The sequence below is a fragment of the Solirubrobacter soli DSM 22325 genome (assembly GCF_000423665.1).
GTDB classification, from domain to species: Bacteria; Actinomycetota; Thermoleophilia; order Solirubrobacterales; family Solirubrobacteraceae; genus Solirubrobacter; species Solirubrobacter soli.
Genome location: NZ_AUIK01000008.1, coordinates 1 through 57671 on the forward strand (window position 1 = coordinate 1; position 57671 = coordinate 57671).

Sequence of the window (57671 nt, forward strand, 5' to 3'; positions counted from 1 at the left end):
TGGCAGCGCGACGCGGGGGCGGGCGCGAAGACGCCCGCGCGGGCGAAGGACCGCCGCGCGGGCGGGGCCCCGCGCGGCTAGTACGTCTTGTAGGCCCGCCAGACGCTGTAGAGCGCCCAGGCGGAGGCGCCGAGCATCGCGAGCCAGAGCATCGGGCCGAGGGGGCCGGCGTCCCAGAGGCGGCCGGTGGCTACGACGGCGAAGGTGGCCAGCGCCAGGGCGCCGTACAGAAGGCCGCGCTGGCGTTCCTCGAGGCTGAAGAGGGTCTCTCGGCGTTCCATGTAGACGCGGTAGCCGAGGAAGAACAGGCTCGCGAGGAAGATGACCGAGAAGATGTTCGCGATCGTCGCGGAGGCGGTGCCGCCGCCGGGGATCTTCCAGACGGCGACGGCGAGCGCCAAGACGATGGCGGCGTTGCGAATGTGCTTGTTGCGGTCAGGGCCCATCCGGGCCTCAACTCTAGCCCGCGTTCACGTAATCGGGCGAGGGCGCGGCTTCGAGGTCATCCAAACCGCTCTCGGGCAGGGGCGCCCCGGAGCCCACGGGCTCCTCGACCGGCTCGGCCGCGAAGCGGTAGCCGATGCCGAAGTGGGTGTGGATGTAGCGCCACGAGGGCGAGACGCGCTCGAGCTTCGAGCGGAGCTTGCGCACGAACACGTCGACCGACCGGTCGCCGTGGACCATGGCGTAGCCCCACACCCGCTGGTAGATCTCCTCGCGCTGCAGGACCTGGCCCTCGGCCTCGGCCAGCAGCTGGATGAGCTCGTACTCGCGACGGGTCAGCTCGACGGACACGCCGCCGACGAAGGCCTGGAACTGGTCGGCGCGGATCTCGACCTCGCCGATCACGACGGGGCCCTTCTCGACGCGCACGTCGGCGCGCTTGCGGCGGCGCACGACGGCCTCGATGCGGGCGATCAGCTCTTCGGGGTGACAGGGCTTGGTGACCCAGTCGTCGGCGCCCAGCCGCAGCCCGCGCACGCGCTGGGCGACGGAGGACTGTCCGGTGCACACGATCACGCCCAGGCCGGGCAGCCGCGCGCAGAGCTTGTCCAGATACGTCCAGCCCTGCGGACCAAGCACGGCCAGATCGACGACGACCGCGTTCAAGCGCAACGCGACCATCGCATCAAGAGGAACAGGAGACGCCAACACGCGGTGCTGCCAACCCATCCCCTCAAGGCGCTTCCCCAGGACCTGCAGGAAGCCGGTGTCGGAATCGATCACCGCCAGGCGTACAGCCGCCTGCCCTGCGGCGCCGGCGCGCCGCTCGTCAACCACCATCGTCGTCATCTCCCCCCGGACACTACTCACGAACGAGCATTGGTTCGAGCCGCAAAACGCTCCGGTAACTACATCTTTACAGGGCGGAAACGGGAATGTCGGACGACGCTCAGGAAACGTGCGAGGCGTCCGAGAACTCTCGGAACTCGCCCGTCACAACGAACGCGACCTGCTCGCCGATGTCGACGGCGTTGTCGCCGATCCGCTCTATGGCACGGGCCACGAGCATCATCGACATCGCCCACTCGCGCCGGTCGGCGTCGGTGCCGACCTCGACCGCGCGCGCGAAGACGCACTTATTGAGGCGATTGATCTCGCGGTCCTGTCGCACCAGATCCTCGGCGACCGCAACATCTCGCAACAGGAAGGCCTGCTTGGACTGCTCGACCTCTGACCGGGCGAGCCTGCCCATCCGGAAGATGTGCTCGAGCATCGCCTCGTCCTTGGGCGGCTCGTAGCCGACCACGGGGAGCATCTTGGCGATGTTCACGCACTGGTCGCCCATCCGCTCCACGTGCTTGATCACGTGCAGCAGCGCGGCGACGACCCGCAGATCCGAGGCGACGGGCGCCTGCAGGGCCAGCAGCGAAAGGATCCCCTGCTGGACCTCGAGGTAGCGCCCGTCGATCCGGTCGTCGTCATGGATGACGATCGACGCGAGCTCGATGTCCTGGTGCTCGAGGGCCTCCATGGTCCGGTCGAGCGTCCGCACGACGAGATCGAGCCCGCCGAGTGCCTGCACCTCCAGGTCGCGCAGTTCCTCCTGGAAATGTTGCCGTCCACCTGTAGGCACGAACGGCTCCTTACCCGAATCGTCCGCTGACGTAGTCCTCAGTCTCCTGTTGGCTGGGGTTGGAGAAGATCTTCTCAGTCGTGTCGATCTCGACGAGGTGGCCGGGCTTGCCCGTGCCCTCGATGTTGAAGAACGCCGTCATGTCACTGGCGCGGCTCGCCTGCTGCATGTTGTGCGTGACGATGACGATGGTGTACTCCTTCTTGAGCTCGCCGACCAGATCCTCGATGGCCAGCGTGGCGATCGGATCCAGCGCGGAGGCGGGCTCGTCCATCAGCAGGACGTCCGGCTCGACGGCGGTCGCACGGGCGATGCAGAGGCGCTGCTGCTGCCCGCCGGACAGGCCGATCCCGGGCTTGCCGAGCCGGTCCTTGACCTCTTCCCAGAGGTGCGCGCCGCGCAGCGAGCGCTCGACGATCTCGTCCATCTCGGACTTCTTCATCTTGCGGCTGTTGAGCTTCAGCCCCGCCGCGACGTTGTCGTAGATCGACATCGTCGGGAACGGGTTCGGCTGCTGGAAGACCATCCCGATCTGCCGGCGGACGAAGACCGGGTCGGCGCCGTGCGCGTAGATGTCCTGGTCATCGAGCAGGACCTCGCCCTCGACGTAGGCGCCGGGGACGAGCTCGTGCATCCGGTTCAGCGATCGCAGGAACGTCGACTTGCCGCAGCCCGAGGAGCCGATCAGGGCGGTGACCTTGTTCGGCTGGATCGTCACGTTCACGTCTTGGACGGCCAGGAACGAGCCGTAGTAGAGGTTCAGAGACGTGACGCTGATGGTCTTGGCCGCGGTTGCGACAGCCATGTCGTTCCTTTCAAGCTGAGTGGTCATCGCAGGACCGCACCGAAGCGGCGATAGACGAGGCGCGCGGCCACGTTGAGGATCATCACGATCAGGATCAGCACCAACGCGGCGGTCCAGGCGCGATCGATCGACGGCTGCGGCGGCACGCCGGGCGACTTGTACGAGTTGAACGCGAACACCGCGAGGTTGGCCATTCGCCCGTCGAACGGGTTGTTGTTGACGGAGGTCACGACGCCCGCGGTGATCAGCAGCGGGGCGGTCTCGCCGACGATGCGCGCGATCGCGAGCATGACGCCGGTGACGATGCCGCCCAGCGCCGTCGGCAGCACGACGCTCACGATCGTGCGCGACTTCGACACGCCGAGGGCGTACGACGCCTCGCGCAAGCTGTTCGGGACGATGCGCAGCATCTCCTCGGTGGAGCGCACGACGATCGGGATCATCAGCACCGAGAGCGCGACCGCGGCCATGATGCCGAGCCGGACGCCCGGGCCGTAGAAGATCGCGAACAGCGAGTAGGCGAACAGGCCGGCGACGATCGACGGGATGCCGGTCATGACGTCCACGAAGAACGTCAGCGCATGGCGCAGACGGCCCTTGCCGTACTCCTGCAGGTAGATCGCGGCGAGGATGCCGATCGGGACCGAGATGATCGTCGCGCAGGCGGTGATGATCAGCGTGCCGATGAGCGCGTGCAGCGCGCCGCCGCCCTCGCCGATCACGCCGCGCATCGACTCGGTGAAGAAGCCGGCGTCGAAGCGGGTCATGCCGCGGTTGATCACGGTGAACAGCAGCGACACCAGCGGGATCAGCGCGAGCGCGAACACCGAGGTGACCGAGTAGGTGAAGAGCCGGTCGATGGCGCGGCGGCTGCCTTCGACGCCACGCGACCACACGTACGTCGCGACGGCGCCGAGCACCACCGTGCCGACGAAGAACAGCGCCGGATCGAAGCCGACGACCAGGAGGATCAGCCCGACGACGACGGCCGCGCCGCCCGCGGCGCCCCACGGCGCCCACTTCGGCAGCTTGCCGCCCTGCACGGGGGTCGAAGCGGGACGCGTCCGGGTCGGCGGGGCCTGCTCGGGGACCGCGATCCGGGCCTCAGGCGCCGAGGACGGCGCCGGCGGATCGGTGGGCGCGGGAGGTACCGGTGGCACGGGAGGCGCCTCGGCGTCGGTGCGATCGCTCTGCGGAGGAGTGCTCATCAGATCCGGACCTGGCGGTTGATCACCCAGCGCGCGGCCATGTTGACGACCAGCGTCACGGCGAAGAGGACGAGGCCGGCGGCGATCAGCGTGTTGACCGCGAGGCCGGAGGACTCCGGGAACTGCAGGGCGATGTTGGCCGCGATCGTCGACGGGTTGGCCGAGCTGATCAGGTTGAACGTCACGTCGCCCGAGACCGAGAGCACGATCGCGACGGCCATCGTCTCACCCAGCGCGCGGCCGAGGCCGAGCATCGACGCGCTGATCATCGCCGAGCGCCCGAACGGGAGCACGACCATGCGGATCATCTCGAAGCGGGTCGCGCCCAGCGCGAACGCGCTCTCCTGCAGGCGCCGCGGCGTCTGCTCGAAGACGGTGCGGGTCACCGCGGTGATGATCGGCAGGATCATCACCGCCAGGACGAGGCCGGCGACGGCCATCGTCCGGCCGGTCGCCGTCGGCGGGCCCGCGAAGAACGGGATCCAGCTCACGTGGTCGGCGAGCCACTCCTGCACGCCGACGGACGCCGGACCGAGCACCGCGATGCCCCACAGGCCGTAGATGACGCTCGGGATCGCGGCCAGCAGGTCGATCACGTACGACAACGGCTGGGCGATCCTCGGCGGCGCGATCTGGCTGATGAACAGCGCCACCGCGATCGCGGCGGGGACGGCGATCACGATCGCGATCACCGCCGCCACCAGGGTCCCGAAGGCGAGGGGCCAGATGTACTTGACCAGCCCCTCACCGCCGGGGATGTCTTTCGAGGACGCCGTGATCGCCGGCCACGCCTTCACCAACAGGAAGAGCGCGACGCCCGCGAGGGTGGCGAGGATGAGCACCCCCGCGCCGAGTGCCAGGCCGGCGAAGAACCGGTCACCGGTCCTCGCGCCCTGCGAGTCGAAACGGCGTCCTCGCGGGTCGATTTGTGCGACGGTCACGACGTTCGCTCCTTCTCGTTAGCCGGCGCCGATGGCGTCGACCGCGGGCTGGATCTGCGTCCGCAGCGAGTCGCTCAGCGGAGCCGAACCGGCGTTCTTGGAGCCGGCCGCCTGACCGTCAGCGCTGATGACGTACTTCAGGTAACCGCCGACGAGCTTCCCCTGGGCGGCGTCGTCGTACTTGGTGCAGGCGATCGCGTAGGACACGAGCACGATCGGGTACGTGGTCGCGTCGTCCGTCGTGCGGGCGACCGTGAACGTGAAGACGTTCTTGCCCGGATCCTCGGTCTTCTTGGAGGCCTCGAGGATCTTCGCGGCGGCCTCAGGCGTCGGGCCGACGTACTCCTCGCCGACCTTGATCTTGGCGATGCCGAGCTCGCGCGCCTGGCTCTCGTCGGCGTAGCCGATCGTGCCCTTGCCGTTCTTGATCGCGTCGACGACGCCGGAGGTGCCCTGCGCGGCCTCGCCGCCCTTGACCGGCCAGACCTGGTCGGCGTCGAACGTCCAGACGTCCGGAGCGGCCTGATGCAGGTAGTCGGTGAAGTTCTGGGTCGTGCCCGACTCGTCGGAGCGGTTGACCACGGTGATGCGGTCGCCCGGGAGGTTGGCGTCCGGGTTGTCGGCCTTGATCGCCGGGTCGTTCCAGGTCTTGATCTCCTGCTTCATGATCTTCGCCAGGGTCTCCGGCGAGAGCTGCAGGTTGTCGACGCCCGCGAGGTTGTACGCGATGGCGATCGGGGAGATGTAGACCGGGACCTCGACGAGGCCATCCGGGCCGCCGCAGCGCGCCTGCGCCTTGGTCAGCTCGTCTTCCTTGAGCGCGGCGTCAGAGCCGGCGTAGGCCACACCGCCGGAGATGAACTGCTCGCGACCGCCGCCCGACCCGACCGGGTCGTACGAGATGGTCGCGTCCGGGTTCGCGTCCTGGAACCCGGCGATCCACGCCTGCTGTGCAGCATCCTGGGCGCTCGAACCCGCACCGGCGAGGTTGCCGGAGAGGGCCGTCTGCTCGCTGCTGCTGCCGCCGCCCGAGCTGGCGGGCGGGGTGGTGGCGTCGTCGCTCTCACCACAGGCAGCGACGCCCAGCGCCAGGGCGACGACCGCCGCACCGGCGAACCGATTGAACTTCATCGAACCTTCCTTCTTGTGAATGAGCCGACGACGCTTGCAGGCCGGCGGCGCAAGTCTGTTACCGAGGTGTTCCCGACCTGTGAAAAGGATGTGAAGGCTCGGGCTGGAAGCGGTACCCGAAACCGAAGTGCGTATGAATGAACGCCCAGTCGGGCAGCGCCGTCGCCAGCTTGCTGCGCAACTTGTGGACGTAGACATCCACGGACCGGTCCTGGCCACGTAGCGGAGCGCCCCACACCGTGGTGTACAGCTCGTCGCGGCTGACGATCCTTCCCTCTCGGCGGGCCAGAGCCGCAAGGAGATCGAGTTCGCGGACGGAGAGCGACAGCGTGCGTCCGCGCGCACGCGCCAGGTGCTCCGAGGGTCGAATCTCGAGCTCTCCCGCGGTCAAGACCTCCACGTGCTCACTCGTCTGCATCGCGGCGTACCTTCGAACGCCAAGCGACATCGCCGGTTACACGGCGGTGAACGACCTGTGAACAACTTGTGAACTCACATTTCCGCCACTTCTCGGTTTCATGGCTGGAGTTGTCTCGCGCCCATGCAAACCCCACGAATCCTGGGTGCGACAGCACTCATCGTTCTGGCCGCGGCGCCGTCGGCGTCCGCGGCGTTCGACTTGGAGGCCCACCGCGGCGGGCGCGGCCTGCGGCCTGAGAACACGCTCGCGTCCTTCGGGAACGCGATGCGGCTGGGTGTGACGACGCTCGAGCTCGACACGGGCGTGACGAAGGACGGCGTGGTCGTGGTCTCGCACGAGCGCCGCTTCTCGACGCTCGAGTGCTCCGGCCCGCACATCGGCAAGCTGATCAAGGACCTGACGCTCAAGCAGGTCAAGCAGATGGACTGCGGCACGCGCCACCCGGACGTCCCGTCGACGGACCCGTTCGTCGGCACGCAGGAGTCGGTCCCCGGCACGAAGATGCCGACCCTGGCCGAGGTCTTCCAGCTCGCGAACCGCTACGGCGCGAACGTCCAGTTCAACATCGAGACCAAGCTCGACCCGACACTGCCGAAGGAGACGGTCGCGCCCGCGACGTTCGCGCGCAAGGTCGTCGATGTCATCAAGCGCTACAAGGTGACCAACCGCAGCCTCATCCAGTCCTTCGACTGGCGCACGTTGGTCGCGGCGCGCAAGCTCTCGCCGTCGCTGCGGCGGGTCGCGTTGGCGCAGAAGACCACGGTCTTCAAGGGCACGAAGTGGACGGCCGGCATCGAGATCGGCGCCAAGCCGTTCGACGACGGCTCGCTCGCGCTGGCGGTCAAGGACGAGCTGAAGGCCGACGTGCTCTCGCCGCTGTTCACCGACATGACCGACAAGCTGATCAAGTCGGCGCACAACCGCAAGCTGACCGTGATCCCGTGGACGGTCAACGAGAAGGCCGACATGCGCTCGCTGATCAACCGCGGCGTCGACGGCATCATCACCGACTACCCGGATCGCCTCCGCGACGTGATGGACGAGAAGAACCTCGACCTGCCGGACCCGGTCGCGTCGCCCTTCGACGTCGAGGCGCACCGCGGCGGCCGTCGCTACCGGCCGGAGAACACGCTGCCCGCCTTCTCCTACGGCCTCTCGCGCAACGTCGACACGCTCGAGCTCGACACGGGCGTGACGTCCGACGGCGTCCTCGTCGTCGCCCACGACCGCGCGATCAACCCGAACCACTGCACCGGCGACGCCAGCATCCTCGGCAAGCCGATCCACGAGCTCACGCTCGCCCAGATCAAGACGCTCGACTGCGGCTCCAAGGGCGACTTCGCCGGCCAGCCCGGCTGGGTGGCGTCCCCCGGCGCGAAGATGCCGACGTTGCAGGAGGTCTTCGACCTCGTCGCCGCCTCGGGCGACGACGACGTCCGCTTCAACATCGAGACCAAGATCTCGCCGACCGCCGACGACACCGTCGGCTACGACGTCTTCACGGCCAAGCTCGTCAAGGCGATCCAGGACAACAACCTGCAGGACCGCGCGATGATCCAGTCCTTCGACTGGCGCACGATCCGCCTCGCCAAGCAGCTCGACCCGCGCATCCAGACCGTCGCGCTCGTCTGGCAGTACGCGGGCGCCGACTGCGATGACATCTCCGACGAGTGCTCGCTCGAGGCCGTCGTCGGCGACCCGTCCGTCATCTCCCCCTGGACCGGCGGCCTGGACTGGTGGCGCTACAAGGACCTCGGCCGGCTCGTGCGCGCCGCCAAGGCGGACGTGGTGAGCTCCAACTGGCAGGTCCACGACCCGACGCAGGGCAAGGTCGACTCCTCCGACTACTACCTCAAGGAGGACCCGGCGATCTACCACGGCCCGCCGGTCCCACAGCTCCAGGACCGCGGCCTGAAGGTCGTCCCCTACACGGTCAACGACCAGCCGACGATGCAGCGGGTGATCGAGCTGGGCGTGGACGGGATCATCTCCGACGACCCCGAGACGCTCCTGCTCGTCGCCAAGCGCAACGGCCTGCGCTGAGCCTCCAGGCCCGGGGCGCTACCCCTCTTCGGAGGCGGCGGCGCCCTGGGCCTTGTTGAACCCGCAGCGGAACGTCTCGGCGGCGGACACGGGCTTGGAGCCGGCGAAGCCGCCCTTGTCGTGGTTGTCGTAGACCGTGACGTACTGCAGCGACTGCGGGGCCGGGTTGGCGGGGAGCGGGACCGGGTCCGGCTCGCCCGCCTTCGGGTCGCCGCGGGAGCCCTCGGTGACGCCCTCCGAGCCCGCGGCGGACGAGCCCGCCTGGGTCGTGATCAGCGTCGCCGACATCTCGCGGCGGTCCTTCATGCCGTCGGTCGGGTCCACGTCGGGCGAGGAGGAGACCGGCGCGTCGTCGATCGTCGAGGCCAGCTTCACCCGCGACGCCGCGCCGATCAGCTGGGCCGCCGTGGGCAGGAAGCCGCCGGCCTCGACGCACGCCGCGGTCGCGTAGAAGTAGTCGTTCTTGCCGATGTCCTCGTTGGGCAGCGGGTACGGCGCGGACTGCAGGCACCACGTGCCGAGGTCGACCGTCTGCGGGTCGCAGGTCATCGTCAGGTCGGACGCGCTCTTGCCGCCCACCCGGTCCGCGTTCTTCGCGCTCGCGACCTTCGGGATCGCGGCGGCGGGGAACTTGCCCTTGCGGTCGAGCTTGAGCACCGCGTTCGGCTTGGGCTTGGAGACGACCTTCAGCGCGGCGTCCGCGACCCCCGAGAGGGAGAGGACGAGCGCGAGCACGGCAACGGCGAGGAACTTCATGGGCGGCGCCTCCGGTAGGGGTCGCGGGCGGGGATGTGGACGGCGGCGGCGGCGACCCCGCGCTCGCGCCGGCGGATGCCGAGGCGCACGGTGGCGCCCGCGAACGCGGCGAGGACGATCACGCCGTACAGGAACAAGCTGGTCGGCATGTGCTCCTCGAAGCGATAGGCGAGCGCCGCCGAGGACTGCTCGGGCGCGGCCTCCTCCTCACGCTTCTCCTCGAACACGCGGATCACGGCGCCGCCGGGCGGGATCGGGCGCGCGAACCCGGCCGCGGGCGGCGGCGGCGTGGCAGGGGGCGGGCCGGTGCGGGTCGTACGTGGCGGCGGAACCGTCTCGTCCACCGGGATCGGCGGGGGCGTGGGCTGCGGCGCCGGGACCCGCGGCTTCTCGCGCGGCTTCTCGCGGGGCTCGGGCTCCTTGGCCGCGGGCGGCGGGGGCGGGACGATCGGCGCGACGCCCGGGCCCGGCTGGGGAAGCGGCGACGGCGGCAGAGCGGCAGAGCCGGGCGGCGCGGACGCGGTGAAGCGCTTCGGGTCCAGCGGCCGCGTGCCGCAGGGCCGCTGGACCGAGCCGGCCAGAACGGTCACCACGGTCGAATAGGCGAGCCCGCCGGCGCGCACGGTGATCGTGGTCTTGCCCGCGTTGAACGGGCAGAAGAGCCCGGAGTGCGGGTCGGTGACGACCTTGTCGCCTGCGCCGATCAGCGGCTTGCGCAGGTTCGTCGACGCCGGGTCCTGCGCGACGAAGTCGCCGATGTCCGGGTCGGAGGAGCTGAACTCGTACTCGGGCGTGACCCGGGTCGCGCACGCGGGCCCGGTGCACGGCTGCGCGGGCAGCTGCGTGTACGGGTCCGAGCCGGGGGGCTGCGGGTCGCCGCCGCCGACGGCCGCGCCCCAGCGGTCCCCGCCCACCGGCCGGCGCCCGAGGCCCTGGAACAGCGACGGGCGCGAGCGGCGCAGCAGCGTGCCGTCGACCGCCTGCAGCGTGAGCTCGGACACGACCGGTAGCAACCGGACCACGACGGGCGCGCGGTTGGTCGCCGGGTCGCGCTTGGAGACGTCGATCTCGGCCAGCAGCAGGCCCGCGTCGCCGAACACGGCGTCCGGCCCGTTGAGCGTGTTGGCCAGCGCTGAGCGGTACCCGAGCGTGCCGGTCCCGAACGCGGGGATCGTCTGCTCGGCGCCGCTCGGGATCGGGTAGATCCGGTTCTCCTCGGGGCGCTCGAAGAAGTACGCCGACGCGCCCCCTTCGACGAGCGCCTGCGCGACGGCGTCGCCGTCGGTGGCGACGTTGAGGCTCGGCTGGAAGCGTGAGTTGAGGTCGCGGCTGCCGACGACGATCGCGGGGATCGAGTGGGCGCGCGCGTCCGCGAGCATCGCCTTCAGCCACGGCAGCTGCGGCTCCGGCGGGTTCTGGTGGGCGTCGGACGCCTCCAAGGACCCGCGCGAGTTGTCGATCACGATCACGCGCACGGTCCCGCCGGAGCCGGCGGAGTCGAACGCGTAGTGCGTCCGGGCGCCCGCGGCCGCCGGGGTCGCGCCCGCCACCGGCGTCACGCCCGCCGGGGCGTCCCCGGCGCCGAACGGCGCCGGCGCGCCCGCGAAGGCGCCGCTGAAGGCGGTCGAGGTGCCGCCAGACGTGTCGGCCGCCGACGCGGCCGCGTAGGCGGGCGCGCCGGACTCGAGCAGCGACGCGTAGCGCGCGCCCTCGCGTGCCGTCAGCGTCTGCTCCGGCGCGAGCCGGCCGCCGGTGTAGAGCAGCATCCGCGGCCCGCCGGGCTGCGAGGCGAGCTGGCCGACGGCGTCCTTGGCGGCCTTCAGGCTCTGGTCGGGGCCGATCCCCTCGTCGCGCAGGTCCGCGCACGGCGACTCGCACTCGGCGTGGCCGGCGACCGCGAAGCGCGCGACCGCGGAGGTCATGTCGGTGCCCGTGCGCACGAGCGCGGGCGGTTGCGCAGGCTGCGCGCCGACCGCGTAGCGCATGACGGCCGCGGTCTGCACGCGGGTGCGGTCCGCGCGGCCCTGGGTCGAGCGGTTGCCGTTGCCGCGACCCGCCGCGTCGGACTCCCCGCTCCAGCCGCCCAGCGCCCAGCCCTCCCCGCTCGCGGGGTCGACCAGCAGCGCCCCGACCGGGTCGGACTTCACGGGCCGGTCGGCGGTGGAGCCCGCGTAGGCCGTCCGCTGCTCGTCGCGCCAGCCGGATCCGGTCTCGCGCACGAGGTAGCCGTCGCCCGGAAGCGGGAACGGCGGGACGAGCGGCGGCGGCGAGTCCGGGCTCGTCTCCGGCAGGATGTCCGGCACGGGGTACGGCAGCTGCGGCTGCACGGCCGCCAGCGCCTTCACGTTCCCGTCGGCGCGGAACGCGGCCAGCGCGACCGGCGTGACCCCGAGCAGCGGCTGGGTCGAGAAGCGCCAGGCGGAGGTCGGCCCGTCGCGCTCGATCACGAACCCCGGGCCGGCAGCGACCGCGCCGCCGTCCGGAAGCCCGGCGACGCTGGTGAAGTGCGGCGCGGCGCCCGGCAGCTTCGCGAACAGGCGGCGCACGTCCTCGTCGACCCGCCAGGTCCCGTTGTCGTCGATCAGCAGGTCGGTGTCCGCGGCGACGATCGCCTGCGCGCCCGCGAACGCGATCGATGTCAGGTCCGCGGTCGCGAAGCCCTCCGGGAGGGTCTCCTGCGTCCAGGTCTTGTCGTAGCGCAGCAGCACGCCCTGCTTGCCGACCGCGTACCCGCGCAGCGGATCGCCGGGCTGGAACGCGATCGCCATCAGGTTGCCCTCGAACCCGACCGGCGCCGCCGGGTCGCGCTCCCACAGGCCGGTCTCGGCGCGCCACATCCACATCGCGCCGAGGTCGCCGACCGCATGGGCGCGGCCCGGCTCGGGCCAGGCGACGCCGCGCAGCAGCGGCTTGGAGACCGCGCCGGAGGAGGAGAGCAGGAACTCGCGGGTCCAGCCGGCGCCGGGCACGTAGCGCAGCACCCCGCCCTCCTGGCCGACCGCGAGCGCGCCGGAGTCCAGCGAGCCGGCCGGCTGTCCGGGCGCCGTCACGGCGGCGGTGAGGGGCGCGCGGGCGCCGCTCGCCGGCCAGGCCAGCAGGTGGTCGGGGCGCGCCTCGGTCGTGACCTGCACGGGGCCTTCGAGCCAGCCCTCGGTGGACGAGGTGAACGCGGCGCTGGGGCGGTAGGAGCCACCGCCGCCGGGCATCCGCACGAAGTCGTCGCCGCGGCGGACGAGGTACGCGCCGAGGTTGTCCTCGTCGTCGCCGCCGGGCGGGATCGCGTTGGAGATCACGCGCCCGCCGCCGGCGAAGCCGATCGAGCGGTACCCGAGCCCGCGCGAGAAGCGCGCGCCGAACGGGTGGTCGCAGTGGCCGTCGTCGCACCACGACGCGACGCTGCCGGAGCCGGAGCGGAAGAACGTGGCGTCGGTGGCGCCGTCGAGCGCGGCGTCGATCCACACCCCGCCGTCGACGACGGTCAGCGGCTGTCCGCCGGCCGGGAGCGGCTTGGCGGTCGCGGGCAGCGTCAGCGGACGCGAGAGCCAGTGGGTGCCGGAGCGCTGGAAGAGACCGAAGGTGCCGTCGCCATCGGCGCCGAGCAGCCACGCGTCGGATCCGCGCGCGTCGATCGCGAGGATGTCGAAGGCGTTCAGCTGCGCGCCGGCGAGGTCGATCGGCTCGCGCGTCCACGTGCGCGCGCCGTCGTCGTAGTGGAGCACGGCGTCCTCGACGCGGCGTCCGAGGACCCCGAACAGGGCGTGCACGTTGCCGCCATCCTCGTAGGCGGCGTCCGCGATCCGCCCGCCGCCGCCGTCCTCGGCGATCGTCTCGGCGCGGTTCGGTTGCGGCGTCGCGGTCGGGGTGGGCGTCGCGGTCGGAGTCGCGGTCACGGTCGCCGTCGCGGTCGGAGTGGGAGTCGCCGTGGCGGTGGCGGTGGCGGTCGCCGTCGCGCTCGGGGTCGCCGTCGGTGTCGGCGTGGGCGTGGGCGTGGGCGTCGGATCGGCGCCTGCCAGCATCCCCGCCGGGACCGCGGGCGCCTCGCGGAACCGCCCGCCCGGCTTGCGCACGAGCACCGAGACGCCCGCCGAGCCGCTGCCGACCAGCAGCCCGCCGCCGCCCGGCGTGATCCGCGCGGAGGCGCGGTTCGGGTCCGGGCCGCGGATCGTGTCGGCATCGGCGTCGGTGGGCGTGTCCACCACCTGCCAGCCGGCGTCGTGCGTCCAGCGCAGGAACGCCAGCTGCTGCGTGGTGCCGGATGCCGGGGCGAGCTCGACCCCGTTCGGGAGCCCGGTCTCGCGCGGGAGCCGCCGGTACGCCCACACCTCGTCGCCCGCCGCGCCCATCAGGACGGTGCCCGTGTCGGCCGTGCCGAGCACCGGCTGCGCCGTCAGCGCACCGTCATCCGCCGCGCCCGCCTGAGAGAGCACCACCCACGCCGCCGCGCTGGCGAGCAGCGGCACGAGGACCAACCATGCCCGCCGCACGTCACCCGCCCTCCGGGGAGCTGACGGTCGTGTCGTCGCCCGGCTTCGCGATCTGCGAGTCGTCGATCGTCAGCTCCTTGGTCTTGAAGCTGAGACGGGTCGGCCACTTCTTGCGCGACAGCTTGAGCTTGATCGTGTGCTTGCCCTTCTTGAACGTCCTGTTGGGCGACTTGGCGACGGCCCGCCCGTGGCGGCTCGCGATCAGCTGGATCCTGGCCTTGCGGGTGACGGTGAACGACAGCGACAGCGTCGTGCCCTTGAGCTTGGGCTTGGAGAGGTTCTTGATCAGCGCCTCGAGCTGCTCCGGCTCCTGGGCCACGGTCGAGTCGGTCTGCACCTCGACCGGCGGCGGGGCGAACAGCTGCGAGTCGTCAGCGGGCGCCGCGTCGGGGACGAACTGCTCGGCGGCCTCGTTCGGGCGCGTCGTGATCGGGCCCGCGAACGCGGGCTCGGTGTCGCGCTCCAGGGGCGTGCCGTCGGAGTAATGGAACAGCCACCCGGCGTTCGTGACCATCCAGCCCTGGCGCTCGCCCGGGAACGCGATCCGCGCCGCCGCGCCGCGGCCGGAGCCCGACGGCGGCAGTGACTCGACCGTCGTCTCCCCCGTGTCGCCCGCGATCCGCGCGACCAGCGCCTTCGCGTTCGTGCGCCCGCGGTCGGCGAACGGGACCAGCGCCGCCCAGGCGTTCAGGCTGTCCGGCACCGCCGCGACGTCCTCGAGCCGGTCGGCGACGCCGAACGTCGCGCCCTTGAGCTCCACCTCCCGGAACACCTCGCCGCCACCGCCGCGGCGCAGCACCGCGAGTGGCGGGCGCTGGACGACGCCGTCGACGCCGTGCTCGGTCACCTCGGGCCCGGAGGCGGCACCGCCGCCGACCGCCCACACGGCACCCGTGCCGGGCGCCACATCGGCCGCCAGCAGCTCGCTGCCGCCGTCGGCCTGCTCGTCGGGGACGAACGGGTCGTTGGCGAAGACGCCGCCGTCGATCCGGTGCAGCAGCAGCGGCTGGGACTCGAGCGGCCGCGGGTCGGGTGCGTCGGCCGACCCACGCCGCGAGCCCACGGCGACGGTCTCCACGAAGCCCTCGCCGGCCGCGACCAGGTCGGTGACCGCGCGCCCGCTGCGCGCGTTGTAGACGGTGCGCAGCGCCGAGCCGTCCCAGTGCAGGTGGAACGCGCCGACGCGCGTCCCCGTGGGGTCGCGCGACCCGATCCCGCCGAACCAGCAGTCGTCCGCCGCGCGGCAGGCGGCAGCGTTCATCGACCGGTACGGATCGGCGGCGTTGTCGGCGGTCGAGTAGGAGGCGACGACCGCGCCGTCCTTGAAGTGGCAGAGCGCGGTGCCGGAGCCCTGACGCGGGCGCGACGGCTCGGATACGGTCCAGAACTCGGTCGGCCCCGCCCACGCGATCCGCATCGTGTCCCCGGGACCGCCGCAGACGGTCGCGAGCGTGTGCCACGAGACCCCGTCCCACGCCAGGATCCCGCGCGGGACGACGCTGTTGCCCTCGACCGCGAGCAGCCCGCGGTTGGGCGCCCAGAACGTCAGGGAGCCCGGCGTCCCGAGCGCGACCTGGAACGGCGCGCCTTCGGGCGGCGCGGGCTGCTCGAGCCGCCAGCGCGGCTCGTCGGCGGACGCCACCGACACCAGCCCGGCCCACAGCGCGAGCGAAACGACCGCCCGCCGGATCACTCGACCGGCCGGCGCCCGTTGACGCGGATCTCGTCGACCTCGATGGGCGTCACGGGCGACAGCAGCGCCTCGAGCGCCACGCCGGAGACCGTCTCGAGATCGAGCAGCACCTGGGCGATCTCGCGGACCGCGTCCCAGTTGGCGCGCAGCACGACCGACGCGCGCTCGACCGCCTCGGCGACGAGCCGCTCGATCTCGCGGTCGATCAGCTCGAGCGTCGCCGGCCCGACCGAGCCGAGCTCCTGCAGCGAGGCGCCGAGGAAGACCTCGCCGCCCTGCTCGCCGATCGTCACCAGGCCGAGCTCGGGCGACATGCCGAACGACGTGACCATCGAGCGGGCGAGGTTCGTCGCTGCGTGCAGGTCGTCGTTGATCGCCGTCGAGACCATGCCGAAGTGCACGCGCTCGCCGGCCGCGCCGGACACGATCGCGGTCAGCTGGCGCATGAGGTCGGCCTCCTGCAGGACCGTCACGTCCTTGTCGACCAGCTGCGAGGTCGCGGTGCCGAGCGTGCGCCCGCGCGCGACGATCGAGAGCTTCTGCGCCCCGCCGCCCATCGACTGCCCGATCGCGCGGGCGACGACGGCGTGCGACGCCTCGTGGATCGAGATCACCTCGCGCTCGCGCGGGGACAGCACGTGCGACTTCTTGGCCGGGCCGGAGACGACGCGGTCGATCGCCTCCTCGAGCGTCGGCTGGTCGATCGTCCCGGTGCCTTCGCGCACGGCGAGCAGCGCGGCCTCGTTGACGACGTTGGCCAGCTCGGCGCCCGAGAAGCCCGGCGTCATGCGGGCGATGTCCATCAGGTCCGCGTCCGGGTCGATCGGCTTCTTGCGGCCGTAGAGGCTGAGGATCTCGTAGCGGCCGTGGACGTCGGGCGTGTCGATGACGACCTGGCGGTCGAAGCGGCCCGGGCGCAGCAGCGCGGGGTCGAGGATGTCCGGGCGGTTGGTGGCCGCCATGACGACGATCCCGGCGTCGCCGCCGAAGCCGTCCATCTCGACCAGCAGCTGATTGAGCGTCTGCTCGCGCTCGTCGTTTCCCTGGCCGATGCCGGCGCCGCGCTTGCGGCCGGCGGCGTCGACCTCGTCGATGAAGATGATCGCCGGCGCCATCTTGCGGGCCTTGGCGAACAGGTCGCGCACACGCGCGGCACCCACGCCGACCAGCGACTCGACGAACTCCGCGCCGGAGACGGAGAAGAACGCGGCGTCGGCCTCGCCCGCGGTCGCCCGCGCCAGCAGCGTCTTGCCGGTGCCGGGCGGCCCGACGAGCAGCACGCCCTTGGGCGGCGCGGCGCCGAGCTCGAGGTACTTGGAGGCGTCGGCCAGGAAGTCGCGGATCTCCCGCAGCTCGACGACCGCCTCGCCCGCGCCGGCGACGTCGTCGAACGTCAGCCGGTTGGCGGCCTTGGCGCCGCGCTTGCGGCCCTTGCCCTTGAAGTTGGAGAACGAGGCGATGCCGCCCGCGCCGCCGTCGGCACCGAGCCGCGTGAACAGCGCGAACAGGCAGACGAGCAGCAGGATCGGGATCAGGAACTGCACCACGATCTCCAGGGCCGGCTTGCCGGCCTGCTGGTCGATGTCGACGATCGCGCCGTTCTTGCCCAGCAGGTTGATCAGCGAATTGAGCTGGGCGTCCGAGCTCGGGTAGGCCGCCCACAGCGTGCGGCCATCCGCGGTGTCGATCACCGCTCGCGCGTCCTGGTCGAGCAGCGTCGCTCTGACGATCGCCTTCTGGGTCGAGAGCTGCGTCATCGTCGACAGCGGCGTCTCGCTGCCCGGCGACGACGGCAGGGTCTTGCCCAGCAGCAGGAAGAAGGTGATCGTCAGGCCGATCGACGCCGCCAACAGGAACGTCGAGAGCGGGTCCTTGGTGAGGCGGCGCACCAGCCCTGCGAGCACGCTCCCCAGGGTCCCGGCTATGCGCCGAGCGGCGCTGGGGCGGTTCGTCAGGGCTGATGTGTCGCGACTCATTGGAGGGCTACTAGTCCTTCTTCTTGGCCTGCTTGACCGTCACGGACTTCGTGACCGTCTTGGCAGCGCCGCCGGTGGGCGTGTAAGTGACCTTCAGCGTCACCTTGAGCTTCCTGTCCTTCTTGAGGGCGCTCTTGGCCTTCGAGGACAGGCTCACGGTGACCGTCTGCGCGCCGGCCTTGGTGACCGTGACGTTCTTGGCGGCGAGGTTGATCGCCTTGCCCTTCTTGGGCTTGGTCGAGGAGGCGACGGTGATCTTGCCCGCGCCCGGGACCTGCAGCGAGAGGCGGATCGACGTGCCGCTCACGCGGGCCGAGGCGATCGTGATCGCGTTCGACGGCGGCGTCGGCGCCGGCGGCTTCTGGTCGCCGACGGGCGTCGCGGTCGGGGTCGGCGTCGGGGTCGGCTGCACCTGGCCCTCGCACGCACGGCCCGCGCCGCCCTTGTTCCAGCCGATGGCCGCGACGCCGTCCTTGGCCACGCCGAGCACGCTGACGGGCAGCGCGTCGTAGTCGTTCTTCGGCAGGCTGTTCTGACCGGCCGTCGAGAGCACGCCCTTGGTCAGGTAGTCCTTGACCGTGCGGGCCTTGGCCTCCTCCTCGGGCGAGACGCAATACGCGACAGCGTTGTCGTCGAACGCCATGTCGTACGTCAGCGTGCAGATCGCGTACGTCTTGCCGCTCAGGGTCGAGTCGGTCGTCGACCAGTCGCCGTACGTCGGGTCCAGCAGCGGGGCGCCCGGCATGTTGCGCGGCTCGATGCCGGCGCAGTTGGCGCCGCGCGTGGTCGCGCCGTCCTTGTAACCGTCAGCGTCGGACTGCGGGTCGTCGTAGGTGTCCGCGTCGTTCTTGGTGCGCTGCATCGGCAGCCAGAAGATGCGGTCGAACGAGCCGTCGGTCGTCAGCGTGAAGCCGCCGCGGCCGCGCGCCGTGGCGAGGTCGACGTAGCCGATCGAGCCGGCGTTGGCCGCGAGCTTGACCGCGTCCGCGAGCGCGCCGCCGCCGTCGGCGCCGGGGCGGATCGCGGTGCCGTCGCTCGGCCAGACCTGGTTGCCCAGCGTCCGCCAATCGGTGTTGGCGGGGTTGATCGCCAGCATCGCCTGCTTGAAGGCGAACGTGGACCCGGACGAGTCCTTGCGGACGATGCGCTTGATCGGCTTGGCGGCGCACGCCGGGTCGATGCCTCCGATCAGGCCGCCCCACGTCGTGATCTCGCCGTGCCAGGCCTTCTCGAAGTTGACCAGCGTGACCTTCGGGCGGCCGCGGTAGAGCGGGGACGCGCCGTAGCTCGTGCACTCGTCCGGCAGGTGGACGATCGCCGTGATCGCGCCGATGGCGACCGGGACGACGTGGAGCTTCGCGTTGTCGGCGGCGGTGACGTCGGCGCCGTTGGCGTCGATCGGGCCGGCCTCGATCCACTCGCGATGCTGCTTGGTCGGCGGCTCGTCCGCGCCGGCCCAGCGGTAGCTCGGGTTACGGGCGCCGAGCGTGTTGCCGCTCTCGCGCGAGCCGAGCGCCGCGCGCCCCGCGCCGGAGCCGGTGCCGGCGTACGTGACGTTCGCCGCCGACGCCGTACCGCAGCCGACGGGCGCCTCCTGCCCGTACACGCCCTTGAAGCCGATGAAGGCGCTGTTCTGGAACGTCGCGCCCTGGCCGGGCGCGGCCCCGCCTTGGCACTCGGTGAGGGTGAAATCGGCCGACGCGACCGGAGCGGCGAAGAGGGCGGCGGCAACCGCACCCCCGACGCTGAGCGCCAAACGGCGCCGTCGCGTGCTGAGCGCGAACGAAGACATGACCTGGGACGACTCCTTCGTGAAAGCGATCTTGGCCCGGACCGAGCGGCGGGCTTGCCTGCCCATCCGGGGCATGGACGACGGGCAGCCTCGCGGAACCGCGGCGCCCCGTGAAGAGGCGTTCACCGACTTCAAACGGGTCATTTACATGACCGCAACAGGCCGTTCACTTCTTTTTCGGAGGAGCGCTGAAACGGACCGTCGTCGTACCGCTCAGCGGGGCTCCTGAGACCGGCGTGAACGTGACCGTCGCGGACCCGTCGAGCTTCTTGTTGCGCCGCGCGAGCGCCGCGTACTTGCTCGCGAGCTTGACGTCGAGCGTGACCGCGCCCTTCTTCTTGACGCTCTTGGTCGAAGAGCCGAGGAGCTTCGCCGCGCCGCGCAGGCGGCCGTCGTCGTCGGGCAGGCGCCCGCGCACGGCGATGGCGAACTTGCCCTTGTCCGGCGCGCGCACGAGCAGCCGCACACGACCCTTCGGCGCCTTGCGCACGGTCACGCGCAGCTTGGCGACCACGGGCGGCGGCGGGTCGAAGCTCTCGGCCGGCAACTCGGCCGGCGGCTCCTGCTCGACGGGCGCCGGCGGCGGCGCATCCGCGCGGTCGATCACGAAGACGTCGGCGCGCTGGTTGGCGTCGCCGAAGAAGAGGTTGTCGGCGCTCGAGACGAACGCGATCCGGCGCCCGCCGTCGGAGAGCGAGAGCGCGTTGCCGACGGCGCCGTCGGCGTTGCCGCCGGCGGTGCTGCGCAGCGCCCGCTGGATGTCGCCGGTGGCCAGGTCGATCAGGTAGAGCTCGTCGATGCCGACGGCCGTCGTCGGCGCGTCGACGAGCCGCAGCGCAGGGAGCAGGAACCGCGTGCGCTGCGTGACGATCGCGGCCCAGCGTCCGTCCGGCGAGAGCGCGACCGACGAGATCGCCGACGCGTCCGCGGGGTCCTTGTTGGTCCCCTCACGTGTGAGCTCGCGGCTCCCCGCGGTGCGGGTCACGCCCTCGTGCATGTCGGTGACCCAGAGGTCCTGGGTCACGCCGAGGATGCTCGGCCGTGGCGGTGCACCGGTGATGAACGCGACCCGGTAGCCGTCGGCGCTGAGCGCCGGCAGCGTGCCGGTGATCCCGGTGCCCGCGTACTGCTCGCGGTCGCTGAGCGGTCCGGTGCACCCGTCGACGACGGTCGGGACGCCGGGGTAGCTCGTGCACTCGGGCAGGTCGGGCTCGACCGGCCCGGTGATGCGGCGCGTCGCCCCGCCGTCCACGCGGCGCCACAGGTAGTAGAAGATGCTCGCGTCCGAGATCTCCCCCGCCAGCATGCGCGTCTGGCGCTCGGCGGCGGTCCCAGGCCAGGCGACGGTCGTGCCGTCGGCCGAGAGCGCACCGCCCGCCGACGCGCCGCCGACCGGCTCGCCCGTCGTCATGTCGCGGGTGAGCAGCGTGGTGCGCTTGGTCGAGCGGGTGCGGACGAAGAGCTGGTACGGCGGCGTGGTCGGGGACGCGGCGTCCGGCAGGTCGGAGTCGATGTCGACGCTGCGGAAGAGCACGCGGTCGCCGTCATCGGAGATCGCGACCCCCGGGCTGACGTCGGCGCCGGGGTTGCGCCCCGGGAGGTCCGGGTCGCGGACGCCGTAGCTCGCGGACGCGTCGCCGCCGTCGCGGGCGGAGATCAGCTCGTAGCGGCCCGCGTCGACGTCGCGCAGGTAGACGTCGATGTTGCCGTTGGTGTCGGCGGGGACGAGCTTCTCCGCGGTCGAGAAGACGACGTAGCGCCCGTCGGCCGAGATCGACGGGTTGCGCGCGCCGCGCACCCGCACGGTGCCGTCGTCGCCGATCAGGTCCCCCGGAGCGATCAGCTCGAGCCGGCCGGACGCGACGTCACGCCGCATCACGCCGCCGTCGTAGTGGGCGCCGCGCGGGTCGGCGAAGTCCGGCCCGAAGAGGTTGCGCGCGCGGGTCTCGAAGACCACGAAGCGCCCGTCGGCGGAGATGTCGGGCGCGCCGCTGGGCTCGTCCCCCTGCTCGCGCAGCTCCAGCGACGCGGAGACGATCGTCGCCCCCGGCGGCACGTAGGCCTGGGCCGCCACGGGCAGCGCCAGCACGACGAGCACGACACCCAGCAGCCTTCTCACGGCGAGACCCTCTTGTTGAAGCTGACGCGGTTGCCCGTCTTGTCGCGGGCGGTGACGGTGATGCGGAACGGGCCGCCGGAGCGGTAGCGGTGGGCGGCGGTGCGGCGCCCGGACGAGCGCTTGCCGTCGCCCCAGGCGACGTTGACCGAGGTGTTGTCGACGCCCGAGGTCGGGTCGGAGACCGTCACCTGCACGAGCCGGTTGCGGAAGCGCTGGACGCGCACCCGCGGCTTGGTCTGGTCGACCTTGAGGTCGGCCGGGCGGCTGGTGGTCTCCTGCCCGCCCGCGTCGGTGGCCACGACCTGCAGGACGTGGACGCCGTCGTCGAGGTCGCGCGGGCGCAACTGCAGCTTCGTGCCCTTCACGTTCTCGGCGACCGTGTCGTCGTCGATCGTGACGGCGAACGTGACGCCGCCGATCGCGTGGGCGGGCATGTCCCAGCGGATCTGGGGCGGCGTGCGGACGAAGCTCGTCGGCGCGTTGGCGGCGAACGGGTCCGGCGGGGCGTCGACCACGAGCCCGGCGATCTGGCGGGCGGGCGGGCTCCCCTGGATCCAGCCGAGCAGGCCGTCGCCGAGCCCGGTCCCGGCGAGCCCGAAGCCCGACACGGTCCCTCCGGCGGGGGCGGCCAGCGCCTGGCTGACCGGCACGCCGTCCGCGCGGCGCTCGGTCACGCCCATCCCGCCCGAGCCGCCACGGCGCACCTGCCAGGCCGCGACCGCCGCGCCTGAGGCCGCGATGTCGACCTCAGGCGTCCCCGGAATGCTCGTGCGGCCGTCGTCGAGCCGTTCGACCGGGCTCACGGTGCGGTCGTCGGCGGGCGTGAGCAGGCTGCGCTGCGCGAGCCCGAAGGCCGTCGCGGTGTCGCCGACGCGGTCGACCGCGACCGCCGCCGGGCCGGGCGAGACCGCCGGCGGCGTCGTTTCCGTCCCACCGTCGACGAACCGCGGCGGCCCGAACGCGGACGCATTGGGCGCCGAGGTCTCGGGGATCGTGGCCAGCAGGAGCCGCGGGCCGGCCGCCGTCTGCTGGCGGAAGGCGATCGCGCCCTGGCCGAAGCCCGCGCCGTCGAGCGAGAACTGGTCCACGCGGCCGCCGGTCGCGGCCGGCGTGACCTGCGTGGCGATGCCGAAGTTGGTGCCGAACAGGCGACGCGCCCAGATGCGGTCCACGAGCGTGTCGTCGGGCTCCTGCCAGGCGAGGATGCCGTTGCCGGTCGTGTCCATCGTCACCTGCGGCGGCGCGCTCTCCCCCGGGGCCCTCAGCGGTGCCTGGGGGTTGCGGTTCAGCGGCAGGCCGAAGCCCGACCAGTAGGCGCCGTCGTAGCGCGCGGCGCGCAGCTCGCCGCGGGTGTAGCCGGGCGGGTCGGTGCCGGTCGGGACCTGCATGACGAGGTAGGCCAGGTAGGCGTTGCCGCCCGGGCTCATCGCCAGCGTCGGCGCCGTGCCGATCGACTCGCCGACATTGAGGTCGACCGGCACGGGCGGCTGGAAGCGGGAGGCGCCTGGATCGAGTCCGGCCGAGTACAACCGATCGGACCCGGGGCCGAACTCCTGCACCCACGCGACGACGAGCCGGCCGCCTGACCCGGCGCCGATCACGGGCCAGGAGGAGTCGAACTGCTGCCCGGCGTCGATGCGCTGCGGCGCCCGCCAGTCGCGGCCGTCGAACTGCGCGGCGAAGATGTGCGTGCGCCCGTCGACACGCTTGCGGTAGACGATGCCGCCGGTCCCGTCGGGCGCCATCGCGGTCCCGCCGAAGTCGACGATGTCCGATGACGGGCCGTCGATCGGGGTGACGGAGGAGATGCTCGCGGCGGCGGTCGCGGGGATCAGGAGGCAGGCGAAGAGGACGCAGAGGATGCGCACGATCCGCCGAACCTACGGCGCCTTCACCGGACTCGAACGAGGGCTTTACGAGATGACCACAACTTGGTGTCTCGCCTCGGAGAGAGTGGCGCCGCTGCGGGCTTTGCCATGCCCGCACGGACTCGAACTGAAGGAGCACCGTGAGCCGCCCTCGTCAACTTCTCGTCGCCGCCACAGCGATCGCCGCGCTGTCGATGCCCGCCGCGGCGCAGGCCAAAACCACGATCCTGATGAGCGGCTCGACGTCCGTGTACCCGCTCGAGACCAAGCTCGCGAAGGCGTACTTGAAGAAGTACCCGGGCTCGGTCAAGTTCTCGATCTCGCAGGGCGGATCGGACATCGGCATCGGTGACGTCGCCCGCAAGCGCGTCTCGATCGGCGCCTCCTCGCGTGACCTCCAGAGCGGTGACCCGGGCGGCCTGGTCTTCAACAAGATCGCCCGCGACGGCGTCTGCGTGGTCACGCATCCGGACAACGCGATCGCGAACCTCTCGCAGCAGCAGGTGCAGGACATCTTCTCCGGCAAGGTCCGCCGCTGGGACGACGTCCAGGGCGCGAAGGTGACCGGCCCGATCAACCTCAACACGCGTACGCAGGCCTCCGGTACGCAGGACGCGTTCCGCAACATCTTCATGGGCCAGTCGCTCAACGTCTCGCCGAGCGCGTCGCAGAAGGCCACCAACGGCCTCGTCCAGTCCGCGGTCGCGAGCGACCCGCAGGCGATCGGCTACGTCGACTTCAAGTTCACCGAGGGCACGTACGCGGTCCCGTACAAGGGCGTCGCCTGCAACCTGCGCAACGCCAAGTCGGGCCAGTACCCCGGCGTCCGCAACTTCTGGTTCGTCACGCTCGGCCAGCCCAAGGGCGTGGTCAAGAAGTTCATCGACTTCGCGCGCTCGCCTGCGGTGCAGGGCAGCATCGTCGCGAAGGACTACGTGCCGTACAAGTAGTGGCGGAAGCGGTCACCCAGCATCCGGCCGGCGCCACCGCCGCACCCGCGGCGGAGGCGCCCGCGGGCTGGTGGTCGGACCGGCTCGTCGGCCCCGCGCTCGGCGCGGCGGGCGTGCTCGTCCTGCTCGTGATCGCGGGCATGGCCGTGTACGTGTTCAAGACGGCCTGGCCCGCGTTCTCGGCCAACGGCCTGCACTGGTTCGGCGCGGGCGGCAACGCCAACACGCAGCTCGACCAGATCTTCTCCTCCAAGGCGCCGTTCGAGTACAAGCTGCGCGCCTTTCCGCTGCTCTACGGCACCGTGCTCGCCTCCGGCGGCGCGGTGCTGCTCGGCCTGGTCATCTCGACGCTCGCGGCGCTCTACATCGTCGCCTTCGCGCCCCCGGCCATGACCCGCGTGCTCGAGCCCGTCGTGCGCCTGCTCGCGGGCGTGCCGAGCGTGATCTACGGCCTGATCGGCGTGCTCGTGATCGTCCCGTTCGTCAACCAGCACCTGATCTCGCTCGAGCGCAAGGAATCGGTCTTCTACGTGATCCAGCTCACCGGCCAGTCACTGCTCGTGGCCACCGGGCTGCTAACGATCATGATCGTGCCGATCATGATCGCGATCGCGGTCGACGCGCTGCGCGCCGTCCCGAGCTCGTGGACCGAAGGCGCGCTCGCGCTCGGCGCGAACCGCATGCGGGTGATGTGGACGATCGCGCTGCGCGCCTCGCGCCCCGCGCTGGTCGCCGGCGCCGTCCTCGCGCTCGCCCGCGCGCTCGGTGAGGCGATCATGCTCGCGATGGTCTCGGGCGGCGTCATCTTCGCGCCCAACCCGATCGACGGGCCGACCTTCTTCTTCGAGCCGGTGCTGCCGCTCGCCGCCGCGATCGTGCAGGGCGCCGAGGGCATCACGGTCAAGCCGTACGGCGCGACGCTGTTCGCGTTCGCCGCCGTGATCATGGTCTCGAGCGTGATGCTGAGCATCACCGGCTGGGCCGTCCGCCGCCGCCTGCGTCGTTTCGGGGTGCAGTCGTGAGCGTCCGGACCGACCCCGCAGGCTCCTCGCGCGACTGGCCGCTCATGGACCGGCTCCTGCTGGGCGCATGCTGGGCGGCCGGCATCGCGCTGGTGGCGATCGCCGCCGCGATCGTCCTCTACATGGCCTACCGCGGCATCCAATACCTTAGGCCCGACCTGCTGATCAGCCGGCCCGTGGCCGACCTCGACCAGTCCAAGTCGGGCGGCTTCCTCGACCCGCTTCTGGGCACGATGCTGATCATCGGGGGCGCGATCGTGATCGCGGCACCGCTCGGGATCGCCACCGCGGTGTGGCTGACCGAGTACGGCAAGCCGGCGTGGCTCGCGCGCATGGTCGAGTCCGGCGTCGAGGTGATCGCCGGCACGCCGAGCATCGTGCTCGCGCTGTTCGGCCTGGCGTTCTTCGCCCAGCAGGGCCTCGGTTTCCTCTCGACCACGGGTGAGGGCGGCGCGGTCTTCGGGCGCTCGCTGCTGATCTGCTGCACGGTGCTCTCGCTCGAGGCGCTGCCGCTGATCGTCGGCGCCACCCGCGAGGGCCTGCTCGCCACGCCGCGGCACGTGCGCGAGGCGTCCTACGCGCTCGGCAAGACCCGCGCGGCGACGATCCACCGGGTCCTGCTGCCGGTCGCGCGGCCCAACATCGCCACCGGCACCGCGCTCGGCATGGGCCGGATCGCCGGCGACACCGCGGTCGTTCTGCTGCTCGGCGGCGGCACGCTGCAACTGGAGTCCAACGGCTCGATCCCGGGCCTGAACATCTTGCAGGGCACAGGGTCGACGCTGACGACCTACGTCTACGCGAACTCGCCCTCGGGCGAGGGCGGCGCGCCACAGAAGGCGTACGCCGCCGCGTTCCTGTTGCTCATGCTCGTCCTCTTCCTCAACTGGGTGGTCGATCGGATCGCCCGCGGATCGGAGCAGCTCGGATGGATCCGTTGATGCCCCCGCCGCCGATCCGGCGGATCGTGGTCGACGCCCCGCACGTCCCGGTGGAGGTGCCCGAGGGCAACGGGCACTCGCCGCTCAAGCGCACCCGCCCGCCCTTGGCGTCGGTCGGGATCGAGCGCATGCGCACCGAGGCGCTGACGATCGCCTACGGCAGCAAGGTCGCGGTCAACAACGTCTCGATCCCCGTCCACCAGGGTGAGGTGCTGGCGCTGATCGGCCCGTCCGGCTGCGGCAAGACGACGCTGCTGCGCTCGCTCAACCGGCTCGTCGAGCTCACCCCCGGCGCGGGCCGCGGCGGCAAGATCCTGCTCGACGACGCGGACGTCGACGGGATCGAGGTGACGTCGCTGCGGCGACGGATCTCGATGGTCTTCCAGCAGCCGAACCCGTTCCCGATGTCGATCTTCGACAACGTCGCCTACGCGCTGCGCGAGCAGGGCTCGCGGCGCGTCAAGCGGGCGGTGCTCGAGGCGCCGGTCCGCGAGGCGCTCACGCGCGCGGGACTCTGGGACGAGGTCAAGGACGACCTCGACCGCCCGGCGCTGCGGATGTCCGGCGGCCAGCAGCAGCGCCTGTGCATCGCCCGCGCGCTCGCGGCCCGGCCCGAGGTGCTGCTGCTCGACGAGCCGTGCTCGGCGCTGGACCCGCGCTCGACCGCGATCATCGAGGAGCTGATCCTCGACCTGCGCGAGGAGCTGGCGGTCGTGATCGTCACCCACAACCTCCAGCAGGCGTACCGGATCGCCGACCGCGTGGCGTTCATGTTCCTCGGCGAGCTCGTCGAGTACGGGCCGGCCGAAGACGTCTTCGAGCGCCCGCAGCACACGCGCACCGCGGACTACGTGGGCGGGGCATTCGGATGAGGATCGCCGTGGTCGCTCTTGCCGCCCTCGCGCTCGCCGGCTGCGAGTCCACGCAGTCCAAGAGCGCCAAGCTCGAGGCCGCCGCCCAGAAGGCCAAGCACGAGAAGGGCCTGGTGGTCTCGCAGGAGTCGACCGAGGTCAAGGTCGAGGGGACGACGATCCTGCAGGACGACAACGGCGCCGCGACCGTCGTCGAGTTGCGCAACGAGTCGCGCGGGTCGCTCGTGAACCTGCCGCTCTCGGTGCAGGTCCTCGACCAGGGCTCGAAGGCGCTCTACGCCAACGACGCGCCCGGCCTCGACACCTCGCTCGTGAGCGTCGCCTCGCTGGGCGCGGGCGGCGAGATCGCGTGGGTCAACGACCAGGTGACGCTCGCGGGCCAGGGCGGATCTGTGGTGGCGAAGGTCGGCGCGGGTGCCAAGCCCGGCCCGTCCGAGCTGCCGCGGATGGAGGTCACCAACCTCAAGCCCGAGACCGACGCCTCCGGCGAAGGCGCGATCGTCGGGGACGTCGCCAACCGCTCGAGCGTCGAGCAGCGCCGGCTCGTCGTCTATGTCATCGCGCGCAAGGACGACAAGGTCGTCGCCGCCGGCCGCGCGATCGTGGAGAAGCTCGCGCCCGGCAAGAGCGCCCACTTCTCCGCCTTCCCGATCGGCGACCCGGCCGGAGCCGAGCTCTCCGCGTCGGCGCCTCCCACCGTCGTGAGGACCCCCTGATGGCCAGCATCACCACGCACGACTCCCGAGCGGAGCAAATGCCGCCGCAACAGCCGCCTACGCCCGCGCGGAGCGGTGACGAGCCCTCCGGGCGAGGCAGTGGAGACGCGTTGCACGTGCCGCGACTGGCGCGCGAGACCGAGCCGTGCGCCCACTGCGGCGCGCTGTTGGCCTCGGACCAGCGCTATTGCCTGAGCTGCGGCGAACGCCGCGCCGACATGCGTGTGCCTTTCCCCGCCGCGTCGCAGGTCATCGCCGCGCCCGCCCCTGAGGCCACCCAGCCCCTGCCGCCGCGACCCGTCTCGCGGCGCGGCCCCGGCGGCATCCCGGACTGGGCGATGTCCGCGCTGTTCGGGCTCGCCGGCGCCGCCGCGCTCGCGCTCGGCATCCTCGCCGGGGTGCTGATCGCCGGCGGCGGTGACGACACGCCGACGCAGGTCGCCGCCACGCCCACGCCGGTCGTGACGGCGGCGCCGAGCGCCGCGGCCTCCGCGCCCGTGACGACGCCGACGCCGGCCGCCACGGTCGCCGCCACCTTCACGCCCGACTGGCCCGCCGGGCAGACCGGCTGGACCGTGCAGCTCAAGACGCTGCCCAAGGACGGCACGACGCCCGACGCGATCGCCGCCGCCAAGAGCGAGGCCGCGGGTCAGGGCGCGGCCGACGTCGGCGCGCTGGACTCCGACTCGTTCCCGTCGCTCGACGGCGGCAACTACGTCATCTACTCCGGCGTGCACACGAGCAAGGAGGACGCCGAGAGCGCGCTCTCCGGCATCCAGGCCAACTTCCCGGACGCCAAGGTCGTGGAGGTCAAAGACACGGCGGCGGACGCCGAGCCGTCGGCGACGCCGGTCACGAAGTCCAAGGACGACCTCAAGAAGCAGGAGGAGTCCCAGACGCCCGAGGACGCGCAGAAGAACACGCGCAAGGCCCCGCCCACCGTGAAATCCGAGGGGACCCCGCCGCCCGCCGACGACAAGAAGCCCGGCGGCGACTCTGACGCGACGGAGATCGGCTGATGCGCGCGCTCCGACGGCAGTACGTCCGCACCGAGCCCGCCCCGCTGCCTCCGGGCGGCGGGCGCGCGATCGGCCACGACGAGTTGCTCAGCCGCCGCGAGCAGCTCGAGCGCGAGTTCGCCGAGCTGCAGTTCGACCTCGGTGGGCTCGCCTACGAGATGGCGATCCGCGACCACTTCCGCGTCGACCTGCTGGCCCGCCGCGCGGCGCGGCTGCAGGAGGTCGACGCCGAGCTCGGGGCGATCGAGCGGCTCGAGCGCATCGACGGCGGCGGCGCGGCCGGCGCCTGTCCGAATTGCGACGCGCTGTACCCGCGGGGCGCGCTGTTCTGCTCGCAGTGCGCGCATCCGTTGATGTAAGCGAGTCACTCAGAGCCCCGACGCGGCGAGGAGAGAGGAGGGACCGCGCCGAGGCTCCGAGTTCGGTTGCGGCACCGCTCCGACGGGCCGCAAGACACAGTCAAGCCCGAGATGCAATAGCCCCAGTGACGAGGTTGTGAATGCACGGTCGTGAAGAGTTTGTAAACGCCGTTCCGCGGCCCGGAACTCGCGGTTAGGTTCCAACGGTGTCCTTGCATCGTTCCGCTCCTGACCCCGAGCTGCTGACCCTCTTCGAGGAGTCCGGCCGCAACGTCCAGCGCTCGGCGATGCTGCTGCGCGACCTGCTTTCGGACTATCCCGAGCAGGCCGGGCTCGCGCGGGACATCGTGCTGTGCGAGCAGGAGGGCGACCGGATCGTCCACGACATCCTGCACCGCCTCGCCGAGCGCGGGAGCCGCAGGACGCACCTCGATCCGAACGACGTCCACGCCCTCGCGGGGGCGCTCGACGACATCGTCGACTTCGCCGAGGAGGCCGCCGACCAGCTCGCGCTCTACGGCGTCGAAGCGCCGATGGAGCAGGCGCAGCAGATCTCAGAGGTCCTCGTCAACGCCTCCGAGCAGGTCGCCCAGAGCCTGCGCGGGCTGCGCAACGGTCTCGACGTCGGCGCGCAGCTCGTCGAGATCCACCGGCTCGAGAACGAGGGCGACCGAATCCAGCGGGCGGCGATCGCCAACCTCTTCGCGGCCGGGATCGACCCGATGATCGTGATCCGCTGGAAGGACATCTTCGAGACGCTCGAGTCGGCGGTCGACGCGTGCGAGACGGTGGCCAACGTGCTCGAGGGCATGGTCCTCAAGCGCGCCAACGGTCACTGAACCCGCACGCGCACCGACCGGTCGCCGCCCAGGGTCTGCGACAGGACCACGGTCACGTAGCGCACCTTGCTCGCATCGCGCAGGCGCACGTGGAAGCTGCGCCGGCGAGTGCCGCCGGGCGCGCTCGCGTACTTCGGGTCGCGCTCTGCCCGCCCCGTCCGCGTTCTCGTGCCGACGACGATGAACTCCGCGTCCTGCGCGGGGCCGTCGGTGCGCCAGCGGACGTCGACCACGCCCCCGGCACCGCGTCGCGCGCGCACGTCGAGCAGGTGCGGGAGCCGCGGTGCGGGCAGCCGGCGCACGCGCACCGAGATCGTGCGCCGCGACGCCGTGCGCGCACCTGGCGCGCTCCAGCTGAGCGTGATCTTCAGCGGTCCGCGCTTTGGCGCGACCGGCGCGAAGTTGGGCTCGAGCTCGAGGTCGCGAGAGCCGGCTCGCGCGAGTGCCAGCGTCGCCGAGATCGAGCGCCCGACGATGTACGCGCGCACGTCGCACGCCGCGCTGCACCTGACGGGGAGCCTCAGCGGCTGGACCGGCCGCAGCGCGCGATCGCGCGGGACGCCGATGGTCAGCTCCGGCGCCGTGGGCGTCGGCGTGTCCGCCGCGCCCTCCAGCGCGAGGTGCAGGCGGCCGCTGAAGGGTGGCACGGAGAACAACTCGTTCCCGTCCCCCCACGCCACGGCGCGGGAGCCGTCGGGCAGCAGCAGCGGCGAGAGCCCGGTCGCCGGGCGGACCGGGCTCCCCAGGCTCATCGCCTCGGCCTTGCCGTCGACGCCCAGCGACGCGGCCTGCAACCCCGTCTCCGGGCCGGGCCAGGCGAGCAGCGCGCGACCGTCCGCGCCGAGCGCGACCCGCAGTTGCGCGGGATCGAGCGGAGGTGAGTCGCCGACGGTGTAGAGCCCGATCGAGAACGCGTTCTCCGTCAGACGTCGCGGCTGCTCGCGCCGGATGTGGACCGGCGCGCCGAACGGCCCGGTCCCTGAGCGGCGCAGCACGGTCACGTCGTCGCTCGACTCCCACGCGAGGACCGCCGTGCCGTCATCGGCGAGCGCGAGCGCGACGTCCCCTTCGGCTGGGATCGCCGGCCGCCGCACGAACTCGCCGCCCGGCTCGCGGTCGAACAGCGTCGTGCCGTCCCCGCCGGCGACCGCGAGCAGGATCCGGCCGTCGTCAGCGACGGCGAACGTCGGCTCGTACGTGAACGCGGTCCGCGACAACAGCCTCCGCGGCGCGGGGAAGGCGGTGCCCGCGGCGGCGTTCGTGACCCGCACGGCGTGCTGGTCGGACAGGACCGCCCACGCCTCGCCGGTCGCCGTCAGCCCGACCGCCACACCACCGAGCAAGTCGCTCGCCGCCAATTGCTGCGGTGTCCCGAACGCGCCGCCCGGCGACCGCCGCGCGACCTTGATCTTCACCGTCCGGTAGTCCTCGCCGTACTCGAGCCAGGCGACCACGACGTCGCCCCGGGCCGAGACCGCCGTGGTGACCCTGTAGCCGAGCTTCGACGACAGCGCCACCGGTGCGCCCCAGGTCCCGCCGGGATCGCGCACGACGGCCCGCACGCCCTTGCGCGTCCCGCCCGCGATCACCCCCGCGCCGCTCGCGTCGATCGCCGTCGCCGGACACGTCGACAACCTCCCGAGCGGGATCTCCGCCTGCGGTACCAGCCCGCCCGAGGTGGCATCGAGCAGCTCGGCGCCGCCCGGCGTCCACCGGACGAGCCCGCCCGGCACGCCCGTCGGCGCCAGGCACGCCGCCGCGCTCCCGACAGGCCGGAACGGCAGCTCGCCGAACGTCGCGGCCGACGCCCCGCTCTGCACGAGGGCGAGCGTGGCGACGGCGAGCGCGATTCTCATCTCAGCCTCGTACCCGGACGGTCGTGGTGTGCGACTTCCGGGTGCCCTCGGCGCCCGTGACGATGTGCACGTAGCGAGCTTCGCCTGCCCCGCGCAGGCGCACGTGGAAGCTGCGGCCGCTGCCGCGAGTGTCGCCGTAGCCGACCACGTCGAACGTGTCGTCGCGATCCTTGACGCCGAAGACGGCGAAGTTGGACCGCTTGGCGGGGCGGTCGGTGCGCCAGCTGACCACGACTTCGTCTCCGTCGCGACGCGCGGTCGCACCCAGGACCTTCGGCAGCGGGGTGTCCGGCAGCCGGCGCAGTCGGTAGGTGACGTTCTTCGTGGTCGCGTGACGGGCGCCCGGAGACGCGTAGAGGAGACGCACGGTGACCGGACCGCCGCGCAGGCTCGCCACCGGCGCGAGCGTCGAATCCAGGCTGAGCGTGGCGCTGCCCGCGCGCGTCAGCGAGAAGCCGTCGCCGGGCACGAGAACCCCGGAGCCGATCTGCGCGCGCACGTCACAGGCCGCCGAGCAGCGCACGCCGAAGCGCAGCGACTCATCCGCCGCGAGCACCCGCTTCTTCGGCGCGATCACCGTCAGCGCCGGCGGCGCCGGGTCGGCGCCGTCCGGGACGCCCTCGAGCGCGAGGTGCAGCCGGCCGTCCTTGTCGCGGTCGTTGTTGTCGGCCCACGCGACCCCGAGCGCGCCATCGGCGCTCAGCAGCGGCGTCGTCGCGCCCGCCTCGCGCAGTTCGGCGCCGAACATCGCGTGGCTGGGCGCGCCGCCGGTCAGTGGCAGCGTCGCCACCAGCGGCGGCGCCCACCAGACGCCGTCGCGCTGGGCGGCACCCGCCCACGTGACCACACCGCGACCGTCGGCCGTGATCATCGCGCGGGCATCGCCCCCGTCGTCGTCCATGCCGTCCCCGTTCAGCGTGAAGCCGCCCAGGTCCTCGTCCCCGAGCAACTCCGTGAAGAGGTCGAGGATGCTCTTCGGATAGCGCAGCCCGCTCTTCGGGGCGATCGTGACCGGCGCCCCGAACGCGCCGGCCTGCGCCCGCGCGACCGCCTGCACGTCGCCCGCGAGCGCCTGGTTCCAGGCCACGATCGCGCCGCCGTCGGAACGGATGGCGGCGGCGGGGACGACCAGGATCGTGTCCTCGCCGCGGCCCACCCGGACGGGCGTGCCGAACGCGCCGCCGGGCGCGCGCTCGGCGACGAGCACATCGGTGCCGTTCACGAAGGCCAGCAGCGCGTGTCCCCCGTCGCCCACCGCGAGACTGAAGGACGAGTTGGGCCGCAACGCGCCGACCTTCGCCGGCGCGCCGAACGGGGCGCCCACGGGAGCGACCGCCGCCCAGAGCTCGCGAGGCTTGCCGGGCGCCGGCTGCAGCGACCAGGCGACGACCGCGTCACCGCCCGCGGACACGCCCGCCACGACGCGCACCGCCGTCACGAGCCCCAGGCCGCTCGACGCGGTCTTGGGCGCGGTGACGAGCGTCTCGGTCGCGCCGAACCCGCCGCCGGGCGCGCGGCGCGCGGCGAGGATCTGCAGGCGTCCCTTGTCGTTGATCCCGGCCAGCGCGACCACCGCGTCACCGCGCTCGGAGATGCCGGCCGCCAGCGGGTGCGTGCTCGCTATGTCCGTGACCGGCAGCGCGTCGACGTGCGGTCCCCAGGCTCCGCCCGCCTCGCGCAGCGACGCGCGGACGAACGCCTCGCTGCCGGAGCGCACGGCGAACGCCACGATGCCGACGCCGTTCGGCCGCGCCGCGGCCTGCGGGCACGTCTTCGCGTCACCATCGCTCGCGACGTCGGCGGTCGGCGTCAGCCCGGCCGCGCTCGCCTGCAGGAACTGGGCACCGGTGGCGGTGCTGCGCACCAGCTCGCCCGGCAGGCCGGTGGCCCGCACGCACGTCGCGATCCCGCCGGCCGGGCGGAAGCCGACCTCACCGAACGGTGCCGCCGAGGCGGCGGCCGGCATCACCCCCAGGACCAGGGCGGCGGTCAACAGGCTGCGTCTCATGACTTGATCTCCACGGTCGTGCGGCGTTCGATCCCGGGCGTAGGGCCCGTGAGGAGGGTGACGAAGCGCGCGGTCGCGACATCGCGGATGCGCGCGCGGAAGTGGCGCCCGGAGCCGGTCGCGACCGCGCCCTTCAGGGCGTCACCGTCGCGCTCGGCGCGGGCGAAGGCGAGGAAGTCGTCCTTACCGGCCTTGCGGTCGGTCCGCCAGGTCACGACGACGTCGTCGCCGTCGTGGCGGGCGCGGAGGCGCTCGACGCGCGGCGCCGGCGGCCCGGGCTTGCGGCGCACGCGGACCAGCACGGTCCGGCTGCGCGGGTGCGCGGTGCCGGGCGCGCCCCAGCGCACGTACACGCGGACGGGCTTGCCGTCCAGTCGCGCGATCGGCCGCACCTCCGGCCGCAGGGTGACGGTCTCCGTGCCGGCGCGTCGCAGCGACAGCGCCGCGGTCGCGTCGAACACGCCCTCGGCGGACGAGACGCGCACGTCGCAGGCCGCCGAGCAGGTCACGGGCAGCACCAGCGGGTCGTCCGCGCGCAGGAAGCGCTGCTCCGGCGCCCCGACGCGCAGCCGCGGCGCGCCGACGTCAGGCACGCCGGCGGCACCCTCGACGGCCAGGGACACGCGCTGCTCCTCGTCGTCCGCCCAGACCACTGCGGGCGTCCCGTCCGCCAGGACCAGCGGCGCGGCCCTGGCGATGTCGCGCAGGCCGTTGCCGAGCGGGTGGACCTCGGCCGGCCCGCCGGCCAACGGCACGGCGGCGACCGACGGGGAGAACGCGTAGACGCCGTCGCGACGGGTGGACGCCGTCCACGCGAGCAACGCGCGGTCCCCCGCGAACGTCGCGCCCGCGATCTGGATCTGGTCCTCGAAGCCATAGTCGCTGTCGCGGAAGTCGGGGCTGATCGACTCGTCGAACAGCGCCCGGTCGAAGCCCAGCCAGATCGACGGCGCCAGCCGCAGCTCGCCGCCGAACGCACCCGCCGCGGGACGCGTCACCGCGCGTACGGCGCCGTCGAGGAAGTCCACCCAGCCGACGACGGCGGCGCCGTCGGGGCGCACGGCGGCAGCGGGGAAGACGACCAGCGGGTCGTCCGCGACACCGACGTCCCGCGCCGTCCCGAAGGCCGCGCCGGCGACACGCTCGGCGACGTGCATCCGCTTGTCCGCCGTGAACGCGAGCACCGCGTCTCCCCCGTCGCCGACGGCGAGCGCGAACGGGCCCCGCGGCGCGCCGACGCGCACCGGGGCGTGGAACGGCTCACCCGGGGCGGCATACGTCGCCCACAACTGGCGCGGCGCCTTCAGGCGCGGCCGGAAGGACCACGCGAGCACGGTCTCGCCCGCGGCCGTCACGCCCGCCTGCAGGCTCACGCTGCCGGCCGTGTCGGGCGCGCGCATCAGGGTCTCGTTCGCGCCGAACGCCGCGCCGGGAGCGCGGCGCGTCGCGGTCACCTCGAACCCGGACGCGGTCCCGCCCGCCGCCGCGACCACGGCCGCGCCCGAATCGGAGATCGCCGCGTCCAAGGAGTCGGTCCCGAGGTCGCCGTGAACCTTGACGGGCTCGCCCCACCTGCCGCCCTCGCGCAGCACGGCGCGAACGCCGCTCTCGCCGGGCGCTTCGGCGAAGAAGTGCGCCTCGATCCCGACGCCATCGGGCCGCAGGTCGAGCGCGCTGCAGGACCCGTAGGGCGCGGCCGGGAGCGGCGCGCCGGGGTGCAGGCCGGTCGCGTCCGCGCGCAGCAACTCGGTGCGGCCGGGGAAGCCGAGGTCGAGGCCGAGGCCGTGCGCGATCCCACCCGGCTCGCCGGTCGCGCTCAGGCAGCTGACCCCATCGCGGGCGGCGAACGAGGGCAGCTCGCCGAACGGCGCGGCGTGCGCGCCGGCCGGGGCCGCGAGCGCGAACGCCGCGGCCACCGCTGCGCCTCTCACTCCTGCACCCTCACGCTGGTGCGACCGGTCTCGAGCGTGTCCGGGTCGGCGCGGACGACCGTGACCCGCGTCACCCGCCGCCGCACGTCGCGCAGCCGCGTCACGAAGCTCGTGCGCTTCGCTCTGCCCGCGACGTCACCGCCGGTCACCGGCTCCTCACCGCCGGCGTAACCGAGCACGAAGTAGTCGCGCGGCGAGGCGGGCTTGGCGGTGTGCCAGCGAACGACGACCACGTCGCCGTCGCGCACCGCGGTCAGGCCGAGCGGAACGGGCGGGAGCTTGGCCGGGGCGCGGCGCAGGCGGAAGGTCAGCGTGCGGGTGGTCGCCGTCCGCGCACCCGGCGCCGACGCGCGCAGCAGCACGTGCACGGGCCCGCCGCCACGCGGCGCGACCGGCCTGAGCAGCCGCGTGAGCTCGAGGCGGCCGGAGCCGGCTCCCGGCAAGGAGAGATCGGCGCCGACCTGGTCATTCCCGACGAGCTGGGCGTAGACGTCGCACGCCGCGTCGCAGGTCGCGCGCAGCCGCAGCGGCGCCTGGCCGGCCAGCGTGTGCGAGCCCGCGACCTGCAGCCGTACCGCCGGCGCGGGAGGATCCGCGGGCTGCGGCGAGCCCTCGCGCGCGACGTGCACGCGACCGAGCCGTCCGGAGTTGTCCGTCCAGGCGACGCCGCGCGAGCCGTCGGGCAGGCCGACGGGGACGAGCGAGTCGACGTTGCGCAGCGTCCCGCCGACCGCGATCGGCTCCCGCTCGCCGCCTTCGAAGTTCACGAGCGCCGCGCGCGGCAGCATCCGCCAGACGCCGTCCGAGCGCTGGATCTGCGCCCACGTGAGCAGCACGCGGCCGTCGGCGCCGAGCAGTGCCCGCGGGTTGCCGCCGCGGGTGTCGGGCGGCGCGCCGCCGATCCCGAACTCGCCCTGCAGCCCGGTGAGCGCCGTCTCGAGCAGGCGGACGAGGGTCATCAGCGGCGGGCTCTCGAGCCGATGCGCGCGGCCGATCGCGATCGCCGGACCGAAGACCCCCGGCGCCTGGCGGGTGCGGATCGTCATCGTCGCGTCGCTCAGCCCCGCCCAGCCGACGATCGCCCCGCCGTCCGGCCGCAGCGCCACGGTCGGCACCACGCCGAACTCGTCGATCGTGTCGGCGATCAGGAACGGGTAGCCGAATCGGCCGCCCGGCGGGCGCTCGGCCGCGACCAGCTGGTCGCCGGAGACGAACGTGACGAGCACGCGGCCGTCAGGCGCGACCGCGAGGTCGTACGGGAGACCGCTGGCGATCGGGTCGATCTTCTGCGGGGCGCCGAACGGGGCGCCCGGCGGTGCGGTCGCCGCCCACAGCTCGCGCTCCGCGCCCTCCTTGTCGGGCATGTACGTCCACAGCACGATCGCCTCGCCTGAGGCGGCGAAGCCGGCGTGCACGACCGGCGCGACCGGGTCGCCGGTGCGGCGCGACTGCAGCGTCTCGGCCGGCGTGAACGCCCCGCCCGGGAGCCGGCGGGCGACGCGCAGGGTCGCGCGCTGCTTGGACGTCACGCCCGCGAAGGCGACCAACGCGTCTCCGCGCGGTGAGGCGGCGGTGGCGATCCCGGTTGAGAGCGCTCCCTCCTCGGGCTCGACCACGTCGACGGATTGGCCCCAGGCCTGGCCGGGCTCGCGCACGTACGCGCGCGCCCAGGTCTCGTCCTGGAGCTCGGTGCCGACGGCGAACGCGACCACGCTGCCGCCGCCCGCCCACGACGCGGCGTCCGCGCAACCGCTGATGCCGCCGGCCGCGAGCGTCGCGGCCGGGGTCAGACCGGTGGCCGAGGCGTCGAGCGCCTCAATGTTCTCCTCGCTCTGGCGGATCAGCTCGCCCGGTGTCCCGGTCGCCCGCAGACAGGTCGCGGTCCCGCTGACCGGCTGGAACGGCAACTCGCCGAACGGCGACGCCGAGGCGGCGGCGGGAACACAGGCGAGCAGACCGGCGGACACCAGCAGGGTGCGAAGCATTGGCGCACCATAGATGAAGGAAACTTGAGCAGGAGTGTTCATCCGTTGACGCCAGGCTTGAGCGGAGCGCCAGAGGGGAATCCTCGGGACAACGACCTCCAGGGAGGACACCATGGCGACTGATCACTACGAAGAGACCGCACGACCCCGCAGCGGCGTATCGCTGGCCAAGGGCCCGGTCGCGGCGCTCGGCCTCGCGTCGCTCGCGCTGGGCGTGCTGGGCTTCATCTTCGCCAGCCGCAGCTTCACCTTCGACGCCCCGAGCGGCACCGTCACCGGCACGACGTTCATCGGCATCGAGGGCAACGGCTGGACGTGGGTCGTCTTCGCCGCCGCCGGTCTTCTGCTCCTGCTCGGCTCCACGATCCACTGGGGAGCGAAGTCGATGGCGTTCATCGTCGGCGTGGCCTTCGTCGTCGGCGCGCTGATCGCGCTCTCCGACGGCGACGACATCCTCGGCGTCGTGGCGATGAACAACTGGACGACGCTGGTCATGGGCGCCGGTGGCGCCGCGCTCATCGTGCTGTCGATGATGCCGCGCGTCGGCCGCCGCCGCGGGGCCGCGCCCACCACGGTCGAAGAGCGGCGGAACGGCCGCTTCGCGCGCGACCGCGAGCCGATCGCCACGACGACGGCGGCCGACGATCGCGCGGCCACGACGCGCCACGAGCCGCTCGTGGACGACCGCGCCGCCACCACACGTCACGAGCCGCTCGCGGACGACCGCGCCGCCACCACGCGCCACGAGACGCTCGACGAACCCGCCACGACGCGCCACGGCGCCGTCGCGGCCAGCGAACGCCGCGCCCCGCTCGACGACGACCGGCGCTAACCGGCGTCGATGGCCCGCGCCACCTCGTCGTAGGTCGGCTGCGGGCCGAAGCCCGTCAGGCACCACGTCGCACCGGCCGCCGCCCACGGGGCGGGGTCGGTGCCGGCCCGGTTGGTGACGACGATCTCCTTGCCGGGCCCGACCGCCGCGATCAGCTCCGCCAGCACGTCCGGCGTCTCCTGATCGATCGGGAAGACGCCGTCGTAGCGCTTCGCGCGCTCGAGCGGGCCGCGCTTGAACGGCCAGCGCGCGGCGACCCAGATCGGGATCGTCCCGTTCACGGGGCGCGGCTCGAGCTCCCCCGCCCAGAACGCCTGCAGCTTGGCGAGCCCGTCGTCGAGCAGCCGCGCCCGCTCCTTCATGTCGGTGACCTCGCCGAAGCGCTCGAACTCGCCGCTGCGATCGGACCCCGCCCCGACGCCGAGCACGAGCCGCCCGCCGCTGAGCCGGTCGAGCGTGACGGCCTCGCGCGCGAGCTGCTGCGGGCGCCGGCGGGCGAGCGGCGTGACCAGCGGGCCGGTGATCAGCCGTTCGGTGCGCATGACGATCGCGGCCATCGTGATCCACGGATCCGCCAGCCGACTGACCGGCGGGCGATAGTCGATGTGGTCCCAGAGGAAGAAGCCATCCCACCCGCGCCGCTCGGCGCGCTCGGCCAGCTCGGCGACGCGGGCGGGCTCGGACAACTCGTCGAACGGCGCGATGAAGATGGCTCGGTTCACCGGGCGGACGCTAGCGGGCCGCGCAGCGGGACCTCCTCCAGCAACGTGACCACGAGCAGCGCCGCGAACGCGACCGGCGCGGCGTAGAGGAAGATGCTCGGCCCCGTGTACATGGCGCCGAAGGTGGCGGTGCCGATCGCGCCGCCGAGCGAGCGGAACAGGTTCGCGCTCGCGGTCGCGATGCCGAGGTCGCGACGGTCGACCGCGTTCTGGATCGCGACGGTGAGGACCTGGGAGACCAGGCCGAAGCCGAGACCGAAGAACGCGAGCATGAGCGCGATCGTCGCCGTGCTGGTGTGCGCGTCCATCGTCGAGAGCGCGACGAGGCCGAGCGCCATGATCGCCAGCCCGAGCAGCGGGAAGCGCTTGTAGCGGCCGGTCCTGGAGATCGCGCGGCCTGAGAGGGTCGTCGAGATCGTGGCGGTGATCAGCAGCGCGAGCAGGATCACGCCGGACTCGGTCGCGCTGGAGCCGATCACGGTCTGCAGGAACACCGGGACGAACACGATCACGGTGAAGAACGAGAGCGTCGTCAGGAACAGCGCGGCCGAGACGATGTTGAAGACCGGCTCGCCGAACAGCCGCAGCGGGAGCACGGGCTCGGCGGCGCGGCGCTCCTGCACGAAGAAGGCGGCGAGCAGCACGGCGAAGGCGCCGTAGAGGACGTAGGCGTCCTGCGTCGTCGCGAGCAGCAGGCTCGCGAGCGCGCCGGCGAGCAGCGTCGCGCCGAAGTAGTCGAGCTTGACCGGCTTGCGCTCGACCGGCAGGTGCAGCGACGTCGTCACCAGCGCCAGGCAGGCGATGCCGATCGGGAGGTTGACGTAGAAGACCCAGCGCCAGCTCGCGTGGTCGGCGAACAGGCCGCCGAGCAGCGGGCCGGCGACGCTGGCCACGACGAACACGAGCTGGATGTACCCCTGGTAGCGGCCGCGCTCGCGCGGCTCGACGATGTCGCCGACGATCGCCATCGCGAGCGTCATCAGCCCGCCGGCACCCAGGCCCTGGAGGGCGCGGAAGGCGACGAGCTCGCTCAACGACTGCGCGGCGCCGGACAACGCCGAGCCGGTGAGGAAGACCACGATCGCGGCCACGAAGAGCCTCTTGCGGCCGTAGAGGTCGGAGGCGCGGCCCCACAGCGGCATCGAGACGGTGGCGCCGAGCAGGTAGGCGGTGACGACCCACGACAGCTGGTCGAGCCCGCCGAGGTCACGCACGATCGTCGGCAGCGCCGTGGCGACGATCGTCTGGTCGAGCGACGCCAGCAGCATCGCCAGGAGCAGCCCCGCGAAGGTCGTGCGGAAAGAAGTCATGGCAGAAAATGTAGCGACACAAAGTTTTGTGTCAAGCCAAGATTTGTGCTGATACATTTCGAGCCATGGCCACCGGACTCCGGGAGCGCAAGAAGCAGCAGACGCGCGAGCTGATCGCCGAGACCGCGCGCCGCCTCTTCGGCGAGCGCGGGTTCGAGGCGGTCACCGTCACCGAGATCGCGCGTGCCGCCGAGGTCTCGGCCCAAACGGTCTTCAACTACTTCCCGACCAAGGAGGACCTCGTCTACTGGCGGCTCGAGTCCTTCGAGGACGAGCTGCTGGGGACGATCCGCGACCGCGCGCCGGGCGAGTCCGTCCTCTCCGCGTTCGGCCGCTTCGTCCGCGCGCCCCGGGGGATGCTCGCCAGCCACGACCCCGAGACCCGCGAGCGGCTGGCGGCGCTCACCCACATGATCGTCTCGAGCCCGTCGCTGCTGGCGCGCGAGCAACAGATCTTCGAGGGCTACACGCGCGACCTGGCGGATCTGCTCGGCGGCGACGTCGAGGCGCGGGTCGCGGCCGGCGCGATGATCGGGCTGCACCGCGCGCTGGTGGACTTCTCGCGCGAGCGCGTGCTGGCGGGCGCGCGCGAGGAGCTCGCCGACGAGGTGACCGCGCAGGCCGACAAGGCGCTCGCGCTGCTCGAGCACGGCCTGGGCGAGTACGGCTCAGAGAACTCCTAGGCAATTCCGAGGTTCGGCCGCAACGCTCGATGCATGGCCGTACTCGACCCCACCTTCCTCCAGGACCGCGCCTACGTCGGCCGCCGTGCACTCGGCGGCGGCTGGCGGATCGTGTGCGGCGATCAGCTGATCGTCGCCCCCGACGCCAACGGCGCCGCCCTCGTCCTGCTGTGCGACGCCTTCGCCACCGACCGCGTCCGCGAGGACCTCGTCTTCGCGTTCGCGCGCTGGCTTCCCCGCTGCGACTTCCGGCTCAGCGCCGAGTTCGTCGCCGGCTGGGCGCTGCGGTGGGCGTTAATGGAGGCGTGATCCGAATCGCGCACACCGCGGACCTCGACGCCGCGACCCTCACCGCCGCCCGCGCACTCTTCGACGAGGCGTTCGACGACGACTTCACGGACGACGACTGGGAGCACGGCCTGGGCGGCATCCACGCCCTCGCCTACGAGGGCGACGAGCTCGTCGGCCACGCCGCCGTCGTGATGCGCCGGATGCTCAGCGACGGCCGCGCGCTGCGCACCGGCTACGTCGAGAGCGTCTGCGTCTCCCCCCGGCACCGCCGTCGCGGCCACGCGAGCGCGGTGATGACCGAGATCGAGCGGATCGTCCGCGGCGGCTACGACATCGGCGCGCTCGGCGCCACCGACGAGGCGATCCCCTTGTACGAACGCCACGGCTGGCGCGCGTGGCAAGGTCCACTCTCCGCCCTCACGCCGGACGGGATCGTGCCGACGCCGGACGAGCAGGGCGCGGTCTACGTCCTCGCGGACGAGGACGTAGACCTGACCCTTCCGCTCACCGCCGACTGGCGCGACGGCGACGTGTGGTGACTAGGACCCGATACGGATCTTCATCGACGTCCCGCTCTGCTGCATGACGCGGATCGTCACGCCCACATGCGGCACCTTGACGCCGACCGTCGGCAGCGCCGGGTCCCAGTACTCGCGGCGGTCGTCGAACAGCGGCTGCGCCGCCTGCCCGCGGATGTAGGACGCGCGGCCCGTCTCCTGGGCGTGCAGCGTGAACGAGTCCGACTTCTCCAGCCCGAACGGTGCGTCGTAGGTCTGGATGCGCCCGCGCCACGGCTTGCCGTCGAGGCGGTAGATCGGCGTCGGGTTGGCGTCGATCGGCAGCACCTCGCCCTGACCGGGATGGACGCTCTCGTTGTTGTCGGAGAACGACGTGTCCCAGTAGTTGATCAGCAGCCCGTTCTGGTACGGGAAGTGCTCGACCCAGTCCGGCCGGTCCGGGAAGCCGAAGTTGTACGGCCCGGTCTGCAGGTAGCGGTCGTAGGCGGTGTACGTGCGGTTGGACGCGACGTAGTAGTGGTCGTAGTTCTGCGACGAGGTCGCGCCGACGATGCTGAAGCCGCTCGCCGCCCAACCGTTGGCGCCGTTCTCGGCGCCGTCCGTGAACAGCGTCTGGGTGCCGTTGGTCAGCTTGATCTCGTCGACGAAGATGCCCGGCGGCTCGGTCGAGTCCGGGTTGCCCTGCTGCGCCGGATCGGTCTTGTAGTGGAAGCGCAGCGAGACCGTCTTGTTGGCGTAGGCCGACAGGTCGAAGGTCGCCGGCTTGTAGCCACCTGAGACACCGTCGATGCCGTTGCCCTCGGCGGGCTTGGTGATCGATCCCGGGATCGCCTTGTAGCCCGACCCGTCGTCGACCTCCACGTACGCGTAGTCGCACGCGTCCGGCCCGCAGTCCTCGATGTTCCAACGGCCCTGGAAGGACAGCGTCGTGGTGCCCGAGGGCACGGCGACCTGCCGCGCCAGCGTGGCCTCGTAGTCGTCGCCCGTCCCCGAGTACCACTGCTTGGTCCCCGCCGCGGGCGCGCCGAGCGGCGTCGTCACCACCTTCTGCGGCAGCACGACCACGACGCCCTGCGCCTTGGCCGTGTTGCCCTCGTGCGGGCCGAGGTCGAGCGTCTTGTTCTGGCCCGCGACGACGATCTCGTAGTCGAGCCAGCCGAGCTGCAGCTTGTCCCACGCTCCGAGGTCCGCCGGGCGGGTGCCGATGCCCTGGTCCTCCGGCGCCGAGACGCGGCTCTGGGCCATCAGCGTCCACCAGTTGACCGCGTTGTCCGGGCCGCCGGCGGTGTCGTAGTGGTCCGGCAGGCCGAGGTCGTGCCCGTACTCGTGCGCGAACACCGACAGGCCGCCGTTCTCCGGCTGGATCGTGTAGTCGGCGACCCACAGGCCGGTGGTCCCGATCTGGGTGCCGCCGTCCTTGTTGCCTTCAGGCCCCTGGCCGGTGTTCTGGAACGCCTTCCAGCGGTGCGACCAGATCGCGTCCTCGCCTTGGTAGGGGTCGCCGTCGGCCTCGTCGCCGCCCGCGTGGACGATCTGGAAGTGGTCGATGTACCCGTCCGGCTCGTTGAAGTTGCCGTCGTGGTCGTAGTCGTTGCGGTCCCACTGGTCATAGGACGCGAGGTCGGCCTTGATCTGGTCGTCGGTGCGGCCGGCGGCGTGCTGGTTCGCGACCCACTGGTTGATCGCGTCCTGGATCAGGTTCCAGGTGTTCGAGCACACGTTGGACGCGCACGGATAGCCGCCGCTGCGGCCGTAGCGGGCCTCGTTGTAGCGGACCTTGACCCAGTCGGTGACCTGGCCGTCGACGCTGTAGCGGCCGGACGACTGGCGCTCGTAGAACGTCTTGAGCGACTCGCCGCCGGTCCCGAAGTACAGCTGCTGGTAGTGGTCGCGATTGAAGTCCGGCTGCCAGACGGTCGAGTTGTCCTTGGACCGGTCGGGCGCCGGGATCCGGTTGTGCAGCGGCCCGTTGAACGTCGTCGGGCCGGGGATGTTCTTGTTGGTGTCCTGGTCCGGGTAGTTCGGCGCGCGCTCGTCGCCGAACTCGGCCAGCACGACGAAGATCTTGTCGGTCTTCTCGCGCGCGAGCTCGACGTACTGGTCCTCGGCCTTGGCGCCCGGGGCGGGCGCGGCCTTGCCGAGCTTGACGACCTTCGAGCCGTTGCGGTCCTCGACCTGCGCCTTGCCGGCGAGGACCTCCTTCAGCGCCGCTTCGCGCAGCTCGCGGCGCTTGCTCTCCTCCGGGTTGGGGAGATCGTCGGCGACCGCCGTCTGCGGTTGCCCCGTCGTCCCTGCCGGTGGTGCCGCGTCAGCGCTGAACGCGAATGCCGTCGCCAGACCCAGCGCGACACCGAGGCTTCCCAGCCCCGCTTGAACTTTTGACATTGTGCCTCCCGAGCACGCAGTGCATATGGGTCCCGAAGAAGCACCCCTGCCTCTCGGGAACGGCCGCCAGCCTAGCTCGGGTTACGCGTCAACCAAGCGAGCGTGTCAGCTTGCTACAGCTTCCCAGCGCGCGTAGAGCTCTTCGAGCGTCTTCTTGGCTGCGGCGTGGCGCTCGGTCGATTTGGCGGCGGAGCGCGGATCGTTCCACGCCCCCGGGTCCGCCAGCTCCACCTCGAGGGCGGCCAGCGCGGCCTCGGCCTTCTCGATCTCGGCCTCGAGCTTCTTGGCGCGGGCCTGCTCGTTCTTGGAGCGCGGCTTGGTCTCGACGACCGGCGCGGGCTTGGCCTTCTCGACGACCGGCTTGGCGCGCTTGGCGGCCTTCTCGGCCTCCGCGCGCTCCTCGCGCACGCGCACGTACTCGGGCCAGCCGCCCACGTAGGAGTGCAGCGTCTGGTCCTCGAGCGCGACCGTGCGCGTGCCGACGGCGTCCAGCAGCGCGCGGTCGTGGGAGATCAGCAGCAGCGAGCCGGGGAAGGCCTGCAGCGCGGACTCGAGCGCCTCGCGCGACTCCACGTCGAGGTGGTTGGTCGGCTCGTCGAGGATCAGCACGTTCGCGCCCGAGTGCACGAGGATCGCGAGCGAGAGCCGCTGGCGCTCGCCGCCGGACAGGCCGTCGACCGGCTTCTCGGCCTCCTCGCCGCTGAACAGGAACTGTCCGAGCAGAGACCGCGCGTTGTTGGGCGTCAACTTCGTCGCGCGCTGGCAGGCCTCCACCACCGTGCCCGTGCCGAACATCTCCTCGGTGTGCTGCGAGAGCAGCCCGAGCTTGACGTTATGGCCGGTCCGCAGCTTGCCGCCGTCGAACTCGCGCCCGCCGGTCAGCGCGGTGATCAGCGTCGTCTTGCCGGACCCGTTGGCGCCGACCAGGGACACGTGCTCGCCGCGCTCGAGCCACATCTCCGCGTCCTGGAGCAGCGTGCGGTCGCCGATCTTCAGCAGCCCGTCCTCGACCTCGAAGATGACGCGCCCGGAGCGCTCCGGCGGCTTGAAGGCGAACCCGAGCGCCTTGCCGTTCTTCGGGTCGGTGGTGAGCCGGTCGATCTTGTCGAGCTTCTTCTGGCGCGAGGAGGCCTGGCGCGCGCGGGTGCCGGCGCGGAAGCGGTCGACGAAGCGCTCGAGCTTGGCGATCTCGGTCTGCTGTTTCTCGATCATGCGGCCGAGCGCGAGCTCGCGCTGCGCCTTCTCCGCCCGCCACGCGTGCCACGTGCCCTTGAAGAACTTCGCGCGCCCGCCTTCGAGCTCGAGCACCGACGTGCCGACGGCCTCGAGGAACCAGCGGTCGTGGGCGACGAGCACGATCGCCGCGTCGAGCGACTGCAGGTGCGTCTCCAGCCACTCGAGGCTGGCGATGTCGAGGTGGTTGGTGGGCTCGTCGAGCAGCAGCAGGTCGGGATCGCCCGCGAGCGCGCGCGCCAGTGAGGCACGGGTCAGCTCGCCACCGCTGAACGTCTCCAGGCTGCGGTCCAGGTGCTCGTCGCGAAAGCCGAGCCCGTGCAGGGTCGAGTTGACCGACTCGCGCCAGTTGTAGCCGCCGGCGTGCTCGAGCTTGGCCTGCGCCGTGCCGTAGGCGCCGAACGTCGCGTCGTCGAGCGCGCCCTCGGCCATCGCCGCCTCCAGCCGCGCGAGCTCGGACTCGAGCGCGAGCAACTCCTTGCAGCCCGAGAGCACGTAGTCGCGCAGCGTCAGGTCGCGATCGCGCGGCGGGCGCTGATCGTGCAGCGAGACCTTGACGTCCTTGGCGAAGACGAGCTCGCCGCCGTCGACCCCCGCCTCGCCGGAGAGCATCCGCAGCAGCGTCGTCTTCCCCGACCCGTTGCGGCCGGACAGCGTCATCCGGTCCCGGCGCTCGAGCTTGAACGAGACGCCCCGGAGCAGGGGCTCGCCCGCCATGTCCTTGGCGAGGTCGGATGCAATGACGACGGCCATCGTCAATGAGGATAGGTATCCTCCCGCCCATGGTCCGTACGGCTCTTCTCACCCTGTGGATGTTCGCGATGAGCGCGCCGCTCGCGCTCGCCAACGACGGCGGCGAAGGCACCTACGGCCCGGCCGACGACAAGGTCGTCACGAGCGCCGCCTTCATCATCATCGGCGGCTTCCCGGTCCTGGTCGCGGTGCTCTCGATCCTCTACACGATCACCGAGCGGCGCCGGCTCGTCCGCCTCGCCGCGGCGAAGGCGCGCACCGCGCGCGCAGACCAACGCGGCGGCTGGTGATTAAGGAAGTCGAGCAGCCCCGCCACCCCACCCCGATCATCCGACCTTAACCACCCGAACCCTCATCCAGTTTGAACGCCGGGGCCGCGTCGCGCTCGTGACCATCGACCGGCCGGAGCGGCACAACGCCGTCGACGGCGAGACCGCGGCCGCGTTGCTCGCCGCGTTCGAGCGGTTCTCTGAAGAGGACGCCGACGTGATGGTCCTGTACGGCGCGGGCGGCAAGGCCTTCTGCGCCGGCGCGGACCTGAAGGCGATCGACACGCTCGACCCCGACGCCCCGGGCGGCCCGATGGGCTTCACCCGCCTCGCGTCGCCCAAGCCCACGATCGCGGCGATCGACGGCCACTGCCTGGCGGGCGGCCTCGAGCTCGCGCTCTGGTGCGACCTGCGCGTCGCCTCCCCGAAGTCGACGTTCGGCTGCGCCGAGCGCCGCTGGGGCGTGCCGCTGATCGACGGCGGGACGCAGCGGTTGCCGCGCGTGCTCGGCATGGGGCGCGCGCTGGACCTGCTGCTCACCGGCCGGACGATCGACGCCGCCGAGGCGCTCTCGATCGGCCTGCTGACCCGGGTGGCCGACGACGCGCTCGAGGGCGCGCTGGCGTTGGCGAACGAGATCGCCGCGTTCCCGCAGGACACCGTCCGCAGCGACCGTCAGGCCGCGCTGGAGGGGTACGGGCTCCCGCTCGCGGATGGCCTCGCGCTCGAGGCCGACCTGGGTCGCGAGCGGATCCGCACCGCGGTCGAAGGCGCCAAGCGCTTCCAAGAGCGTCGGTAAGCGGCGCAACTCCGGCGCGGGATCGGGTATCGATCTGGTGCCTATGTCTCGCCGCCTCACCCTCGCGTTCCTCGCGCTCCTGCTCGCCGCGCCCGCCACCGCACAGGCCGGGACCTATCACGTCTACACCTGCGCCGCCGGCGGCAAGGTCTATCCGAACGGCGCGTGGAAGGCCGTGGCGGCATCCGGCGTACTGCTGGATTCGAGCTGCGCGGGCAACTTCATCGCGCTGACGGTCCCCGCGGGCGCGCGGATGGCGAACAACACGTCGGCGGCGCTGACGTTCACGACCCCGCCGGGCACGACGATCGCGGACTTCGCGCTCACCCGGCAGATCGGCTTCACCAACCCCGTCGCCGACGGCACGCACAAGTACTTCCTCTTCTACAGCCTCGGGCCGACGATCTTCGCCGGGGCGGGCAACTACGCCGACCCGACCCGCAACGCGCTCAACGCCCAGAAGCAGTGGTACGGATACCCCGACGGCAACGTCGCCGTCGCCAAGAGCGGGGTCTCGCGCGCGAGCTTCCCGGCGCTGGCCGCCTACAAGGGCGACGCGAACACGCTCAGCCTGCGCGTGGGCTGCTTCAACCGCGGGACGCCCTGCTCGGTCGCCGCCGGCGGCGCGATCAGCCACATCCTCCACGGCTCGGACGTGACGATCAGCGACCCGACGGCGCCGACGGTGACCGTCGAGGCGTCCGGGCTGCTCGCCGGCGGGGCGCGCAACGGCTCGGACCCGGTGACCGTGACCGCCAGCGACAACTCCGGGATCCGCACGATCGAGTTGATCGACGTGTCCAACCCGGCGGCACCGGTCCTCGTCGGCGTCGAGGACTACGGCGAGGGCGTGACGGACGCCAAGAAAGCGTGCGACTACAGCCAGCCCGCCCCGTGCCCGAACCTCACGCGCGAGACGATCCGCGCGACCTCGCTGACGACCGGCACCCGCTCCGTGCTCGTGCGGGTCACCGACGCCGGCGGCAACATCGTCGACCGCGGCCCGTACCAGGTGTGGAGCGTCACGCCCTCCGACCGCGGCGCGCTCAACGGCTCAGGCGCCACCGACACCGGCACGCTCTCGGTGATCTGGACCAAGGGCCTGAGGGCCAACCGGCGCACGCTGGACTACGGCGAGCGGGCCGGCGTCCGCGGGCGGCTGACCAACTCGAGCGGCGCGCCGATCACCGGCGCCAAGGTGACGCTGCTCAGCCGCGACCTGCGCCAGGGCGCCTCGCTGATCCCGCGCGCGACCTTCACCACCGACGGCGACGGCCGCTTCAGCACGACCGTGACCGCGTCCGCCTCGCGGCTGCTGCAGTTCGCCTGGCTCTCGCACGCCAACGACATCCGCTTCGGCGCCAACGGCTACCTGACGTTGCAGGCGCGCGCGGCGTCGACGCTCAGCGTCTCGACCCGCCGCCCGCGGGTCGGCCGCGCACTCACGATCTCCGGCCGCCTGAAGGGCGTGTCGCGCGGCGGCGTGCCGATCGTCGTCCAGGGGCGACCGAAGGGCTCGCGGCACTACGAGACGTTCGCGGACACGACGACGTCGGCCGGCGGGCGCTTCAAGGTCCGCTACCGGTTCCGCAGCTCGGCCTCGCGCGGCCACTCGTTCGTCTTCCGCGCCCGCATCCGCCCCGCGGCGAAGTTCCCCTACGAGACGGGCTATAGCTCGACCGCGACCGTGCGCGTGCGCTAGGCCAGCCAGCGGTTGCTGCTGTACGGCGGCAGCGTGCGGACGAACATCATGATGATCAGCGTCGACCCGAAGTAGCCGTACAGGCTCGCCACCGACTCATGCTGGGCGGTCGCGTTCTGGCCGAACGAGAGCAGCGCGAAGACCAGCAGCGCCAGGGCCAGAGCGGTCAGCAGGAGCGGTTTGCGCCGCGACGGGCGGAACTCGGTCGTCACCACGCTCGCGATCAGCGTCAGGAACACGATGCCCTCGAGGATCGTGATGATCACCCACGACGCCTGTGCCCCCGGGATCGTCCCGAGGAAGGTCGCGTCGAACTGCTTGCGCAGGGCGTCGGGGATCTTGAAGTCGCCGTCGATCGCCTTGCTCCAGAAGCCGTAGAACCAGAGCCCGGAGCTCACCACGTAGACCCCGAGCAAGGCGAACAGGTAGGCGATCTTGCCGAACGGGCCCGCCTCGACCGTCGGGTCATATGACGACTGCGTGCTCACGTCCCGCTCCTTCCGCCGGACTCTCGACCACTCAGGGTTTCGCCATGCGTGGCCCGGATCCTGTGCAGGTTCCGTCGCACTCGGCGCCCGACCCGAATAGTCTCCCGTCCCGTGCACGGCCACGGGAGGAGAGAGCGTTGACGGCGTACTTCGTCACGGGGGCCACCGGGTTCATCGGGCGCCACCTCGTGGAGCGTCTGCTCGAGCGCGAGGGCGACATCCACGTGCTCGTCCGCGAGGGCTCGCGGGAGCGGCTCGACGCGCTGATCGAACGGTGGGGCGCCGGCGATCGCGTCAAGCCCGTCGTCGGCGACCTCGGCGAGCACAAGCTCGGCGTCGACCCGGCCTCGCTGCCCCGGATCGACCACTTCTTCCACCTGGCCGCGATCTACGACATGGGCGCGGACGAGACCCGCAACGCGCTCGCCAACGTCGGCGGCACGCAGAACGCGATCGAGCTCGCGAACGCGCTCGACGTCGGGATGTTCCACCACATGTCCTCGATCGCCGTCGCCGGGCTCTTCGACGAGGGCACGTTCACCGAGGACATGTTCGCCGAGGGACAGAAGCTGGCCCACCCGTACCACCGCACGAAGTACGAGTCCGAGAAGCTCGTCCGCGAGCGCCTGGAGGCACCGGTCCGGATCTACCGCCCGAGCGTCGTCGTCGGCGACAGCCGCACGGGCGAGATGGACAAGATCGACGGCCCGTACTACTTCTTCAAGGTCATCCAGAAGGTCCGGCACGCGCTGCCGGAGTGGTTCCCGCTGATCAGCCTCGAGTGGGGCTGGACGAACATCGTCCCGGTCGACTACGTCGCCGCGGCGGTCGACCACATCGCGCACAAGGGCGAACTCGAGAACAACGTCTTCCACATCGTCGACCCGAAGGGCCAGCGCGTCGGCGAGGTCCTGAACACGTTCGCCGAGGCCGGGCACGCGCCCAAGGCCGTCATGCGGATCGACCGGCGGGCGACGCAGAACCTGCCGAAGGGCGTGCTCAGCTTCGCGCTCAAGCTGCCCGCGCTCAAGCAGATCCGCGCGAACATCCTCGCCGACCTCGGCATCCCGGACGAGGTCATCGACTACATCGCGCTCACGTGCCGCTTCGACGCGCGCGACACCCAGCGGGCGCTGCGCGACTCGGACATCACGCTGCCGCCGCTGGACAGCTACGCGGTCAAGCTCTGGGACTACTACGAGCGCAAGCTCGACCCGGACCTGTACAAGGACCGCTCCTTCGAGGGCGCGGTCAACGGCAAGACGGTCGTGATCACGGGCGCGTCGAGTGGCATCGGCCGCGCCGCCGCGCTGAAGGTCGCGGCCGCGGGCGGCATCCCGATCCTGGTCGCGCGGACCAAGGAGAAGCTGGACGAGGTCAAGGCCGAGATCGAGGCCACCGGCGGCACCGCGTACGTCGCGCCGTGCGACCTGAGCGACTTCGAGGCGATCGACAAGCTCGTCGAGACGCTGCTCGCCGACCACGCCAAGATCGACGTGCTCGTCAACAACGCGGGCCGCAGCATCCGGCGCTCCGTCGCGCTCAGCTACGACCGCTTCCACGACTACGAGCGCACGGTCCACCTCAACTACCTCTCGCCGGTGCGCTTGATGCTCGGCCTGCTGCCGCACATGCGCGACCAGGGCGGCGGGCACGTCGTCAACGTGTCGAGCATCGGCGTGCAGACCAATCCGCCGCGCTTCTCCGCCTACGTCGGGTCCAAGGCCGCGCTGGACGCCTTCACGCGCGTGGTGAGCTCGGAGACGATCGGCGACAACGTGACCTTCACGACGATCCACATGCCGCTCGTGCGCACCCCGATGATCGCGCCGACGAAGATGTACGACAGCTTCCCGACGATCTCCCCGGAGGAGGCGGCGGACCTCGTGTGCGAGGCGATCCGCGCCAAGCCGAAGCAGATCAACACCAAGCTCGGGACGTTCGGCGAGGTCGCGTACGCGCTGGCGCCGAAGGCCGTCGACCAGATCCTGCACCTCGCCTACAAGGTCTTCCCGGAGTCCACCGCCGCGAAGGGCGGCAAGGCCGACGAGCGCTCGGACAAGGCGTCAGGTGAGGCGACCGCGCTGGCCTATCTGATGAAGGGCGTGCACTGGTAGTCCTATCGGCGGGAGGACTGCAGGCGGCGTTCGCCGCCGAGGCTGGGATGGCGTGTCACTCGCTCCGGCACCGGGGCGAGGAAGTGTTGGGCGCGGTACGCGGGCCGGGTGTGCCGGATGTGCCGTGGATCACCGGGATCCCCCTGCTGCATCCGTGGGCGAACCGGCTGGGTGGCATGGGGTACGGCGACGTCGACCTGACCGGCTCGGGCGACATCTACATCGAGGAGCACGGACTCCCGCTGCACGGCCTGCGGTCCGCCGTGTCGGGCTGGACGGTGTCGCACGCGGGTGACAGGAAGTTGGTCGCCGGACGCGAATTCGCCGGCATGCGCGAGTTCCCGTTCGACCACCGCCTCGAGGTCGCGGCGGAGTTGACCGAGACCTCGCTGACGCTGACCACGACGCTGTCCGCAGGCACGCGGGCGGTGCCGCTGTCGTTCGGCTACCACCCGTTTTTTCAGCTTCCCGGTGTGCCTCGGTCCGACTGGGAGATCGCGCTGCCGGTCGCCGACCGGCTGCTGCTCGACGAGAACCTCGTCCCGACCGGCGAGCGCGTCCCGGCCGGCGACCTCGACGGCCCGCTCGGCGATCGCCTCTTCGACGACGGGTTCACGCTGGATGACCGGGGCGGCCCGTTCGTGCTCCAAGGCGGCGGACGGCGCATTGAGGTGAGGTTTGGGTCCGGTTACGGCTACGCGCAGATCTTCGCGCCCGCCACCGCGGACGTCATCTGCTTCGAGCCGATGACCGCACCGGCGGACGCGCTTCGCCATTCGCCTGACGCCGTCGCGCCCGGCGAGACCTTCTCCGCGAGCTTCACGGTGTCCATCACCTGAAAACCTTGAGCGCATGGGTAATAACGCTTACCGATCGGGTTTTCTGCGGGCGCACCGACCGCGCCCTTACTTACCGGCTAGAGCGCCGACTGCATATCAAACGTCGTACGAATCGCTACCGTCTGGGCTCTTCGGCAGTGGTTTCTCGGGTCGGCGGGGGCCATCCCTGGGGCACTGCATGCCAGGTTCACTAAGAAAGGACGCACCACATGCGTAGGTCCGCATGGACCATTGGGGCCACCGTTCTCGCGGCCCTGTCGCTTGGCGTTGCTGCATGCGGCGGCAGCGACAACACGTCTTCCGGCGGCAACACCAAAACCGACACGGGGACGAATGTTCCCGAGAAGGCGAAGACCGGCGGCAAGCTGACGGTGCTCTGGACTGGCGACGTCGATCACATCGACTGCGGCCAGACCTACTACCAGATGGGCAATTTCATCTGCAACGCGACGCAGAAGCAGCTGTACGCCTACAAGCCCAATGACGGCGCGACGATGGTTCCGGACCTCGCCGACGGCGATCCGCAGGTCTCCGACGACGGCAAGACCGTCACGGTCAAGATCAAGTCCGGCGTGAAGTACTCGCCGCCGTACCAGGACCACGACGTGACGTCGGCCGACGTCAAGTACGCGATCGAGCGCGGCTTCTTCAGCTCCGTCGCCGCCGGCTTCACGCAGTCGTACTACGCCGACCTCGAGGGCGCGAAGATCAACTCCAAGCCGGGCACCGAGATCAAGGGCATCGAGACGCCTGACGATCAGACGCTCGTCCTGAAGTTCAAGCGCGCCGTCGGCGGCGTGATGGCCTCCGGCGCCCTCGCCTACGGCGCGACCGCTCCGGTCCCGAAGGCGTACGCCGCGAAGTTCGACGCCAAGACGCCGTCCACCTACGGCGAGAACCAGCTGGCGACCGGCCCGTACATGATCGAGAACGACGCCTCCGGCAAGGCGATCGGCTACGAGGCGGGCAAGCGCATCCACCTGATCCGCAACCCGAGCTGGGACAAGACCAAGGACTTCAAGCCCGCGTACCTCGACGAGATCGACAACCTCGAGGGCAATGACGATCCGGGCGTCGCCTCGCGCCGCATCCTGACCGGCCAGAGCATGGTCAACGGCGACTTCTCGCCGCTGCCCGAGAACCTCAAGGACGCCGCGACCAACCGCAAGGACCAGCTCAAGCTCGTGCCCTCCGGCGGCGGCCGCTGGATCTCGATGAACACGACGGTCAAGCCGTTCGACGACATCAACGTCCGCAAGGCCGTCATCGCCGGCTTCGACCGCAACGCGCTGATCCTCACCCGCGGCGGCAAGCTGGTCGGCGATCCCGCCACGCACATCCTCCCGCCCGGCATGGCCGGCTTCGAGGAGGCCGGCGGCATGGACAGCCCCGTTGACTTCATCTCGAAGGACGGCTCGCCTCTCCCGGACAAATCCGCCGAGTACTTCAAGGCGGCCGGCTACAAGTCCGGTAAGTACGAGGGCACGGAGAAGATCCTGATGGTCGGCTCCAACGCGGGCGTCGCCGCCAAGACGGCCGAGTCCGCCAAGGAGCAGCTGGAGAAGATGGGCTTCAACATCCAGATGCGCCTGGTGCAGCAGCAGACGATGTACACGCGCTACTGCAACACGCCGTCCGCCAAGGTCGCGATCTGCCCGAACGTCGGCTGGCTGAAGGACTTCGCCGACGGTCAGACGATGCTCGATCCGACCTTCAACGGCAAGAACATCCTCGAGCAGGGCAACTCCAACTGGCCGCAGCTCAACGACCCGACGATCAACAAGGCGATGGACGACGCCGAGCTGCTCCCGAAGGAGCAGCGCCCCGCCGCCTGGGCCGCGATCGACAAGCAGGTCACCGCGCAGGCCGGCGTCGTGCCGTGGATCTGGGACAAGCAGCCGCTGATCGAGTCGGCCAACGTCAACGGCGTGGCCTCGATCTCCAACGCCCAGTGGGAACTGGCTTGGACGTCGCTCAAGTAAGCAGAGCGTTCCCGCTCTACGCCTGAAAACAACGGCCCCGCAACGCGGGGCCGTTGTCGTTTAAGCAACGCGTATCTTCACCACAGAATCCCTTGAACCTGGTGGTCGATGCTGCCGGGCATGCCCACCGCTACGCCGCCGATTCCACAGGACGGACGCGAGCTCGGCGACGGCCTCGGAATCTTCCTCCAGCGCATCGCCCGCACGCGGCTCCTGACCCCCGCCGAGGAGCTCGAACTCGCTCGCCGCATCGAGCGGGGCGATCTTGAAGCGAAGGACCGCATGATCGAAGCCAATCTGCGCCTCGTCGTGCACCTCGCCAAGCGCTTCCAGCGCGAGGATTCCGGGATGACCCTGCTGGATCTGATCCAGGAGGGAACGATCGGCCTCGTGCGCGCGGTCGAGAAGTTCGACCACCGGCGCGGGTTCCGGTTCTCCACCTACGCGACCCTCTGGATCCGCCAGGCGATCGGCCGCGCGATGTCCGAGAAGGGGCGCGCCGTGCGGCTGCCCGTCCATGTGGGCGATCGCGTCCGCAAGCTGCAGGCGGTCGAGCGCCGCCTGGCGATGGCGCTCGGCGCCATGCCCACCACCGCGGAGCTCGCCGACGCCCTGGAGTGGTCCGAGAACGATGTCGCCGATGTCCGCCGGATCGCGATGGCCCCCGTATCTCTTGAAGCCCCGGTCGGCGACGCGGGCGACGCCGAGCTCGGTCACCTCCTCGCCGACGAGGGCCCCACGCCCGAGGAATCAGCCGCCGTGTCACGCATGCACGCGGACCTCGGGACCGTGCTGGCCGGCCTCGGCGGGCTCGAGCGCCGCGTCCTCGAGCTGCGCTTCGGCCTCGGCGCCGAGGCGCCGCACACGCCGGGCCAGGCCGCCCGCGTGCTCGGCATCACCCCGCGCCGCGTGCGCTGCGCCGAGGACCGCGCCCTGCGGCACCTGCGCGCCTCGCCGGCCACCGGCGCCCTCCGCGACGCCGCGTAGTTAAAGGGGTCAGGCCCCTTTAGGTTTCGCGCCGCCCGGGCCGGGGCGGCGCCCGCCTCCTACGACGTCTTCGCCGCCGATGCTTCGGCGGCCGCGGCGGCGTGCGCCGCCATCAGCTCGCGCTGGACCGAGCGGCCCTCGCCGTTGTTGGGCGAGCGGCGCGTGTAGTTGCCCTGGTTGTCGAGCTCCCACGCGTTCATGTTGTCGGAGAAGCAGCGGTCCAGCGTGTCGATCAGGTCGGCGCGCAGCGTCTCGTCGCGGATCGGCGTGAGCAGTTCGACGCGGGTGTCGAGGTTGCGCGGCATCAGGTCCGCAGAGCCGATGTAGACGGTGTGCTCGCCGTCGCGCTCGAAGGAGTAGATCCGCGAGTGCTCGAGGAAGCGCCCGACGATCGAGACCACGCGGACGTTGTCCGACACGCCCGGGACGCCGGGCTTCAGGCAGCAGATGCCGCGGGTGTTGATCTCCACCTTCACGCCCGCCTGCGACGCCCGGTAGAGCGCCTGGATGCACTCGCGGTCCACGAGCGAGTTCATCTTCATGCGGATCCGCGCGGGCTTGCCCTCGTTGTGGACGGCGACCGTGCGTTCGATCTCCTCGATCACGCCGTTGCGCAGATGCGCGGGGGCGACGAGCACCCGCCGGTAGCCGCGCGGGCGGGCGAAGCCGGTGAGGAAGTTGAACATGTCGGCGACGTCGGCGCCGATCTCCTCGTCGCACGTGAACAGGCCGAAATCCGTGTACAGGCGCGCGGTCTTGGCGTTGTAGTTGCCGGTGCCGACGTGCAGGTAATGGCGGATGCCGTCGCCCTCGCGGCGCACGACCAGGATGCACTTGGCGTGCGTCTTGAGCGCCGGCAGGCCGTACACGACGTGCACGCCCGCCTCTTCCAGCGCGCGCCCCCACTGGATGTTCGCGCGCTCGTCGAAGCGCGCCTTGACCTCCACCAGGCACACCGCCTGCTTGCCGCGCTCGGCGGCGCGGATCAGTGCGGGGACGAGCGGCGAGTCGTCCGACGTGCGGTACACGGTCTGCTTGATCGCGAGCACGTCCGGGTCGTTGACCGCCTGCTCGACGAAGCGCTCGACCGAGCTGACGAACGAGTCGTAGGGATGGTGGAGCAGGATGTCGCGCTTGCGCATGGCGCCGAGCACGTCGGGGAGCTCGTCCTCGTCGGGCTGCAGGCGCGGCTGCGTGACCGGCTGGAACGGCGGGTCGCGCAGCTCCGAGTGACCGGGGATCTTGACGATGTCCCAGAGGTCGTTGAGGTCGAGCAGGCCGTCGACCTTGAAGACGTCCTCGGCGCCGACCTCGAGCGCGCGGGAGATCTGGTCGAGCATCGCGTCGCTCATGCCGGCGCCGACCTCGACGCGCACGGCCTCGCCGAAGCGCCGCGCGCGCAGCTCCTCCTCGACGGCCTGGAGCAGGTCGTCGGCGTCGTCGGACACGCTGAAGTCCGCGTCGCGCGTGACGCGGAAGACGTGCTTGTCGAGGATCTCCATCCCCGGGAACAGCGAATCGAGGTTCTCCGCGATCACGTCCTCGAGCGGCACGAACGTCTTGCCGTCGCCCACCGGCACGAAGCGCGGGAGCATCTCCTTCGGGACCTTCACGCGCGCGAACGTCTGCACGTCGGTGACCGGGTCGCGGACGATCACGCCCAGCGACAGCGAGAGGTTGGAGATGTACGGGAACGGCCGCCCGAGGCCGACCGCCAGCGGCGTCAGCACGGGGAAGATCTGCCGGCGGAAGCGCTCGTCGAGGCTCTTGCGGTCGGTCCGGTTGACCTCGGCGTAGCGGACGATCCGGATGCCGTGCTCGGCCAGCGCGGGGCGCAGGTCGTGGTCGAGGCAGCGCGACTGGCGGGCCGAGTGTTCGCGCACCGCCTTGCGGATCTCCTCGATCGTCTGCGACGGCGTGCTGCCGTCCTGCAGCGGCTTCTCGATGCC

At 71.7% G+C, this 57671-nt stretch carries 45 protein-coding genes (1 of these 45 running past the window's edge); 20 read left to right on the plus strand and 25 right to left on the minus strand.

The genetic code is table 11. The features are described from left to right. Nucleotides 1-77: 77 nt before the first annotated feature. The 8 genes from G569_RS0104285 to G569_RS45485 all read right to left on the minus strand — a co-directional run bounded on the left by G569_RS0104285 (nucleotide 78) and on the right by G569_RS45485 (nucleotide 6562). On the minus strand, nucleotides 78-446 hold the full coding sequence (locus G569_RS0104285) for a hypothetical protein (protein ID WP_028062504.1): 369 nt from the start codon (nucleotides 444-446) through the stop codon (nucleotides 78-80). A gap of 13 nt (nucleotides 447-459) precedes the next feature. Further along, nucleotides 460-1293 (minus strand): response regulator transcription factor, encoded by an 834-nt coding sequence (locus tag G569_RS45475; RefSeq protein WP_084284177.1) that lies wholly within the window; start codon nucleotides 1291-1293, stop codon nucleotides 460-462. Between the two features lie 100 nt (nucleotides 1294-1393). Further along, nucleotides 1394-2077 (minus strand): phosphate signaling complex protein PhoU, encoded by a 684-nt coding sequence (gene phoU / locus G569_RS0104295; RefSeq protein WP_028062505.1) that lies wholly within the window; start codon nucleotides 2075-2077, stop codon nucleotides 1394-1396. Nucleotides 2078-2087: 10 nt separating this feature from the next. Further along, nucleotides 2088-2882: a phosphate ABC transporter ATP-binding protein PstB gene (pstB, locus tag G569_RS0104300; protein ID WP_028062506.1), complete on the minus strand. Its 795-nt coding sequence runs from the start codon at nucleotides 2880-2882 to the stop codon at nucleotides 2088-2090. Between the two features lie 23 nt (nucleotides 2883-2905). Next, nucleotides 2906-4042: a phosphate ABC transporter permease PstA gene (gene pstA / locus G569_RS45480; RefSeq protein WP_211232906.1), complete on the minus strand. Its 1137-nt coding sequence runs from the start codon at nucleotides 4040-4042 to the stop codon at nucleotides 2906-2908. A 47-nt stretch (nucleotides 4043-4089) separates the two neighbouring features. Next, complete coding sequence (gene pstC / locus G569_RS0104310) at nucleotides 4090-5031, minus strand: phosphate ABC transporter permease subunit PstC (RefSeq protein ID WP_028062507.1); 942 nt, start codon at nucleotides 5029-5031, stop codon at nucleotides 4090-4092. 18 nt (nucleotides 5032-5049) lie between these two features. Continuing rightward, complete coding sequence (pstS, locus tag G569_RS0104315) at nucleotides 5050-6162, minus strand: phosphate ABC transporter substrate-binding protein PstS (protein ID WP_028062508.1); 1113 nt, start codon at nucleotides 6160-6162, stop codon at nucleotides 5050-5052. A gap of 58 nt (nucleotides 6163-6220) precedes the next feature. Continuing rightward, nucleotides 6221-6562 (minus strand): winged helix-turn-helix domain-containing protein, encoded by a 342-nt coding sequence (locus G569_RS45485; RefSeq protein ID WP_169542063.1) that lies wholly within the window; start codon nucleotides 6560-6562, stop codon nucleotides 6221-6223. Between the two features lie 141 nt (nucleotides 6563-6703). Between G569_RS45485 and G569_RS57250 the strand changes: the two genes are divergently transcribed. Beyond that, nucleotides 6704-8626, plus strand: a complete 1923-nt coding sequence (locus G569_RS57250; RefSeq protein WP_084284181.1) for a glycerophosphodiester phosphodiesterase family protein — start codon at nucleotides 6704-6706, stop codon at nucleotides 8624-8626. A gap of 18 nt (nucleotides 8627-8644) precedes the next feature. On the opposite strand, the gene G569_RS0104330 is transcribed toward G569_RS57250, so the two are convergent. From G569_RS0104330 to G569_RS0104360, 7 genes are all read right to left on the minus strand, one after another. After that, nucleotides 8645-9382, minus strand: coding sequence for a hypothetical protein (locus tag G569_RS0104330; RefSeq protein ID WP_028062509.1), 738 nt, complete (start codon nucleotides 9380-9382; stop codon nucleotides 8645-8647). Next, nucleotides 9379-13842, minus strand: coding sequence for a beta propeller repeat protein (locus G569_RS64455; RefSeq protein ID WP_157591811.1), 4464 nt, complete (start codon nucleotides 13840-13842; stop codon nucleotides 9379-9381). The genes G569_RS0104330 and G569_RS64455 overlap by 4 nt, the downstream gene beginning before the upstream one ends. Before the next feature lie 25 nt (nucleotides 13843-13867). Further along, nucleotides 13868-15559, minus strand: coding sequence for a hypothetical protein (locus G569_RS0104340; RefSeq protein WP_028062510.1), 1692 nt, complete (start codon nucleotides 15557-15559; stop codon nucleotides 13868-13870). Beyond that, nucleotides 15556-17463, minus strand: a complete 1908-nt coding sequence (ftsH, locus tag G569_RS0104345; RefSeq protein ID WP_245602385.1) for an ATP-dependent zinc metalloprotease FtsH — start codon at nucleotides 17461-17463, stop codon at nucleotides 15556-15558. Before ftsH ends, G569_RS0104340 begins: the two co-directional genes overlap by 4 nt. An 82-nt stretch (nucleotides 17464-17545) precedes the next feature. Further along, nucleotides 17546-19327, minus strand: a complete 1782-nt coding sequence (locus G569_RS0104350; protein ID WP_028062512.1) for a substrate-binding domain-containing protein — start codon at nucleotides 19325-19327, stop codon at nucleotides 17546-17548. Nucleotides 19328-19493: 166 nt separating this feature from the next. Then, on the minus strand, nucleotides 19494-21446 hold the full coding sequence (locus G569_RS0104355; protein WP_028062513.1) for a TolB-like translocation protein: 1953 nt from the start codon (nucleotides 21444-21446) through the stop codon (nucleotides 19494-19496). Further along, a complete protein-coding gene (locus G569_RS0104360) occupies nucleotides 21443-23314 on the minus strand; it encodes a PKD domain-containing protein (protein ID WP_028062514.1) in 1872 nt (623 codons plus the stop codon). The genes G569_RS0104355 and G569_RS0104360 overlap by 4 nt, the downstream gene beginning before the upstream one ends. A gap of 140 nt (nucleotides 23315-23454) precedes the next feature. Here G569_RS0104360 and G569_RS45500 point away from each other — a divergent pair, with 140 nt between their 5' ends. The 8 genes from G569_RS45500 to G569_RS45510 all read left to right on the plus strand — a co-directional run bounded on the left by G569_RS45500 (nucleotide 23455) and on the right by G569_RS45510 (nucleotide 30032). Then, on the plus strand, nucleotides 23455-24264 hold the full coding sequence (locus G569_RS45500; protein WP_037494732.1) for a phosphate ABC transporter substrate-binding protein: 810 nt from the start codon (nucleotides 23455-23457) through the stop codon (nucleotides 24262-24264). Then, nucleotides 24264-25286, plus strand: a complete 1023-nt coding sequence (locus G569_RS0104370) for a PstC family ABC transporter permease (RefSeq protein WP_245602392.1) — start codon at nucleotides 24264-24266, stop codon at nucleotides 25284-25286. Before G569_RS45500 ends, G569_RS0104370 begins: the two co-directional genes overlap by 1 nt. Further along, nucleotides 25283-26227, plus strand: coding sequence for a PstA family ABC transporter permease (locus G569_RS45505; protein ID WP_053225850.1), 945 nt, complete (start codon nucleotides 25283-25285; stop codon nucleotides 26225-26227). Before G569_RS0104370 ends, G569_RS45505 begins: the two co-directional genes overlap by 4 nt. Nucleotides 26228-26355: 128 nt before the next feature. Next, a complete protein-coding gene (locus G569_RS0104380; RefSeq protein WP_028062516.1) occupies nucleotides 26356-27099 on the plus strand; it encodes a phosphate ABC transporter ATP-binding protein in 744 nt (247 codons plus the stop codon). Then, nucleotides 27096-27815: a hypothetical protein gene (locus G569_RS0104385; protein WP_157591813.1), complete on the plus strand. Its 720-nt coding sequence runs from the start codon at nucleotides 27096-27098 to the stop codon at nucleotides 27813-27815. Before G569_RS0104380 ends, G569_RS0104385 begins: the two co-directional genes overlap by 4 nt. Nucleotides 27816-27931: 116 nt before the next feature. Further along, a complete protein-coding gene (locus tag G569_RS0104390; RefSeq protein WP_028062518.1) occupies nucleotides 27932-28834 on the plus strand; it encodes a hypothetical protein in 903 nt (300 codons plus the stop codon). Further along, entirely contained in the window at nucleotides 28834-29193 is a 360-nt protein-coding gene (locus G569_RS0104395) for a zinc ribbon domain-containing protein (protein WP_028062519.1), read from the plus strand. Before G569_RS0104390 ends, G569_RS0104395 begins: the two co-directional genes overlap by 1 nt. A gap of 206 nt (nucleotides 29194-29399) precedes the next feature. Beyond that, complete coding sequence (locus tag G569_RS45510; RefSeq protein WP_053225851.1) at nucleotides 29400-30032, plus strand: DUF47 domain-containing protein; 633 nt, start codon at nucleotides 29400-29402, stop codon at nucleotides 30030-30032. Here G569_RS45510 and G569_RS0104405 read toward each other — a convergent pair. The 4 genes from G569_RS0104405 to G569_RS0104420 are packed head-to-tail and all read right to left on the minus strand — an operon-like array spanning nucleotide 30026 to nucleotide 37812. Continuing rightward, a complete protein-coding gene (locus G569_RS0104405; RefSeq protein ID WP_028062520.1) occupies nucleotides 30026-31888 on the minus strand; it encodes a hypothetical protein in 1863 nt (620 codons plus the stop codon). The two genes, G569_RS45510 and G569_RS0104405, sit on opposite strands and share 7 nt — an antisense overlap. Before the next feature lies 1 nt (nucleotide 31889). After that, entirely contained in the window at nucleotides 31890-33896 is a 2007-nt protein-coding gene (locus G569_RS0104410; protein WP_037494736.1) for a hypothetical protein, read from the minus strand. Further along, complete coding sequence (locus G569_RS0104415) at nucleotides 33893-35827, minus strand: hypothetical protein (protein ID WP_037494738.1); 1935 nt, start codon at nucleotides 35825-35827, stop codon at nucleotides 33893-33895. The genes G569_RS0104410 and G569_RS0104415 overlap by 4 nt, the downstream gene beginning before the upstream one ends. Then, on the minus strand, nucleotides 35824-37812 hold the full coding sequence (locus tag G569_RS0104420; RefSeq protein ID WP_028062523.1) for a hypothetical protein: 1989 nt from the start codon (nucleotides 37810-37812) through the stop codon (nucleotides 35824-35826). The genes G569_RS0104415 and G569_RS0104420 overlap by 4 nt, the downstream gene beginning before the upstream one ends. A gap of 112 nt (nucleotides 37813-37924) precedes the next feature. On the opposite strand from G569_RS0104420, the gene G569_RS0104425 reads away from it, so the two are divergent. Then, nucleotides 37925-38644 carry a hypothetical protein gene (locus G569_RS0104425; protein ID WP_028062524.1) on the plus strand — a complete coding sequence of 240 codons (720 nt, stop codon included), beginning with the start codon at nucleotides 37925-37927 and terminating at the stop codon, nucleotides 38642-38644. On the opposite strand, the gene G569_RS0104430 is transcribed toward G569_RS0104425, so the two are convergent. Then, nucleotides 38641-39366, minus strand: coding sequence for an LLM class flavin-dependent oxidoreductase (locus tag G569_RS0104430; RefSeq protein ID WP_028062525.1), 726 nt, complete (start codon nucleotides 39364-39366; stop codon nucleotides 38641-38643). The genes G569_RS0104425 and G569_RS0104430 overlap by 4 nt on opposite strands. After that, complete coding sequence (locus G569_RS45515) at nucleotides 39363-40676, minus strand: MDR family MFS transporter (protein WP_053225852.1); 1314 nt, start codon at nucleotides 40674-40676, stop codon at nucleotides 39363-39365. The genes G569_RS0104430 and G569_RS45515 overlap by 4 nt, the downstream gene beginning before the upstream one ends. Before the next feature lie 65 nt (nucleotides 40677-40741). Here G569_RS45515 and G569_RS0104440 point away from each other — a divergent pair, with 65 nt between their 5' ends. Genes G569_RS0104440 through G569_RS0104450 form a run of 3 tightly spaced genes read left to right on the plus strand, consistent with a single transcriptional unit; the run spans nucleotide 40742 to nucleotide 42189 of the window. Further along, nucleotides 40742-41359 carry a TetR/AcrR family transcriptional regulator gene (locus G569_RS0104440; protein WP_028062526.1) on the plus strand — a complete coding sequence of 206 codons (618 nt, stop codon included), beginning with the start codon at nucleotides 40742-40744 and terminating at the stop codon, nucleotides 41357-41359. Between the two features lie 33 nt (nucleotides 41360-41392). Further along, nucleotides 41393-41668, plus strand: coding sequence for a hypothetical protein (locus tag G569_RS62225; protein ID WP_028062527.1), 276 nt, complete (start codon nucleotides 41393-41395; stop codon nucleotides 41666-41668). Beyond that, nucleotides 41665-42189: a GNAT family N-acetyltransferase gene (locus G569_RS0104450; protein WP_211232907.1), complete on the plus strand. Its 525-nt coding sequence runs from the start codon at nucleotides 41665-41667 to the stop codon at nucleotides 42187-42189. The genes G569_RS62225 and G569_RS0104450 overlap by 4 nt, the downstream gene beginning before the upstream one ends. On the opposite strand, the gene G569_RS0104455 is transcribed toward G569_RS0104450, so the two are convergent. Together G569_RS0104455 and G569_RS0104460 are read right to left on the minus strand one after the other, a co-directional pair. Beyond that, nucleotides 42190-44553 (minus strand): immune inhibitor A domain-containing protein, encoded by a 2364-nt coding sequence (locus G569_RS0104455; RefSeq protein ID WP_028062529.1) that lies wholly within the window; start codon nucleotides 44551-44553, stop codon nucleotides 42190-42192. 105 nt (nucleotides 44554-44658) lie between these two features. Next, a complete protein-coding gene (locus tag G569_RS0104460; RefSeq protein WP_028062530.1) occupies nucleotides 44659-46539 on the minus strand; it encodes an ABC-F family ATP-binding cassette domain-containing protein in 1881 nt (626 codons plus the stop codon). A 29-nt stretch (nucleotides 46540-46568) separates the two neighbouring features. Between G569_RS0104460 and G569_RS0104465 the strand changes: the two genes are divergently transcribed. From G569_RS0104465 to G569_RS0104475, 3 genes are all read left to right on the plus strand, one after another. After that, complete coding sequence (locus G569_RS0104465) at nucleotides 46569-46829, plus strand: hypothetical protein (RefSeq protein ID WP_037494740.1); 261 nt, start codon at nucleotides 46569-46571, stop codon at nucleotides 46827-46829. A 64-nt stretch (nucleotides 46830-46893) separates the two neighbouring features. Then, nucleotides 46894-47607, plus strand: coding sequence for a crotonase/enoyl-CoA hydratase family protein (locus G569_RS0104470; protein ID WP_028062532.1), 714 nt, complete (start codon nucleotides 46894-46896; stop codon nucleotides 47605-47607). A 43-nt stretch (nucleotides 47608-47650) separates the two neighbouring features. Continuing rightward, the gene (locus G569_RS0104475; protein WP_028062533.1) at nucleotides 47651-49309 is read left to right on the plus strand and encodes a carboxypeptidase-like regulatory domain-containing protein; all 1659 of its coding nucleotides are present in this window, start codon (nucleotides 47651-47653) and stop codon (nucleotides 49307-49309) included. Here the strand turns inward: G569_RS0104475 and G569_RS0104480 are convergent. Continuing rightward, nucleotides 49306-49797 carry a hypothetical protein gene (locus tag G569_RS0104480; protein WP_028062534.1) on the minus strand — a complete coding sequence of 164 codons (492 nt, stop codon included), beginning with the start codon at nucleotides 49795-49797 and terminating at the stop codon, nucleotides 49306-49308. The two genes, G569_RS0104475 and G569_RS0104480, sit on opposite strands and share 4 nt — an antisense overlap. Nucleotides 49798-49934: 137 nt before the next feature. Between G569_RS0104480 and G569_RS0104485 the strand changes: the two genes are divergently transcribed. From G569_RS0104485 to G569_RS45520, 4 genes are all read left to right on the plus strand, one after another. Next, nucleotides 49935-51914, plus strand: coding sequence for an SDR family oxidoreductase (locus G569_RS0104485; RefSeq protein WP_028062535.1), 1980 nt, complete (start codon nucleotides 49935-49937; stop codon nucleotides 51912-51914). Between the two features lie 110 nt (nucleotides 51915-52024). Continuing rightward, nucleotides 52025-52753, plus strand: coding sequence for an aldose 1-epimerase (locus tag G569_RS0104490; RefSeq protein WP_169542064.1), 729 nt, complete (start codon nucleotides 52025-52027; stop codon nucleotides 52751-52753). Between the two features lie 209 nt (nucleotides 52754-52962). Continuing rightward, complete coding sequence (locus G569_RS0104495) at nucleotides 52963-54735, plus strand: ABC transporter substrate-binding protein (protein WP_084284195.1); 1773 nt, start codon at nucleotides 52963-52965, stop codon at nucleotides 54733-54735. Nucleotides 54736-54855: 120 nt separating this feature from the next. Further along, a complete protein-coding gene (locus tag G569_RS45520; protein WP_053225854.1) occupies nucleotides 54856-55722 on the plus strand; it encodes a sigma-70 family RNA polymerase sigma factor in 867 nt (288 codons plus the stop codon). 59 nt (nucleotides 55723-55781) lie between these two features. On the opposite strand, the gene ppk1 is transcribed toward G569_RS45520, so the two are convergent. After that, nucleotides 55782-57671, minus strand: the 3' portion of a protein-coding gene (gene ppk1 / locus G569_RS45525) for a polyphosphate kinase 1 (protein WP_037494742.1). 249 nt of this gene lie beyond the right edge of the window; 1890 of the gene's 2139 nt are visible here — the last part of the coding sequence; its start codon lies beyond the right edge, outside the window; its stop codon occupies nucleotides 55782-55784.

Bases quoted from the DNA above. Each gene is read 5' to 3' on its own strand.
- G569_RS0104285 (WP_028062504.1), bottom strand. From the start codon at position 446: ATGGGCCCTGACCGCAACAAGCACATTCGCAACGCCGCCATCGTCTTG.
- G569_RS45475 (WP_084284177.1), bottom strand. From the start codon at position 1,293: ATGACGACGATGGTGGTTGACGAGCGGCGCGCCGGCGCCGCAGGGCAG.
- pstB (WP_028062506.1), bottom strand. From the start codon at position 2,882: ATGGCTGTCGCAACCGCGGCCAAGACCATCAGCGTCACGTCTCTGAAC.
- pstS (WP_028062508.1), bottom strand. From the start codon at position 6,162: ATGAAGTTCAATCGGTTCGCCGGTGCGGCGGTCGTCGCCCTGGCGCTG.
- G569_RS57250 (WP_084284181.1), top strand. From the start codon at position 6,704: ATGCAAACCCCACGAATCCTGGGTGCGACAGCACTCATCGTTCTGGCC.
- G569_RS0104330 (WP_028062509.1), bottom strand. From the start codon at position 9,382: ATGAAGTTCCTCGCCGTTGCCGTGCTCGCGCTCGTCCTCTCCCTCTCG.
- G569_RS0104350 (WP_028062512.1), bottom strand. From the start codon at position 19,327: ATGTCTTCGTTCGCGCTCAGCACGCGACGGCGCCGTTTGGCGCTCAGC.
- G569_RS0104380 (WP_028062516.1), top strand. From the start codon at position 26,356: ATGCGCACCGAGGCGCTGACGATCGCCTACGGCAGCAAGGTCGCGGTC.
- G569_RS0104385 (WP_157591813.1), top strand. From the start codon at position 27,096: ATGAGGATCGCCGTGGTCGCTCTTGCCGCCCTCGCGCTCGCCGGCTGC.
- G569_RS0104395 (WP_028062519.1), top strand. From the start codon at position 28,834: ATGCGCGCGCTCCGACGGCAGTACGTCCGCACCGAGCCCGCCCCGCTG.
- G569_RS0104405 (WP_028062520.1), bottom strand. From the start codon at position 31,888: ATGAGAATCGCGCTCGCCGTCGCCACGCTCGCCCTCGTGCAGAGCGGG.
- G569_RS0104410 (WP_037494736.1), bottom strand. From the start codon at position 33,896: ATGAGACGCAGCCTGTTGACCGCCGCCCTGGTCCTGGGGGTGATGCCG.
- G569_RS0104420 (WP_028062523.1), bottom strand. From the start codon at position 37,812: ATGCTTCGCACCCTGCTGGTGTCCGCCGGTCTGCTCGCCTGTGTTCCC.
- G569_RS0104425 (WP_028062524.1), top strand. From the start codon at position 37,925: ATGGCGACTGATCACTACGAAGAGACCGCACGACCCCGCAGCGGCGTA.
- G569_RS45515 (WP_053225852.1), bottom strand. From the start codon at position 40,676: ATGACTTCTTTCCGCACGACCTTCGCGGGGCTGCTCCTGGCGATGCTG.
- G569_RS0104440 (WP_028062526.1), top strand. From the start codon at position 40,742: ATGGCCACCGGACTCCGGGAGCGCAAGAAGCAGCAGACGCGCGAGCTG.
- G569_RS62225 (WP_028062527.1), top strand. From the start codon at position 41,393: ATGGCCGTACTCGACCCCACCTTCCTCCAGGACCGCGCCTACGTCGGC.
- G569_RS0104455 (WP_028062529.1), bottom strand. From the start codon at position 44,553: ATGTCAAAAGTTCAAGCGGGGCTGGGAAGCCTCGGTGTCGCGCTGGGT.
- G569_RS0104460 (WP_028062530.1), bottom strand. From the start codon at position 46,539: ATGGCCGTCGTCATTGCATCCGACCTCGCCAAGGACATGGCGGGCGAG.
- G569_RS0104465 (WP_037494740.1), top strand. From the start codon at position 46,569: ATGGTCCGTACGGCTCTTCTCACCCTGTGGATGTTCGCGATGAGCGCG.
- G569_RS0104475 (WP_028062533.1), top strand. From the start codon at position 47,651: ATGTCTCGCCGCCTCACCCTCGCGTTCCTCGCGCTCCTGCTCGCCGCG.
- G569_RS0104495 (WP_084284195.1), top strand. From the start codon at position 52,963: ATGCGTAGGTCCGCATGGACCATTGGGGCCACCGTTCTCGCGGCCCTG.
- G569_RS45520 (WP_053225854.1), top strand. From the start codon at position 54,856: ATGCCCACCGCTACGCCGCCGATTCCACAGGACGGACGCGAGCTCGGC.